Here is a 57,671-nt window from a genome sequence, read left to right on the forward strand (position 1 = left end):
TTGTAATGAAGCAATACGAGTATCAAGTTGATTTACAAGTTCAGCACGTGCTTGCATCGTTGCTTCTGTTTTGTCCATCGCAAAGCTATTTGATGCGACAACGCACGATGAAGCAATTAAGCCACTCTCAGCTGAAGGGTTCAACACCCACGAAGGTATTTTCATCCCCATCTCTGAAGCGTTATTTTTAGGTGTAGAGTTACAACCTGAAATTAGTACTGAACATACGGTAATTGATAAAATTATCGCTTTAACTTTAAACATTTTTAGTCCCTTAAATTGCGAGATATCCAATAGAACAACATGCACCAACAAAAAGTTAACAAATGTATCTCTATATAATAACGGCATTAAACTACAGTACCTACGATAAGGTCAACACTTTCTCTTACAAAAATTCTTAAAGTACATGCATTTAAGAACCTCTACGAAGCACCAAAGTGTTATCGATGGTCCACCCCCCCCTAAAGTAAGGTCCGTGACTGTTTATCACATTTACCTCAATCAGATTTTGGAAAGCTAAACCTCATGATTAAAAAAGAACTTGGTTTAACTAAGTACATTTAAGGCTTGAACGCTATTTGAGTGACCTTGATTCATTTGAGCAATTGAAAACATCAATTTCACTTACCGAAGGTTGTTTTACTGTTAAATATAAGGCTTGAATTGATTAATGCATTTGATTGCTGAAATCAGGCTTGAGTTTGTAGGCTAGTACGGATTTTCCTGACATTATAACCCCTGAGCGTCTTTCAATGGCTGTGAGCTCAAAGCCGACTACTAGCAATTTGCAGATACCGCATACTTTAAAAACCTTTGCTATAGCACACTATTTTTTATCATTATGACCGGGAGTTATTCTGTTTTTAAAACCATACCTTTCGATTGGGCAAATATCACTAGCGCAAATACTATTTCGGTTATCCCGCCAATAAAGGCGCCGATTACAAAATTGGCATTTAATACAATACACAACATGCCAAAAAACATAAGCGAAGCACCTAAAATCCAGTACACTTTCATGCCATATAAAGTGTTGAAAACTAAATAGCGAACACCAATTATCATCAGCATTATTGAATAAAACCATTCAGCTTGAAGTTTTGCTACGTAAAACGCTAAAAACAAACCAACAAATAAAATAATAGTGCTTTCTAAGGCCAATTTACCTAATGGGTTTTTAGGGTCATGATTGCCAGAGCGTTTAAGAGCTTTTGAAAGTAGCATGGCTAAAGGATGTATAAACATACCACCAAAAAACAAAGTAAGCATACTCGATTGATTTGAATGCAGTAATGCGACAAAGCCAGCTATACACCAAACCAAGCCAGACACTAATACACCGGTTCCACCACCGAAGTATGCGAGGTTCATATTTTGTTGCGCATCTTCAAACTTCATAAAAATCCTTAATTTTAGAAATATCCCTAATTTAATATTATCGCATCGTTATTAGTTACAAATCGTTACTCGAATACACACTTAAAATAGGGAACTTATAATCGGCAAACGATACAGTTAACGATTGTGTTTCGTTGCCTTTAAAACCGAGTTTAAATTCCATTGGCATGAATCGGCTGCCGTCAGCAAAAAGTGCAAGTAAGTGCTCCTCGCCTAATTCGCGATTGCCCGACGATAAGTTAGTTAGCGTTATAACAGCCCAGCGTTCGCCCTCTTCATTACTCATTAATACATAATTAACGATTTTAAAATCCCCTTTTTTAGGGGTTATGTTGCTATCGTTTGCAAACGATAAGTGCATGCTATTTGGTACTGCACGGTCAACATTTAGCGCTTTGATAGAGTCGGCTTGGGTTGCCCACGAAAGCACCAATAAAATGATCACTAAGGCTTTATTCACTGTTAGTTCCTTTTTATTACCTAGTAAATTACGTAACAAATTACATAACAATAACTGTTTAAATTATATTCGCATTCCATACCTATTATGTAAACAAACGATCATCGCAATTTTACCCAGCGCTTTGGCTGCGCCGCTGCAGACTAAGCGCTCATTCAGTGTGCTTGCGCTACTTTAGGGTAATAACAAGTGATAATAGTAAATAATTCAAAGCTAACTTAAAATTAAACAGGAGTATAAACGTATGGCAAGCACACATAAAAACTCAACAATGGATTTATCTGACCACAGTAATAGCATTCAAGTAAGAGGAGCGCGCGTTCACAACTTAAAAAATGTAGACGTTGATTTACCTCGTAACGCATTGGTTGTTTTTACAGGAATATCGGGCTCTGGAAAATCGTCGCTTGCGTTTGGAACGCTGTTTGCTGAGTCGCAGCACCGTTATCTTGATTCGGTTTCGCCTTACGCCCGTAGGTTAATAGATCAAGTTGATGAACCCGATGTTGATTCTATTGAAGGGCTCCCGCCTGCCGTTGCTTTGCAGCAGCAACGCGGCGCACCGTCGGTTCGTTCATCAGTTGGCAGCATAACAACTATTTCTAACGCGCTACGTATGCTTTACTCACGCGCAGGCGAATACCCCAAAGGGCAAGGCATACTTTACGCCGATGCGTTTTCGCCGAATACGCCACAAGGTGCGTGCCCAGAATGCTCAGGAATAGGCCGAGTGTTTGAAGTAACCGAAAAGCTACTTGTGCCAGATGATACAAAAACTATTCGCCAGCGCGCCATCGAAGCGTGGCCACCAGCATGGCAAGGTAAAAACCTAAGCCGTATACTTACCTCGCTTGGTTATGACATAGACACACCTTGGAACAAACTTTCTAAAAAAGCACGGGATTGGATTTTATTTACCGACGAAACACCTAGTGTGCCGGTATATCCAGATTACACCTATGAGCAAACACAAAATGCGATAAAAAATAACGAAGATCCAAGCTACATGGGAACTTTTTCAAGCGCTAAACGCTTTGTTTTACAGTCTTTTGCTACTACCCAAAGCCCGCGTACTAAAAAGCGCGTATCACAGTTTATGCAAATATCGCAGTGCCCTACTTGCCAAGGTAAAAAATTAAAACAAGCATCGTTAAGTGTTAAATTTGCAGGGCTTGATATTGGCGAGCTATCTCAACTTACATTAAACGAGCTTGCTAAAAAACTAAGTAACGCCGCCAATACCAAAGTAAATAAAAATACAAAAAATCCAGAGCAAGCCATTGTTACGCAGCGCATTGCCAGCGATATACTCACCCGTATTGAAGCACTAACCATGCTTGGTTTAGGATACTTGTCGCTTGAGCGTACAACGCCAACGCTCTCACCCGGAGAGCTACAACGGTTGCGACTTGCCACACAAATTCGCTCTAAATTATTTGGGGTAGTTTACGTGTTAGATGAACCTTCAGCGGGTTTACACCCTGCCGACACACAAGCACTTTTAAAAGCGCTTGATGAGCTAATAGCGGCTGGCAATTCTGTATTTGTTGTTGAACACGATGTTAGCGTTGTTAGACATGCCGATTGGATTGTTGATGTAGGCCCTGATGCCGGTGTGCATGGTGGCAACATTATTTACAGTGGCCCTGTTGAAGGGTTAAGAAAAATAAAAAACTCGCACACCAGTCGTCACCTTTTTGCTAAAAATACTACTCAAGAGTCTACTCAAAACAGCGCACAAAAAAAGGAGCAAAGGCAGCCTAATGCATGGTTAAAATTGGCTGATATTGAGCGTAATAATCTTAAAAAGCTCAATGCAGAATTTCCATTGGGTGTTATGACAACCGTTACTGGGGTTTCGGGCTCGGGTAAATCAAGCCTAGTAAGCCAAGCGTTAGTAGAACTTGTTTACGAAGCACTTGGGCAAAAAGTAATACCGGAAGCGCCAACCGACGAAGCCGACTTACTCGAACAAGAGCTGCAAACACACACCAGCGGAAAAATCATTGAAGGTATAAATAATATAAGCCGCCTGATTACCGTAAATCAAAAAGCGATTGGCCGTACCCCTCGTTCAAACTTAGCTACCTATACGGGTTTATTTGATCATGTGCGTAAACTATTTGCTTCAACACAAAAAGCAAAAGAACGCCGTTATGATGCTGGTCGCTTTTCATTTAATGTTGCTAAGGGTCGCTGTAAAAACTGTGAAGGCGTTGGCTTTGTAAGTATAGAACTACTGTTTTTACCTAGCGTTTATTCACCTTGCCAAGTATGTCATGGTAAACGTTATAACGAGCAAACACTTGAGGTTACATATCGTGATAAAAACATAAGCGATATCCTTAATTTAACGGTTGAAGCGGCGCATACCTTTTTTGAAAACGAACCTGCAATACTGCGAGCACTCGATGCACTTATGCAAGTAGGTCTTGGGTATTTACGTTTAGGGCAACCTGCAACTGAGCTTTCTGGCGGTGAAGCGCAACGTATTAAATTAGCCACCGAGCTGCAACGTGCGCAGCGCGGCAACACGCTTTATGTTCTTGATGAACCAACCACAGGGCTGCATCCATCGGATGTATCAATGTTAATGTCACAGTTAAATAAATTAGTTGATGCTGGCAATACCGTTATTATGGTTGAACACGATATGCAAGTAGCCCGTAATAGTGACTGGGTAATTGATGTAGGCCCTGGTGCTGGTGAAGAAGGCGGCTTAATTGTAGCGCAAGGTTCACCCGAAAAAGTGGCAAGCGTAAAGGCGAGTAAAACCGCACCATTTTTACTTAAATAGTTAATAGATGACGCTTTTAGTTGTATAAAAGCGTCATCTATATATGGTAGTTAACGCTGAAAATAACAGCTTGAGATAGATTAATTATCCAAAGTTCAGGTTTACTAATACATCCCGTTTTTATCTTGGTAACCAATCTGAAATAGCTTTACCTATTTCGTGCGGTGAATCCTCTTGAATATAGTGAATACCGCTTACGGTTACCTCAGTTAGGTTTGGCCATGTGCGCACAAAATCTCTTGCGTAACCAACTAAAAATGCACCCGGTTCAGCATTAATAAATAGCTTTGGAATATCGTGAGAGTTAGCTAAATAGCTCGCATAGCTTTTAACTAAAGCCACGGTATCGGCAGGCTCTCCAGCAATGGGCAGTTGGCGAGGCCCTGCTAAAATTGCACGGCGATCTTCTCCTGCATTTATAAAGGGTCTACGATACTCATCATGCTCTGCTTGCGTTAATTTGCGTGCAATGGTCGCTGGTAATATTGTTTCAATAAAAAAGTTGTCATCAAGCACCATTTTTTCACCCTCAGCTGAGCGCATAGTGCCAATAGGGCCGTGCAAATCTTTAGGAAAATCGTCCCATGTTGGAAAGTCAGTAACAATTGCTTCCATAAACGCAATTGCTTTTACAGCATCACGATGTGTATTAGCCCAGTTAAAACCAACGCCTGAACCCCAATCGTGCAGCACCAAGGTAACGTTATTATTTACACCCAACGCTTCTAAAAGTGCAAATGTGTATTTGCTGTTTTCAGCAAGTGAGTAGCTGCCTTCATGGGTGTTATCTAACTTTTGTGAATCTCCTAATCCAATCATATCGATAACAATTAAACGCCCTTTTCCTTGCAAATAGGGCATAACGTTTCGCCAAAGGAAGCTAGATGTAGGGTTACCATGTAAAAATACAATAGGATCACCTTCGCCTTCATCTATATAAGCCATTTTTTTATCTAATACAGTTTTAAACTTTTTTGCATAACGTAATGTTTCTGAATCATTCTTCATTTAATTATATCGCTTTATTTAACTGATGAGCTGGCGGTAAATCCTCGCTCATCTAATTTGTGTAATATTCGAAGTAGATTAACTAATTTCGAGTTAATATACATGACTGAGTCACACAATAAATGAAAGCGCTTAATTTGTCACTATATTTATATGATCGAATCACATATAATTAAATTTATGAAAAATGAAAAATATATATCAAATTTAATCGGCACGTTTGCTACTTCTGTTTCTAATGACATTGAAAAACAGATTGCCGTATTAGGCGGGCGAAGCCTAAGCCACGAAGCGGCACTGGTCACTATTTACAATCATCCTAATGAAACCATTGATGTACTAAGCAAGGTTTTAGGCTTAACGCATTCTGGTGCAGTTAGATTAATAAATACACTTGAAAAAGAAGAACTTGTAGAAAGGCGAAAGTCAGTAAAAGATGCCCGCTCTGTTGTTTTATGCGTAACGGATAAAGGCAGCCAAAGAGTTGAACTAGTACTAGGCAGCAGAGAAACAGCCACCTCTAAAATACTAAACAACTTTAATGATGAACAAAAACAAAGCTTTTTAAGTTTGATAGAAATAGCACTTGGCAGCCTAACAACCGAGCAGGTAGAAGCACGTAAAATATGCAAATTATGTAACGAAGGTGTATGCCGTAAACAAGGCTGCCCGGTAGAAAACTCAATTAAGTAACTAATTACTTCATGCATCTGCCACTATAAACGTATTAAATTATTTGCTTTAATACGTTAGCGCTCAAAGTGTTAGCTTTTTAAAAAGCGTTCTATTTTAGGTTTTACCGTAACCGACATTATCAGCATTATAGTTAAACCTATTGGTAATGCGGCTAATAACCCTTCAGCCCATCCGGTTACAAATACACGCATATCTGCATAGCCAATATTATTAGTAGCGGTAACAAACGCCATCACCGACTCCATGATCAGCGCCATAAAAACACTAATAACTAAATTACGTTTTAGCTCGCTACTACTAGGCAATAACTTATTAACTAGCTTGTGCATTAAGGTCATCATTACAAAACCAATAGGCGCCATAACCAATACTGCACTTATAAATGAGGTAAACCAATCTATATAAAAATGCTCTGTAACACCCACATTCACATGAGTCATAATGCCAGTTAGAGTACCGCCAATTAAGGTAATAATACTTACCATAACCAGTATTTTATAAATTACAGGTGTTTTTTAGGCTCAACCATTACTGGGTTTGCTGATACGGGTGTACTCATTTTTGGGCATGCCTTAAGCGTTAAATGGATGACAAAATCAACCACAGCAAATTAATTGACAATATCAACCACTTTTTGAGCTAACCAAAAATAAGCCAAATTCCAACTAACCCCATTAAGCTACCCGCAATACGGTTCATCCATTTTATATTATCACCACGGCTTAAAAATAAACGTAAGCTTTTACCGCCTGTTGCGTAAGCTAACATACTTAAAAACTCGGTGGTCATTATAACACCAAGCAATACTAAAAGCTGAGGGGCTACAGCATGCTCAACACTTATAAAGGGTGGCAGTAGTGAAATCATAAACGCCCACCCTTTAGGGTTAGCAATTGCGGTTACAAAACCTTGCGTAAATAACGACTTCCGACTTACGTCACTTGGTTTTGAGGTATCAACCGACATTTTGCCTTTGGCTCGCCACATGTTAACGCCAATATAAATTAAGTATGCACCGCCTACCCACTTTAAAATGGCAAACGCATCTGGGTAATTTAGCATTACGCTTGCAACGCCTAATACCGCAGCTATAGCAACGGTTGCTACACCTAACAGCTCGCCTATCATCATCCATAATGTGCGGCGCACGCCAATGCTCATACCGAGTGTCATGGCAAGGGTCATACACATACCTGGGGTGATAGACACAAAAAAGAACGTAGGAATAAAAACTGCAAGTGCTGCTACATCAATCATTAATTTACTCTCATATTAAAAGCAAAAACGCGGCTATAAGTAGCCGCGCTGTTGCTTACTCATGTTTAAGTTATTATTGCCCAGTACTTACCACGGGTTCAGTAATAACCTCTACTGGCTCTGCTGTACCATTTAACAAATACTTATCTAACCACTGTTCTTGTTCCCACAATACATGTAATAAGCTTTTACGCGCACGGTAACCATGTGCTTCATAAGGGAGCATTACTAAGCGGGCATCTTTACCTAAACCTTTTAGGGCTGCGTACATGCGCTCACTTTGCATTGGGAAAGTGCCGTGAGATTGAGGGTGGGTCTTCTTGCACCCCACCGCATATGTTAAAAGCATCTATTGCCCAGCACTTACCACGGGTTCAGTAATAACCTCTACTGGCTCTGCTGTATCATTTAACAAATACTTATCTAACCACTGTTCTTGTTCCCACAACACATGTAATAAGCTTTTACGCGCACGGTAACCATGTGCTTCATAAGGGAGCATTACTAAGCGGGCATCTTTACCTAAACCTTTTAGGGCTGCGTACATGCGCTCACTTTGCATTGGGAAGGTCCCTGAATTAGGATCTTCTTGACCGTGGATCATTAGCATTGGCTCGTTAATTTTTTCAGCATGGAAAAACGGCGACATATTAGCGTACACACTTTGTGCTTGCCAAAAATCACGCTCTTCTCCTTGAAAACCAAACGGCGTTAATGTGCGGTTATACGCACCACTGCGGGCAATACCTGTTTTAAATAAATCGCTATGAGCCAATAAGTTAGCCACCATAAATGCACCGTATGAGTGCCCTGCTATGGCAATTTTGTTTTTATCGGCAATACCTTTTTTAACTAATACATCAACAGCTGCTTGCGCACTTGATACTAACTGCTTTCTAAAGTTATCGTTTGGCTCGCTGCCATCAATACCCACTATTGGCATTTTAGGGTCGTCAAACACGGCAATCCCTTTAGCAAGGTAAGGCATTGGGCCCCAATAACCAATATAGGTAAATGCATAAGGCGATTCGCGTACTTGCGATGCAACGGCTTTATCTTTGTATTCAAGTGGGTAAGCCCACATAAGTACCGGTAACGGGCCTTGTGTTTTATCGTACCCTGGTGGTAAATAAAGCGTGCCCGAAAGCTCAACACCGTCGTCGCGTTTATAACGTAATTGCTCTTTAGTTACGCCTTTAAATGCAGGGTACGGATGCTCAAATGTCGTTAGTTGCGTTAACGTGTCGTTATCTAAATCACGTATAAAAAAGTTAGGTTGCTCAGTTTTAGATTCGCGAATAGTAATAAAGCGCTCACCTTCGTCATCAAGTAGTGAACGAACACGCTCATAGTATGGCGCTTGTGATTGCCATAAACGCTTGCTGCTATTTGTTTTAACATCGTACCTATCTAAAAACGGCACATTACCTTGCTCTGAAGCACCATTACCGCGCAGGTAAATATAACGCCCGCCTACAATTTTAATTACGTTTGCGCCTAAATCGTTGCGCTCGTAAATTGCATTCCCTGGGTCTTTATACGCATCGTTGTAACTACGCTCTGAAAATAGCACGCGGTTTCTGTCGGCATTTCGTGGTTGCACTATGTAAGTACGTACTTGGCGATCGCTAAAGCGCCAGTCTGTCAGCATGGCTACGTTTTCGTTGCCCCACTCCATTCCCGCATAACGGCGCTCTACTTTGGCAAATAATTTAGGCTCGCGTTTAAATGGTGCACGTAAGCTGAAAACATAATCATGATGCTCTACGTCGGTTTTCATGTCGCCGCCATCTTGCGCCTCGGCCCAAATAACTTCAGCGCCTTGATCGGCTCGCCATTCAAAATCACGGCGGCCAGTGCGTACACTGTCGTAACCTTGTGGAATATTATCGGCAAGTGGCTGCTTTGCCAGCTCTGCTAATGCATAGCCGCGCATACCCCATATTTGCCACGTGCTTGCAAAGCGGCTGTAAGGCACTTGATACGAAAACGGCTCATTAATACCGGCAACTAAAATATTGGTAGAATCAGGTGATACCGAAAACGATTTAAATAAAGAAGGGCTGCCTATTGCTTGAGTATTGCCATCAAGCGTTATGTAAGCCAATTGCCCTTGGCCGTAAAACTTAAACTGTGATTCATCAAACAGGCTGGTTAATAAATTTTGGTAAGTACGTGCTGGCGCTTTTTCGCCAGTACTTTGTTGAATAACAGGCACTACATTTTGGCTGTTATTTTCAAGCCTTGGTTTACCAAAATTAACAGCAAGATTTGCAACAATGGCGCTGCTATCTAGCAGCCATTTATATGACGATGCAGTTAGTACCGAATTTAACGCAGCACTAGTTAACTCTTTTGCTTGTTTGGTTTCAACGCTGTAAAGCCATAAGTTGGCTTGGGTTGGTTGCTCAACAACAAAGGCTAAATATTTACTATTAGATGACCATTTAGGTGAGCGGATAATGCCATTAGGTAAGTTATTAATACTAATAACCGACCCGCTTTGAACATGCTTTAGCTCCACAGCACTAAATTTGGCACTCACACGAGAGCGCGAAAAATTAGCGGGGTTTAGCTTAATACCAGCAAGCTTAAGCTCTTCTTTTGCAAGTTCATCAAGGGTTACTACACGTTTGCTTTCAAAAAGCGCTAGCCACTGGCCATCGCTCGATAAGTAACTAGTGGGTGCTAACTTAGCGTCAACCAATGCTGCAAGTTCGGGTGATGGGGTTTGATAGCCCTGCTCGGCGTAACTTGTTGGGACTAATGCCACACAACAAATAAAGGCAACTAACAGCCTAAAAGCGCTCATGTTTTTATCCTTTTGTTATTTTTTACTCTTATAGGCGTATATAAACACGTTTTGCTTTGTTCATAAAGTATTAAGGTAAGTTAAACACCTCTAAAAGATGACTTAATAGTGCTGATTAAGCTAAACTACAGCGCTATTTATTCACCACTGCGGTACTTAAAATACAATGCATAACAAAGCCAAATCAGTCACCATTTTTGATGTTGCAGAGCGTGCTGGTGTATCAAAATCAACCGTATCGTTGGTGCTTACCCAAAGCGATAAAGTGGGCAATAAAAGTAAACAAAAAATACTCAAAGCGATAGATGAGCTAGGGTACGTTTATAATCGTGATGCCGCTGCTATGCGCTCAAAACGCTCTAACTTAGTGGCCATAGTAATAAATGATTTAACTAACCCAGCTATGGCACACCTTGCTACCAGCTTACAACTTTTGTTAAACGACAATGGCTTACAAGCCATGATTGTAAGCTGTAATAATAGTCTTGAGCTACAAGCAAACGCAGTTAAAAACTTAAAAGAATACAACGCAGCTGCATTTCTTATTTGCCCCGTTGCTAATACTTGCCCCAAATGGCTTGATGCGCTCAGCGCGCAACACAAAGTAATTACCTTAATGAGTGAAGTGCCCTTTAGCGCAGCTCCGTGTGTATTACCCGACTATAAAAAAGCCAGCCACGTAGCCAGTATGCATTTACTCGCACAAGGCGTGACAAACATAGCATTTATAGGCAATGAACTTACTTTAAGTGATTCACAAGCACTGCAAAGTGGCTTTAATACCGCATGCGCGCAGCACAGCATTACACCATTAGCACCCATTGACTGCGCAGTAAACACAGTCCTTAGCGCTAAAAATGCATTTATAGAAGCATATAAACACAACCCCACATTAAACGCAGTGGTGTGTGCAAACGATATTATTGCTCAAGGTGTTATTGCCGCTATTAACTCATTAACTCATCACTCTATTAAAGTAGTGAGTTGCCACCACATTCCTAATAGCGCGGTTATAAATAATCACTTAACCACCGTAGCTATTAGTACAACTGATATAGCTAAGCGGTGCCTTTTAATACTGCAAGAGCTACAACAAAATACAGCCCCGCCAGTAAAAACACTGGTAAATGTAAACTTACAAATTAGAGATTCTAGCCAATGAAAAAAGTGCTGGTAATTGGCTACGTATGGCCAGAGCCAAATTCGTCTGCTGCGGGAACGCACATGATGTCGTTATTAAATGCATTTAGAGCGCAAAACTGGGACGTTGAATTTGCAACGCCCGCGCAGCGCACCGACCACATGGTAAACCTTGACGACTTTGGTATAACCAGCCAAAGCATTGCACTAAACTGCGACAGCTTTGACGAATACGTTAAAGCCTATAACCCAGATATAGTCATGTTTGACCGCTTTATGATGGAAGAACAATTTGGCTGGCGCGTCGATAAACATTGCCCAAATGCCGTTAAAATTCTCGATACCGAAGATTTACAATGTTTGCGTAACGCTCGTCACGAAGCGTTTAAAGGTGAGCGCGAGTTTACAACCAGCGATTTACACTCAGACATAGCAAAACGCGAAATTGCCGCTATTTTACGCTGCGACCTAAGCTTAATTATTTCAAGTTATGAAATGAGCCTGCTAAACAGCGTATTTAAAATAGAGCCAAGCTTATTACACCATTTACCATTTATGGTCGATTTAAGCTCATTACCTACAAGTACAAAAACGTTTGAGCAGCGCCAGCACTTTATGACCATAGGTAACTTTAGACACGCGCCAAACTGGGATGCTGTACTTTACTTACAAAAAATATGGCCACTTATTCGCAAGCAACTCCCAAAAGCAGAACTACATATTTATGGCTCTTACCCACCACCAAAAGCCACGGCACTAAATAACCCTAAAACAGGGTTTTTAATAAAAGGCTGGGCCGATAATGCGTTTGATGTAATGCAAAGCGCACGCGTATGTTTAGCACCACTGCGTTTTGGTGCAGGCATAAAAGGTAAATTGCTTGAAGCCATGATTATGCAAACACCCAGCGTTACCACTAATATTGGTGCAGAGGGCATGCATAACGATTTACCATGGCCTGGTAAAATAGCCAACACTGCCGACGATTTTGCCAATGCTGCTGTTGAAATGTACACCAATCAAAGTGACTTTGAACAAGCGCAGCAAAATGGCAACACGCTCCTTAATACGCTGTACAATAAAGTACAATTGAGCGCTGCGTTAATTCAAAAAGTCGATTCAATAAGTAGTGATTTAAACGCTCATCGCGAAAAAAACTTTACAGGCCAAATGCTCAAACATCATACAATGCGCAGCACTCAATACATGTCGCAATGGATAGCTGAAAAAAATAAAAAATTAGATTAAAAATGACTAGACACACACCAATTAGTGTTTAAAATCGCGCCCAACAAACGTGGGCAGTTTTAGCTGTATTGTCTATATTTTTAGCTTAGTTATCGCAATATTTGGTCCAAAAAGATTTGAAAACTGCAACCTTTACAGAAAAACGCAAATTTATCGTTAAATTGGGTAAAATGCTTCACAAGTATGGTACGCCTGCTTACCGCCTAGAAGCCCACCTAATGGAAGTGGCTACATATTTAGGACTTAAATCGTCGTTTGTTATGTCGCCAACTTCGGTAACGTTTGTTATTTGGACTGATGGCCACGAAGACGAGTACACCCATGTTGCGCGTGTAGACCCTGGCGATCACGATTTAGGCTCACTTGCCGACACCGACGATCTTGTAAACCAAATGCTTGACGACAAGCTAACTTTACAAGAAGTTGACGCCCAGCTAGATGCTATCTACGACATGCCAAACCCATACAATAAACTTGTTACGGGCGTTGCCTTTGCAACTTCTGGTGGTGCGTTTGCAATGTTAATGGGTACTAGCTGGACTGATGTTATTTGGTCATCGCTTCTTACTTTAGTTGTTTATTTGTTTGTGCTTTGGTCTGGGCGCTCAAAACGCGTAGCCCATATGCTTGAGCCATTGGTAGCCATAATATCGGCAATACTTGCGTGTGCAGTAAGTGTGTATATAACACCTGAAATAAACATACGCTTGGTGGTACTTTCAGCCATTATTGTATTTATACCCGGTTTAGCACTTGCGCTTGGCTTAGCAGAGCTTGCAGCGCGGCATTTAGTGTCGGGTACAGCACGAGTCATGGACTCGTTTATGCTGTTATTTAAACTCTATTTTGGCGGTTTTATTGGCATAGGCATTGGCTTTGCACTCTTTGGGCAAGCTGACTTTGTACAACCTGAACCATTACCAAAGTGGACAGCATGGCTGGCTATATTTTTACTTTGTAGCAGCTTAATCGTTATTTTTAGAACCAAACTTAAGCACGCTGTGTGGTCTATAGCATCAGGCTTTATAGCGTACGGCACCAGTATTGGCTCGGCTATGTACCTTGATTACACATTAGGTACGTTTGTGGGTGCTTTGTCGGTGGGTATTTTTAGTAACTTGTTTAACCGCGTTGCTAATGCGCCGGCCTCTATTGTGGCCATGCAAGGCTTGATTGTATTAGTACCAGGTAGCAAAACCTATATTGGCTTAAACTCACTCATTGAAGGCCAAGACTTTATATACGCAGAGCATATAGGCCAGCAAACGTTTTTAATATTTATGTCGCTTGTTGCAGGACTAATATTTGCAAACGTAGCCCTACCGCCTAAAAAGAGTTTGTAAGTGATACTAAGCACTCGCTTTACTTTAATTGAGTAAAGCGAGTAAAACGTTAAACTAAAAACAACTACTAAGTAGCAATTGAGGCCAATGCTAAGTGTTTTAGCTCATTACATTGCACTTGAGTCAAACTCAAAAACCTCATAGTGATTCCAACGTAAAAACAGTTCACCGCTTTCTAAATAACCTGAACTCTGGATAATAAATCTATCTCAAGCAGCTATTTTCAGCGCTAACTGCGTTGAATTTACTTGCAATAGGCCAGCTATTGACGCGTAAATTCGCCTTGTTTTCCACTAAAAATCTCTGGCTAGAGAAAATAAATTTAAATATCACTATGATTCAATATTTTAGTAAATCTCTTAACCAGAGTTCAGGTTAAATACAGATTTATGTCATCACTTGATGGATAGCAAGAATCATCCCAGTAATCACAAAAAACTAGCCAAGGTAGGGTAAGCGCTGTTTCTTAATCCCAGCAAATTGTTACTGTTTGCGAATCATTTACTAAGCCCTTTAACCATTGGCGTGTTAACTCACTCCCTTGTGTGGAGTCGAATCTTTTTGCTCCGACCGGAAAGTTAATAGGTGTAGTAGCAATTAATGCTCTTGCTTGATCTTCGTTCAACGGAATAAGTTTATTTAGTGTATCTTTAGAAAAATCACCATAGGATGAGCTAATCTAGCACCATGCTAAAGAAAAGTCTTCAATTTTAATCAACGCTCTATACCTACTTTTATAAACACGTAATTGACCTTATAGGTTATTACTATTACCTACTCTATACAAACTTCATGTTATTTTACTTTTAGTTCAACAAGTTACAAGAGAGCACTATGGTTTATTAATATTTAAGAAAGTATGTCAGACGTTTTTTACATTACGTGAAAGGTATACATTTTCAATAAGCAAATCATAGAGGACATTATTGCTTTATACTTCCCTATTGAGCAAAAGTACTCAATAGGGGAGTAACTAACTAGCGTGACCAGTTAGTTTTGGCAAGCTCTACAATCTCGTTACCTTTACCATTTATTAACGCCTTCATCATGTAAACACTAAAGCCTTTTGCTTGCTCTAATTTGATTTGCGGTGGCATTGAAAGCTCTTGTTTTGCAGTATCGACTTCTAAAACAACAGGTCCTGAGTGGTTCATCATCTCGTTCATTGCTGATGGTAATTTTTCATGGTCATCCACATGAATCCCTTTTAAGCCACAAGCCTGTGCAATGTTAGCAAAACTTGGGTTTTCTAAATCGGTATCGCTTGATAAAAACCCACTGGCTTTCATTTCCATAGCTACAAAACTAAGTGAGCGATTATTATAAACAACAATCTTTATTGGTAAATTAAGCTGCTTAAGTGAGATTAAATCCCCCATTAACATCGAAAAGCCACCATCACCACACATTGCAATTACTTGGCGATCTCTATCAACAGATTGAACCCCCATTGCCTGCGACATCGCATTTGCCATAGAGCCATGATTAAACGAGCCAATTAAGCGACGCTTACCATTCATTGATAAATAACGCGCAGCCCACACTGTTGGCGTACCTACGTCACAAGTAAAAACAGCATCGTCAGCTGCTTGCTCGTTGAGTAAACGTGTTAGGTATTGCGGGTGAATTAAATTTTGCGAGGTTTTGCCACTGGCAAGTTCATCAAGATCTTGTCGAGACTCTTTGTAGTTTTTAACACATTTTTGTAAGTGCGAACTTGTCCGTTCACCTTTAATATAATCAAGCAGTGTGGTCACTGAATTTTTAGTATCCCCTAACACGCCACAGTCAATTTGCACGTGTCGCCCGAGTGACGCAGCCTGATTATCAATTTGTAATATGGTGGTATTTTCGGGATAAAAAGCACGATAAGGAAAACTAGTACCAATCATTAATAACGTATCGGCTTCTTGCATTGCATGATAGCCCGATGCAAAGCCAATAAATCCGGTCATACCAACATCGTAAGGATTATCGTATTCAATAAATTCTTTACCGCGCATGGCATGCACTATCGGTGCTTGTAATTTTTCGGCTAGCGCAACAATTTCGTCGTGGGCATCCTTACAACCAGCACCACACAATAAGGTTACTTTTTTACTTTTATTAAGATGAGTCGCCATTGCTTCAATATCAGATAAAGCGGGGGTATACGTTGCTGGTTTTGGCACGTTCCATTTTGGCTTAATAGCATTAGGCATATCTTTTAATGCAATGTCGCCAGGTAGCACAAGTACACTCACGCCTTTATTTAATATTGCTTGTCGCATTGCTGTTTCTAGCAGGTACGGCATTTGCTCAGGGCTCGACACCATTTCACAATACACACTGCATTCTTTAAATAATTCTTGCGGATGGGTTTCTTGAAAATAACTACTGCCAATTTCAGATGAAGGAATATGTGCGGCAATTGCTAATACTGGTACATTATTGCGCTGACAATCAAATAAGCCATTAATTAAATGAAGGTTACCTGGCCCGCAAGAACCCGCACACACCGCAAGCTCGCCTGATAAATGGGCTTCGCCACCAGCTGCAAATGCGGCAACTTCTTCATGTCGCGTACCTAGCCATTCAATTGTTTCCATTTTTCGCAGACTTTCACTAATGCCGTTAAGTGAATCGCCAGTTACTCCCCAAATACGTTTTACGCCAGCTTGTTCGAGGGTTTTAGTGATAAAACTTGCGATATTTTGACTCATAATATAGAACTCCTAAATATTCAGTTATTCTGTAAATTGATTTTTCGTCTCTGATCTATCAGGTAAGTCGTCGTTTCGAAATGCGCTCAATTATTGAGAATCGATAAGCTTAAATATTTTGATAATGATAGATATATTACTACTGAGACTTTACTAACAAACGCCTAAGTCTGCTGCGCCCCATACTGATACATAAAACATGAATGTCCGCTTTAAAGTGTTTATGAATATGCGGGTGCGAGATTTTTAGTGGCTTAACTATGAATATGTTATTATGCGCTCAATTATTTTACTGAATGCTTTTCTCTTACTTCTATGCCAAATTCTGCTTCTTGCTTTACATTATTTTCTCAAAATATTGATGCTCTCGCGCTTCCTGAAAAGTTTACTTTCCCTTTTTATTACGAGCCGCAACCATTAGCTGTAGCAGCCACAAAACAATTACAGCAACAACTTGAAACGTTAACGCATTTAAAAGCAGAAAATGCAGGTAAAATGTTTGGGGTTTTAGTGGTGCAAAATGCTAAGCAACAATTAGGCTTTTTAAGCGCTTATTCGGGGCAAATTGAAGGTGATAAAGGCAATATTAGCTTTGTGCCGCCTGTTTCTAGTATGCAGCTGCAAGACGATACCTATTTGGCTCAAAGTAAAATAATTAACGATATTAATGCTCAAATTGAGCAATTAGAAAATAATGAACAACTGCTTGAAGTTAATAGCAAACTTGATGATGCAACACAAAGCTACCAGCAAGCACTATTAGCCCAACAGGCAGTAATGCAAGCCGGTCGTCAGCAACGTAAAATACAACGTACCGAAGGCGAATTAGAGCTTAGCGAAAGTGATTTTGAGCAGTTAAAAAATAAGCTTGCAGGGCAAAGTATCGTAGAAAAAAAGCAACTGCTGGCACTTAAAGCCTATTGGCAAAATATAATCGAGTCACTGCAGCAAACACACATCAATATTTCTGATGAAATTGCTCATTTAAAAAAGCGCCGTAAAACGCTTTCTAAAAGCTTACAAAAAAAGTTATTTGCGCAGTACCAATTTTTAAATGCAAATGGTGAAACTACAGACTTAAATGCCATATTCGCAGCATTACCTGAGCACACTCCTCCTTCGGGTGCTGGCGATTGTGCAGCGCCTAAATTATTACAATACGCCTATAAACATGACTTAAAGCCACTTGCTATGGCAGAGTTTTGGTGGGGAGCAGCACCTAAATCAGCAATTAGGCAGCATAAAAACTACTACCCTTCTTGTTACAGTAAATGCCAACCAATACTTGGGCACATGCTAAAGGGTTTAATGGTTGAAGATAACCCGCTACTTATCAACCCAGCTCAGGGTAAAGATTTAAGTATTGTTTATAAAGATGACGACTTACTTGTGGTAAATAAGCCCGCTGAGTTTTTATCAGTGCCTGGCGTTAATATTGATGACTCAGTTTATATGCGAATCAAAACGCAGTTTCCAGAGGCATCAGGCCCACTAATTGTACACAGATTAGATATGTCGACTTCTGGGTTATTGATGATTGCACTTAATAAACGCGTGCACAAAGCACTGCAAAAGCAGTTTATTGAACGCACCATAGATAAACGTTATGTCGCATTAGTTAATGGTAACGTAGCTGAGGATAGCGGAGTAATTGATTTACCCTTAGTGCTCGACTTTGATGATAAACCGCGCCAAATGGTGTGTTACACACACGGTAAGCCATCACTTACTACCTGGCAGGTTTTAGAGCGTAACAACAATATTACCCGATTACAGTTATACCCTAAAACAGGGCGAACTCATCAATTAAGAGTGCATTGTGCACACAGCTTAGGTTTAAACATGCCAATTATAGGCGACACACATTACGGGCAAAAAGCCGAACGATTACATTTACATGCAGAATACTTAGCATTTACTCACCCTATTACGCTCGAGCGATTAGAGTTTGAAGTAGCCGCTGATTTTTAATAAAACCCATAACTACAGCGACTATATTATACAATGTGTTTGTTTTTATTAATTAAATTGATATCGTTTGTGGTCTTATTTTTTCAATGAGAAGTATAAAAACTGTTCAAACCCAAGTTTATTAAGCACTGTGAATAAGTATTTCAATAATAAAAATAAATCAGCAAAGGATTAACATGGCTAACAATACACAAATAAAGCTTTTAGGTAATACTTTATGGGCAAAGTATATTGTTCTTCTTTTATTTTTACTTTTTAGTAAACTTGCCTCTGCTAACGGCGATTCATTAAATGCAACTTCACATGCGCTAGACTTTGACACAACTCAAACTCTCATCAATAACATAAAACTAAATGAATTAGACTATCTTCAAAATGGAGACAAACTCACTCAAGCGTTTAAAATAAGCAAAGATCAAAATTGGGAAAAGCTTCATTTAGAAGCGGCCGCTTTGTATGCGGAGTTACTTTTTAGACAAGAAAAATACGCAGCGTTAAATACTCACTTATCCTATTACTTAAAGAACAAAGAGTTACCAAACCAAAAAAGTGTATATTTATTATTTCTCGAATCACAACTCAAGTCTCTAGCGAGGGATGCAAACCCAGCTCCAGCACACAAGCTAGCCACAAAATTAGAAGAGAGCCTGCAACAGCATTCATCTAAAGAAAAAATTATTATTTTACGAGCACTTGCTTACTATTACACCGATACAGACGCATTGAAAAAGACCCTAAATGTTGCACTAGAGGGGCTAGAATTAGCATTAAAAGATGACGACTCAGCATCTCAGGGATACTTTTTTAGAAAAATAGCCGATGCATATAATTATCTAAACGAAAAAGACAAAGCCATATATTATGCAAAAAAAGCGGTTGCGGCATATGAGCAAACACAAGACGGGCTTTTTACTGCAAAAGCATATTGGAGTTTAGGCAATATATTGCTCGAGATAAAAAAACCTAAAGATGCCTTAATATACCTAGACAAAGCATTGCTCTATTTTAAAAAAGCTAATATGCAAAAAGGCTTAACCTTTGCCCAATACTCAATTGCTAGCATTGAGTACTTACAAGCAAACTACGATAAAGCTTTAACTTTAACTAAAGAGAACATTGAGCTTGCTCGTTCTGCAGGTGTACACGACATGCAACTCGCATCGCTCATTTTGTTAGCTGACATATATATAAAACTAGATTTACTTGATCAAGCAAATGAAGCAAACGATGAGGTATTTTTAAACTTAGATAAATTCAGCCGCAGTATTTATAAAGCCGATTTTTTAAGTAAACGCTATGAGCTAAAGCGACGCCTTAACTACACTAACGAGGCTTTTGAAGCAATTGAACAAAAGCTCCTTTATACAAAAAAACACTACGAAGCTACCAGTGAAAGTAATATAAAAACACTACAGGTACAGTTTGAAGTAAAAGAAAAAGAAGAAAAAATACAGCAACTAGAGTACGAAAAAGACATTAGTGAACTACAAGCTAAAGAAGAGTACCAACAAAAAATAATTTGGCGACTCAGCGCTGCTATTGCGTTTATTTTAGTGATTGCTTCATTATTTTTATTTTATCGGCAAGCTCGACAACGTCAAAAATATCACGATATTTCATTAACAGATTATCTAACAAATAGCCCTAATCGCAGAGGAATAATGCGCGCAGCAGAAGCAAAGCTTGATGAAGGTAAAATGACGATAGCAATTGTTGACTTAGACTACTTTAAAAAAGTTAACGACCAATTTGGTCACGATGTTGGAGATTTAGTTCTTATTTCCTTTGCAAAGGCTGCAAAAGAAACACTAAGTGGTGATCATCAGTTTGGCCGCTACGGCGGCGAAGAATGGTTGTTTGCACTAAATTCGGTTGACGAACTAGCTATTCGAGATATATTTGACCAGCTAGCCACTAGGTTTACCGAGCATTGTAGTAATATAAAAGACCTTCCTAGTAATACAAAAATCACTTTTAGTGTGGGAGCCTCTGTAAGTAGCCCTTTAAAAAGCACACTAGATGTTCTTATTAAGCATGCAGATAAATTACTTTATAAAGCAAAAGAAAACGGCAGAAACCAAATCGTTGTTGATTAGATAAATACAGCTAAAAGTACTTGCTCAGTTAATTGACTAAAGTCCATCTAAAACCATCTGTTTAATTTTATGTGCTTTTACAAAATGATCTAATTTATGAGTGTGTATCCACCAAGTAGCGGCCTCCATAAGTAGCTCTGGGTCGTCGTTTTTATTGGCAAAAAATGCATAAAAAGAAAGCCCTACATTTTCGCCTTTAGCTGCTATTTTTTTATCGCACACAGTAATTATTTTTGCTCTTAGTTCTTCCCTCATACATACCTTATTTAATTATACTTTTACTATTAAAATACGCCATTTAAAAAGCTAACGATTAGCTGTAAAAGGCTTCTATCAACCAAGCCATGATTCTCAAGCTCTTTATTAGGCGTATTTACTTTTGCAGCTTTGCATTCATTATCTAATGTCTCATTTTTACGTGTATCGGTTTCGTATGCAATATCTGCTTGTTCCATACATTTTGCCGAGCCTGCGTAAGGCTGCGCCGCACAAGCGCTTAGTAATAAAAAAAGTGAAATTGCTATCAATAATTGCTTCATAAATAATCCTATTTTTACGCAACTTATTTACTTTAAATTACAGCTGCAAGTTAGCCTATTTACTTTTCTACCACCATTACAAAAAATTCAAAAAAGAACGTACCGATGGCATCAAAAAAAGTGTTATTTTTTTCATCCTTTTTAATTTGTGCGCTAATGCATTGATTGTAAACCTGTGAGCTTGTTTGAGCGCCATTTCGATCAACCATTTCAGCCTCTTCAATGCATAAGTTAGAGTCAGAACGCGGGGCTGTACTACATGCACTCAGTAAAGCGCACAGTAGTAATGCGGCGACGGGGCTTTTTATGTTCATCCTTAAACTATCCTATTAAGTTAACGTGCTACCTGCATTTATACCGATTGATGTTATATGTGGGAGTAACATATAGGTTGTACCTAAATAACGCTGTTACTTTATCACTGCAATAAAATAAACAACCAGTAAATATTTGTAAGGTTCTGTAGGAATTTATACTCACTTTTATAATTGAACTACGCAAAAGCCTGAAATTATTGCATTCATATCACTGTAAAATTTACAGTGATCGCAGCCAAAGAATAAAAAATTAAATTAAATTTATTAAAATACAATAACTTAATATTTGGCATTTAGTTTGCTAGTTAATGATATAAGCAAATAAATTGTAAAAGGACTAGTTATGAATATTTTTGAAGCACTACGTCATGACCATGACAAACAACGAGAATTGGTAGATGCGCTTATTCAAACACACGGCGACACAGAGCAGCGCCACACGCTAATGGATGAGCTAAAAACAGAATTAGAAAATCACGCAAAATTTGAAGAACGTTACTTTTATAACCCACTTATGTTTGATGACTTAACTCATGAAAAAGCGCGCCACAGCGTAGCTGAACATCACGAAATTGATGAATTAATTGAACAACTTGAAGATACCGAAATGAGCTCGTCAGCATGGTTAGTTGCAGCTAAAAAGCTACACCATTTGGTACATCATCATTTAAGTGAAGAAGAACACGAAGTGTTTCAATTAGCGGGTAAAGCACTTACCGAAGGGCAAAAAGAGAGCCTTGCTGAGCAATACAACGACGCAATGCATTAGTTGCATAACATGCAAACCTACTTCCACACACTCCCTGTGTACTTATTGGTTATAAGCCCTATGGCTTATAACCAATTTTTTTGCATGTACTTTATTACTTTACAGTAAATTTCACGTCTTGGTCGCGTAATAAGTAAAGTGCAAAACACGCAGCCCACATTGGCCATGCAGTAAAGAATAATAAGTTATTAAAGCCATCTATGTACTGGTTGTACGAAGAAAGTGTAGATAAACCATGCATTACAAAAATGATACCGTACGTTATACGCTTTTTAATACCTGCTAAAAATGCTAAAACAAGCACTAACTGCACCGCACCAATAATGTAAGCCACTATATCTGTAGAGCCACTAATACCGTAAAAATGTTCAAAAATACGTGCGCTATGCCCAGGATTAACAAACTTATCGAATGTCCACATAACCATTACAATAAACACGCCTAAACGCAAAGATAAAAGTGACCACTGCAAACGGTTTTGCACATCAGAATTCATTGAACCTGTCATAAAATTTCCTTAAATGAATATTAATAAACGTAGAAGTAAGCTAGACCGTATAAGTTATTTTTATTTCAAAAATTTTTAATTAAATTCATTAGTTAAGCCATGCTGTACTAAAAGTGAAGCTTATTTAAGTAATTTAAAAATGCTGCATAAAAGTTAACTCTTTTAAAATGTTAGCAGGTTGAAAGTAGTCTATAATTAATAAATCCTATTAAAAGCAAACATTTACATTCACTCTAATACAATCGCCCTATTAATATTTTATCGACTAATAAAACAATAGTACTTAATTACCAACTTTGTAATGCATCTGTTTTGTTATGTTCTAAAAAACAAAAAGAATCAAAATTTTACTGAAAGTTATTTTTAATCCTTTCGGTCTTTATCGCCAACAACATTTTAACCGTAGAGAGAAAACGTTTGAAACACGCATATTTAGCACTTTCCCTAGCCACCATATTAAATACACCACTTAATGCTTTTGCAGCCGAAGAATCAAAATCAGCAAAAGAAGGCGCAATTGAGCGTATTGAGGTGGCAAGCCAAGTTATTAAATCTCAAGGTCTTTCGGTTAAAAATGCCACTGTAGACGGCCCTTTTGGCGACAACTTAGCTCTACGAGATATAGCTCGTTCAGTAACACCAATTTCAAGCGAGTTAATAGAACAACTCAATATTACGACTTTACAAGATGTACTTGCAGTAAGCCCTAATACCTATTCAGCCAGTGGTTTTGGGGCACCAAGTTTACCTACTATTCGTGGGCAACTAGGTGAGCTTTTCCAAGATGGTACACGCCGCCAAGCAGGTAATAATGGCTTTGGCGTGCCGTTATCGTTCAACTCTATAGAACAAATAGATGTAGTAAAAGGCGCGCCACCGGTATTATTTGGCTCAAGCCAACGCAACGGTGGTTTTGTAAACTTACATTCTAAAAAAGCATCAACTGACGACAGTAAAGGCAAAGCAACGGTATCTGCAGGACGATGGGATCAGTACAGCGTTTTAGTTGATTACAGTGCACCTATAGTAAAAGACAAAGTAGGTTTTAGAGTAAGCGCTGAACACATTGATAACGGCAGTTACTACGACTTTTCGGGCACGAAAAGCGACAGCCTATTTGCAGCACTTAAGGTGTTACCTGATGACAAGAGCAGCTGGGATATTAACTTTGAGTTATACCAAGTTGAATTTACCGATAACGCAGGTATTAACCGCCCTACTCAAGCCTTAATTGATGATGGCCTTTATATTACCGGCCAAGGCGTGCAAGCCAATGGCAGTTCAGTTCCAACGGCAGGTTCTATTGTTTCACCTACTGGGCAAGTAAAAATAGACCGTAGTACAGTACTTACCGACCCTGACAATCAAAACGAAGCCACTACTTATTTACTACACAGCATTTATAAGCGTGAACTTTCAAACAATGCATCTATAAAAAATATTACGTATTTTCAGCACTTACAACGCGAAGAAATTGCACAAAATAGCTTTGTTGAAATTATAGATGGTGCCGATACCGCGCAAAACCGTACCGAACTGACTTACCAATGGAGCAACGAACAGCAAACAATTTTTGCTTTTGATGTGCGTTACAACCGCGTGCTAGGCTACAGCCAATTTACAACAGAAGCCGACTTACCTATTGATTTAACTGGCCCAATTTCAAATCGCCGCATTCCTTTAACTGATGCACAACAAGCACGCTTTGTTGAACTTCGCCCAGGTGTATTTGTATCGCCGGGTGGTCAGTACGATATTAATAACGACGGCAGTGGCGACTTTAACTTATCAGACACTACCGATTCGCGCTCATGGCAAACGGGTTTTGCTATTCAGCAAGATTCTGATTGGACTAATAAGTTTCATACAAGTGTTGGCTACCGCGTTGATTTTTATGACGTAGAAGCAAACGACCCAATAGCACCTGTAGGGCAAATTGCCGCCAGCGACAGCATTAACGACACTTTGCATTCAGGGCAAGTAAGTTTTAATTACCGACTCAGCGATGATTACACCACTTATGGCGCAGCAAGTTACAACGAAGCCACATCAAATAGCATGGCTGGCGGCACTACACTTGGTGGCGACAATACCATTAGTGCACAAAATTTTGCCACCGAAAATACCCTAGTTGAATTTGGTTTAAAATATGCACCAACCAATAGCGATTGGTACGCTGATGGCGCAATATTTAGTCAACGCCGTAGTTTACGTAACCGCGATGGCAGTAATACCGGTATTCGCACCACAGGTTTTGAAAGCCAAGTATTTTACGATGCCTACCCGTACTGGTTAAGCGCAGGTTATAGCTACATTGACGCCCGCTACGATAATTCTGCAAGTAGTCAAGATTCTGCCCAAGTAGCCGATGCATTTGACAACTCACGCCCTGATATTATTGCAGGCACCAGTGTGGGCGCTCCTAGTTTTACCGCATTTGCGCCTTCAAGTAGCCAAGTTCAAGGCATTCCAGAGCAATCTTTTAGCTTTAACGGAAATTATTCAATTAATTCGAAATGGCAAACGGGTTTTTCAGGTCTATATACAAAGAGTTACCCATTAGACTTTTTGGCAACCGTACATATTCGCGATCAGTACACATTAAACGTAAATACTAGCTATGCTTTTACGCCTAGCACCAAGTTACGCTTAGATGTAAACAACGTTACCAATCAAAAAAATTGGCGCCCTGTATTTGAAGGCGGTTATTTTGGTGCAACCTTGGCTTTTCCTGAATTACCAATAAACGCCAAGCTGACGCTTACGCATAATTTTTAAAGACAAGTTTGAAAGAGAGAGAACATGATTAAAAAAATACTTTTGTTATTAATTGCAGCGGTCGCCATCGGCCTGTTCTTTCATTTTGATTTGCACCAACTACTTACGCTTGAGGGCTTAAAAGGCTCGATGGATCAGTTTAGCCAATATAAAGCGCAATCTCCGCTATTAATAATTGGCGGATTCTTTTTATTGTATGTGGTGGTTACTGCATTGTCTTTACCGGGCGCGGCTATTTTAACACTGGCAGCGGGTGCTTTATTTGGCTTAGTTGAAGGCTTATTGGTTGCATCGTTTGCATCAACCATAGGTGCTACATTGGCCTTTTTAGTATCACGTTACTTATTGCGCGACACCATTAAAAAGCGATTTCCTGATCGTTTAGCAGCCATTGATGCAGGCGTTGAAAAAGAAGGCGGCTTTTACTTATTTACGTTGCGTTTAGTGCCGGTGTTTCCGTTCTTTTTAATCAACTTGTTAATGGGCGTAACAGCCATCAAGTCATGGACTTTTTACTGGGTAAGCCAAGTGGGTATGCTAGCCGGTACATTTGTATTTGTTAATGCAGGTACTCAGCTTGCTCAAATAGAGAGTTTATCGGGCATTTTATCGTTGGACTTAATTTTATCATTCGCTTTATTGGGCGTATTCCCATTTATTGCTAAAGGGATCTTAAACGTGTTTAAAAAACGTCGTGTATACAAAAACTATACTAAACCTAAAAGCTTCGACCGTAACATGATTGTTATTGGCGCAGGCGCAGGTGGTTTGGTAACAAGTTATATAGCCGCTGCTGTTAAAGCAAAAGTAACCCTTATTGAAGCGGGCGAAATGGGCGGTGACTGTTTAAACTATGGTTGTGTTCCAAGTAAAGCAGTCATTAAAAGCGCTAAAATTGCAGAACAAATTCGCCATGGTGAAAACTACGGCCTAGAAAATGCGACACCGCAGTTTTCGTTCAAAAAAGTAATGGCACGTGTACATAAAGTTATTGCCGATGTAGCACCGCACGACAGCGTTGAGCGTTACACCAACCTAGGCGTAGATGTTGTAAAAGGTTACGGTAAATTAATCGACCCGTGGACTGTAGAAATTAAACTTAACGACGGTGGCACGCAAACACTCACCGCTCGTACTATTGTTATTGCCACTGGCGCACGCCCGTTTGTACCGTCACTACCTGGTATTGAAGAAACAGGCTATGTAACAAGCGATACATTGTGGAATAAATTTGCAGAGCTAGATGAGGCACCTAAAAAACTTGTAGTACTTGGTGGTGGTCCAATTGGTAGCGAATTAGCACAAAGCTTTGCACGTTTAGGTTCAAGCGTTACGCAAATTGAAATGGCGGAGCGCATCATGATCAAAGAAGATCTTGAAGTGTCTACTTTTGCTCACGAAGCGTTAACCGAAAGTGGCGTTAATATTTTAACATCGCACCAAGCACTAAGCTGTGAAGCTCGCGATGGTAAAAAATATATTGTTGTTAAACATAACGACAAAGAAATAGATATTGAATACGACGAGCTATTATGTGCCGTTGGTAGAAGTGCACGCCTTAAAGGTTACGGTCTTGAAGAGCTAGGCATTGAAACAAACCGCACAGTAGTAACTAACGAATACCTAGAAACACTGTACCCTAATATTTTTGCAGCGGGTGATATTGTAGGTCCATACCAATTTACACATGTGGCAGCTCATCAGGGTTGGTACGCAGCGGTAAATGGCTTATTTGGTCACCTTAAAAAGTTTAAAGTAGATTACCGTGTTATTCCGTGGACTACGTTTATTGACCCAGAAGTAGCACGTGTTGGCTTAAACGAGCAAGACGCAAAAGACAAAGGCATAGATTACGAAATTACTCGCTTTGAATTTGAAGAGCTAGACCGTGCAATTACCGACAGCGCTACAAAAGGCTTTATTAAAGTGATTACACCCAAAGGCAAAGACAAAATATTGGGCGTTACCGTGGTATCTGAACACGCTGGCGATTTAATTGCTGAGTTTGTACTGGCAATGAAACACGGCTTAGGTCTTAACAAAATACTCGGTACTATACACAGCTACCCTACTTGGGCTGAAGGAAACAAATACGCAGCAGGTGAGTGGAAACGCGCTCATGCACCTGAAAAAGTGCTTAACTTGCTTGAAAAATACCACACATGGCGCAGAGGCTAATATGTTTAAAACACCTCTAAAAGCATTGCTACTTGGTTCGGCTTTAGTTGTAACATCGTTTGCAACATCATTTTCGACCCAAGCCCAAAACATGCACGATAGCTGGAATGCATTATTAAATAAGCATGTTGTCGCTATTAATCATAATCACAGTACTGAGGTTGATTACGCTGCTATAAAACGTGAGCATGCACAGCTAAAAACGTATTTAGATTCGTTAACGGCTGTAACGCAAAGCGAATTTGACGCATGGGAAAAGCCTAAGCAACTCGCTTTTTTAATCAATGCTTATAATGCGTGGACTGTTGAACTTATATTGACTAAGTACCCTGATATTAAGTCAATTAAAGACTTAGGGAGCTTTTTTAGCTCACCATGGAGTAAAGAGTTTGTGCCATTACTTGGCAAAACTCGCAGCCTTGATGATATAGAGCATGGTTTAATACGTGGCAGCGGTAGATACAACGACCCACGTATTCACTTTGCAGTAAATTGCGCGAGTATTGGTTGCCCAGCGCTTCGAGAAGAAGCCTATACAGCCACTGATTTAGTGAGCCAATTGCAAGAGCAAACAGTGCGCTTTTTATCAGATATGACACGCAATATGGCTCAAGAAAATACGCTAAGCGTGTCTTCAATATTTAAGTGGTACGGCGATGATTTTGAAAAAGGTTTTAGAGGTGCAGACACGCTACTGCAGTTTTTTTTGCAATATAGCGATGCACTTAAACTAGTACCCGCTCAGCAAAAAGCGCTTAGAAATAATGACATGAAAGTAAAATTTTTAGACTACAGCTGGGATTTAAATGTACGCCAGTAAGTTTTGGCAAACAGCTACGCGATACAGTGTTTACTGTGTCGCGTTTTGCGTTTGCTTAATAACAAGCTTAAGTACTTTTGCTAATAACAGCGCCCATAATATGAGTAAAGAACTACTCACTCGCTGGGAAAATATTGAAACGCTTGGTAATAACCAAAGCGTGTACTTTTATGCCTGGGGCGGCGACGCGCAAATAAATGCCTATATTCAATGGGCTGCCCAGCAAGTTAAAACTAAATATAATATTAACTTAGTGCATGTAAAGCTCAGCGACACCAGCGAAGCAGTAAGCCGTGTGTTGGCCGAAAAATCAGCACATAATAATGACCAAGGCAGTGTTGATCTGGTATGGATAAACGGCGCTAACTTTGCCACTATGAGCGAGCACGCATTGTTGTTAAAACAGTGGGCAAATAAACTGCCACACTTTGCATACACAGATCCCGCTAATAACCCTGCAGTTAATTTTGACTTTGGCATACCCACAAACGGTATGGAAGCACCGTGGGGGCAAGCATCGCTCACCTTTTATTACGACAGCCTTGCAATAAATGAACAAACAAACAATAAACTCCCTACTACATTAAACGAATTATTAAACTGGAGCACACAAAACCCGGGGCGCTTTAGCTACCCAAAGCCGCCTGATTTTTTAGGGATGAGCTTTTTAAAATACGCCTTAGTAATACTGCATCAGCAAAGCAGCGAAAATATTAAAGCGCAGTTAAACCAAGCGGCTACCGCTAACAACACAGCACAAGTATTAACCCCATTGTGGAACTTTTTAAATAAGCTACACCCTACGCTTTGGCGTGGTGGCACGCACTTTATGCAAAGTGGCGCGCAAATGCGCCGTTTAGTAGACGATACCGAGCTAAGTATTGCCTTTACCTTTTCAGCACCCGAAGTGCCCGCAGCCGTTAAACGCTACGATTTACCAAAAAGCATTCGCAGCTATGCAATGGCTGATGGCAGTTTAAGTAATACTCACTTTGTGGCTATTCCTTACAATGCAAGCCACCCGCAAAGTGCGCAATTAGTCGCTAACTTTTTATTAAGCCCAGAGGCGCAAGCTCAAAAGCAAAAAGCGCATATATGGGGCGATAAAAGCGTACTTATTCAATCAAGGCTAACGCCTGATCAGCAAGCCTTGTTTAAAACAGCTAAACCGCACCCAAGCGCACTGCCTTTTAACAGTATTAAGCGCACATTGAGCGAGCCACACCCAAGCTGGGTAAATGCCATAATGCAAGGCTGGCAAACTCGCTATGGGGTAAGCCAATGAATGTTGTTAGCAATAAAGTGGCGACAAGCCATGGGCCTCACGCCCGTAAAAGCCATGATATGTTTAGTAAAATAGTAAAATTAAGCCCACGCTTTTTACTCGTTTTACTTATTTTACCCGTACTTGGCGGCTTAATTAGTGTGTTACTACCCGCCTTTGGTTATGCCCCTGCACTTGATCAAACTACATTTGGCTTGCAAGGCTTTACCATGCTTTGGCAAACACCCGGCCTAGTAAATATGGCTATGCTAAGTATTGGCACCGGTTTAATAAGTACCTTACTTGCTTTTATTATTACTTTGATGATTTTAGCCGCTTTTTTTAACAGCCCTTGGCTTAACCGCATTCAGCGTTTACTGAGCCCTATTTTAGTGATCCCACACGCTGCAGCGGCTATTGCGGTAGGTTTTTTAATTGCCCCTTCAGGCATGATTTCGCGAATTATATCGCCTTGGTTAAGCGGGTGGGAACTTGCACCAAACGGCCTATTTCCGCATGACTCATTCGGCATTAGTATAATTTTAGGGTTAACGCTTAAAGAACTGCCATTTTTGTTATTAATGGCACTAGGCGTACTGGCGCAGCCTGAGCTTGGCAAAAAATTACGCCAGCAACATAAAGTTGCGCTTAATTTGGGTTACTGCCCCATGACCGCCTTTTTTAAAGTAATACTCCCTAGCCTTTACCCACTGCTGCGTTTACCTATTTTAGCTGTGCTCGCTTATGCCAGCGCCAGTGTAGAAATGCCACTTATTTTAGGCCCAAATACACCGCCAACATTAGCGGTAGCTATTATGCATTGGTTTAACGATGTCGATTTAAACTTACGTATTAAAGCCTCAGCCGGTGCTTTGCTACAACTGGCACTCACGGGTGGGCTACTTGCGCTTTGGCTTGGCGGCGAAAAAGCGATAAAAGTATTATTTAGCGATTCACTCACTAACGGAGTGCGCGAATACGGCGGATTTTATTGGCAAAAGCTAACGGTAATACTCACTACTTTAGTGATCGGTTTTATTTTACTCTCGCTAATTGCCCTTATTTTGTGGTCGGTTGCCGGCTTTTGGCGCTTTCCCGATGCACTCCCTGAGCAATTTACACTACTGCATTTTAACAGTGCATTAATGCAAATGAGCAACCCGCTTTTTAATACCCTAGCTATTGGTTTAGTAACAACGGTATTTGCCATTACGGTTACTTTATTGTGTTTAGAGTCGGAGCAGTTAAGCGACAAACCCATCTCTCGCTTTACCAGTTTAATTATTTACTTACCGCTATTAGTACCCAGTATTGCCTTTTTGTTTGGCCTAGTATGGATACAACAATGGGTAAATAACCAAGCCGCGTTTTTTAATGTGGTGTTTACCCATTTACTGTTTGTTTTGCCTTACGTATTTTTGTCACTCGCGAGCATTTATAGGCGGTTAGACTCTCGCTTTGCGCGCGTTGCAGCAAGTTTGGGCGCAGCGCCTAGCAAAGTGTTTTTTAAGGTGAAATTACCGCAGTTATTTGCACCTATTTTAATTGCAGCCGCATTGGGGTTAGCGATCAGTTTTGGCCAATACTTACCAACTCTTTTAGCCGGTGGCGGGCGTATAGCCACCATAACAACCGAAGCCGTTACCCTGGCAAATGGCGCAAGTAGGCGCACTAGTGCCGTATACGCTATTATGCAAATGGCACTCCCGCTTATTGGATTTATACTGGCATGGGTTTTACCTAAGTACTTTTTTAAAAGTGCACGAGTGTAAAGTACCTATATTAAACAGTATTGAGTTAAAGGTTTTTTAATGCAGTCATCTTTACAGATTAAAAATTGTCAGCTTTATCGCCAAAATGAGCGACTACTTAGCTTAAACGAGCAAGTTAATGGCGGTGAAATTCTAACAATTATGGGCCCATCGGGCAGTGGTAAATCAAGCTTATTAAATTGGCTTACAGGTACTTTACCCAGTGGCTTTAAAGCCACTGGAGAGGTGTGGCTTAACGGTAAAAATATAAATGATTTACCCACGCATTTACGCCATATTGGCGTACTGTATCAAGACGCTTTATTGTTTTCGCACTTAAGTGTGACGGGTAATATTGCTTTTGCTATGCCCAAAGGGGATAAAAAACAACGCATTGAAAAAATAGCACACGCACTTGAGCAAGTTGGTTTAAAAGGAATGGCCAATCGCCATCCCGATAGCTTGTCGGGCGGCCAACAAGCACGCGTTGCGCTATTACGACTGTTATTAAGTGAGCCAAAAGCTATTTTACTCGATGAGCCTTTTAGTAAGCTCGACACGCAACTGCGCGTTGATACACGTGAACTGGTGTTTAGCCAAATACGCCAACATAAACTGCCTGCCATTATGGTAACGCACGATCATAGCGATTACGACGCTGCAAACGGTAAACTTTTCACCTTAAATACTGTACTTTAAGCGCACAAGGCACCCTATGTTAGATAAATTTATCACCCCTGTAATAAAACCACTGTTAAAGCCTGTGGTAATGCTGATACATAAATGCGGCATAACACCCGATCAGCTAACAGTATTTGGCTTTTTAATTGGCTTGCTCGCTGTGCCATTACTTGCTTTTGAAATGTGGTACGGCGCATTAGCTGCCATTGCTTTAAATCGCATTTTAGATGGGCTTGACGGCGCACTAGCACGCCATGCTAATTTAAGTTCAAGCGCCGGCGGCTTTTTAGATATTACACTCGACTTTTTATTTTACGCGGCTATTCCGCTTGGCTTTATTTTGGCAAACCCTGAGCAAAACTCGATAGCAGGATCGTTATTACTTGTAACTTTTATTGGTACAGGCTCAAGCTTTTTAGCCTTTGCCATAGCCGCCGAAAAATTTAAACTCGAAAAACCGCAATTTAAATACAAAAGCTTTTACTACTTAAACGGCTTAACCGAAGGCACAGAAACCATAGCGCTGTTTATTGCCTTTTGTATTTGGCCGCAGCACTTTGCCATAATGGCGAGTATTTTTGCCACTGCGTGCGCTATTACTATTTTTACACGTATACATGGTGGTTATAACACGTTAAAACTCCAAGAAGCTGATGAGGTTACACAAGCCAATGAGTAATGAAATTTGGTGGCGTTTAGGGTTCTTTTTTTGCATTTTGGTTATTATGATGCTGCTAGAATGGCAAAAGCCTGCTCGCCAAGCACCTATTAAAAGCAGTACACGTTGGTTTGCTAATTTTGGTTTAGTGTTTGCTTCATCAGTTATTGCGCGCTTAGTGGCCCCTATTGGGTTAACCGCTATCGCACTTTACACTCAAGAGCACGGCATTGGCTTATTTAATCAAATAGCCCTACCAAGCAGTTTAATTATTATATTGAGCATACTTTTACTCGATATATTAATTTATTGGCAGCATAGATTATTTCATCAGGTGCCTATTTTATGGCGTTTGCACCGTGTACACCACGCCGATGCACATGTAGATACCAGTACGGGCTTGCGCTTTCACCCTATCGAAATTGTACTGAGCATACTAATAAAACTCATTGCAGTAACTGCTCTTGGCGTACCTGCTATTGCGGTACTTATTTTTGAAATAGCACTTAATGGTTTAGCACTATTTAATCATGCAAATATACGCCTACCTAATGCCATTGAAAAACCACTGCGTTTAATATTAATGACGCAAATATTGCATCGAATTCACCATAGCCAAGTAGTTAATGAAACTAACTCAAACTATGGTTTTAGTGTAATTTGGTGGGATAAATTATTTGGTAGCTACAAAAGTGAAGCAAAAAAAGCAGATTACGACATCGATATTGGTTTAAAAGAATACCCAAACCAAAAACAAAACGCCTCCCTTTGGGGATTACTCGTTATGCCATTTAAAAACAAATAACTGATAATATTTGTAACCGGCTTGCCTAAAAAAAAGCCAGTTTTTAGAGGTTTAATAATGCATACCAAATTATAAAATTAATATATTCTTTCAACCACAGTCAAAAAAAGAGTTGAAAATACCACTTTAAAATCTTTTTAAATGAGATTAATCTATTAATATAATGTTATTTTTTATGAGTAGCTCAATTGGTAAACTGGTCTTACCGTAAACTAATTGTAAATAAAATAAACAAATATGTTGACCATTAACGCACTGCACAATATCATTTGTAAGCGCTTACAAAACACAATGCAAAAATGTAAGCGCTTACAGTATGAAAAACAATTAATCTGACAATAATCTGTTGAAACCGGGGTTCAGTTATGAACATTGAAACAACGCACATTACACGTTTACTTGCCGCTATCTCTCTAGTTACGTTAGCTGGCTGTGGTGGCGACTCTGCCACTAAATCAAATTTTGAAAATGTAGATGCCTCTGAGCCAGTATCAGATTGGCAAATGGTTTGGAGCGACGAATTTGAAGGCTCTGCCATTGATACAAACAAATGGAACTATGAATTAAACTGCGATGGCGGTGGTAACAACGAGAAACAGTGTTACACCGATAGTGAGCAAAATGCATTTATTGCAGACGGTGTGTTAAACATTGTTGCCCTACCAGCGACAGAAGGTGCAGAAAAACCTTACACTTCAGCGCGCTTAAATACGCGTTACAACGCCGACTTTACATATGGTCGCTTTGAAGTGCGCGCCAAACTTCCATCAGGACAAGGTAGCTGGCCAGCATTTTGGATGCTGCCAACTGATGAAGTTTATGGTACTTGGCCTCGTTCTGGCGAAATAGATGTTTTAGAATCAGTAAACCTTAAAACACCGGATGAAGACGGCGGTATAGAGTCAAGCATTCACGGCACTCTTCATTACGGACGCGCGTGGCCAGATAACAGCTACACAGGGCAAGAATACAAATTCCCTGAAGATACTAACCCAGCAGATGACTTTCACACCTACGCTATTGAATGGCAAGAAGGCGAAATTCGTTGGTACGTAGATGGTTACCTTTACGCAACGCAGCGCCAATCAGAAGTTTTGTATAATTCAAAAGGTGAGCCTGCAGGCTTAAAACATCGTGGTTGGTTTGCAGAGTATTTTGAACAAGGTTCTGGCGAGCTTGAAACGCATTGGGATAGCGCTCCTTTCGATAAAGACTTTCACCTATTATTAAATCTTGCCGTAGGTGGCGACTGGCCTGAAAACGTTAATGATTTAGGTATAGATGCTAGCGCATTTGAAAACGGCCAAACCTTTGCTATTGATTATGTACGTGTTTATCAATGTGCATCAAACCCTGATACAGGTAAAGGTTGTGAAACCATTCGCCCAGGTTACGATAGCTTAGACGATGCCTTGCTTGAGAGTGATGCACCAGTTCCTATAGCTGGAGGAGTTACTCCATTAACCATATTTGGTGATTCTTTTAATATTAATTGGCCTGCGTGGGATTGTTGCGGAGGTTCAACTCCTGCAATAGTTGTTGATGAACAGCAAGGTAATACAGTTGAATTTAGTGTTGGTGAAAACCCAACTGTAAACGGTTTTATTTCAAGAGCGGCAAACATTACTGATGAAGCTGGTGTAGCCTCCCCTTTTGATGCAACCCCCCTGTTAGCACAAGGGTATTTTCAATTTAAAATGAAAGTAACTAGCGCACCTGCTGATGCAAACTCTACATGGGTTGTTAAGCTTGAAAGCGCAGGAGATGCCCCTACTGCAGCCGAATTGCCTATTACCCAAAGCGTTGAAGGTATTGCGCCTGTTGTAGGTCAATGGCAAACATACACATTTAAATTAACCGATCTTGTTGCAGCAAACTTAGATATTAGTGCTATTGATGTAGTTATGATTTTCCCCGCATGGGGCACTGGTAATGGTGCTGTTTATAGAGTTGATGATGTAAAAATAACTCAAGATTTCCCAGAACTTGATGTGTTCTCTGATACCCAAAATCTTGATTGGCCAATGTGGGACTGCTGTAGCGGCTCAACACCCGTGGAAGTAATGGATGATGAAGAGCATGGTATAACAGCAGAATTTACAATAAATGATACGCCTACCGTAATGGGCTTTAATAGCCGCACATCTGTTGGTGGAAGCGGCGAGGCATTTGATGCAAGCGCTATCATAACGGTTGGTCAAATTACGTTTGATATGAAAGTTACGAGTATGCCAAGCACACCCGATGCCCCATGGTTTTTCAAAGTTGAGTCAAACGAAGGTGATTCTGCTGTAGAGCTTGCACTTACTGAAAGTGTTGAAGGCATTGCCCCTGTTTTAAACGAATGGCAAACATATACTTATACGCTTTCTGATTTATCAGCTGCCGGTTTAGATGTAAGTGCAATAGATGTATTAATGATTTTTCCTAATTGGGGCCAAGGGGCTGGCGCAACATATCGTGTTGATAATGTGACAGTTTCAAACCCATAATTAAGATTTCACTGACAAATTCTAGGTGCTTACACTGCACCTCCTCTCTTGAACAACATTTTATAAAGCAGAGCTATTATGAACACATTCAATTTTAAAAAGAGCCAACTTGCGGCTTCTGTGTCTCTCATCATTGCTGCGAGCACATTAAACACAGCTATTGCGGCAGAAGCACAAACAAACGTTTCATCTGATGTAGAAGTTATTGAAGTAAAAGGTATTCGTGGTTCACTTATTCGTTCTATGGATATGAAACGCGACTCTTCTGGCATTGTTGATGCCATTTCGTCTGAAGAAATGGGTAAATTCCCAGATACCAACTTAGCAGAATCATTACAACGTATTACCGGTGTATCGGTAAGTCGTGCAAACGGTGAAGGTAGCCAAATTACTGTACGTGGTTTTGGTCCTGAGTTTAACTTAATTACCCTAAATGGCCGCCAAATGCCAGGCACAGGTTATACACGCTCATATAATCTTGAAAACGTTGCCTCTGAGGGCGTAAGTGCGCTTGAAGTATTTAAAACAGCACGTGCAGACGTACCAAGCGGTGGCTTAGGTGCAACGGTAAATATTTCTACCGCGCGCCCTTTTCAAAAGCCGGGTCAAAACTTTTCAGCTACCGTTAAAGCAAATCACGACTCGTCAAACGAAGCTGGCGATGACGTAACACCAGAGTTTTCTACTGTTTACAGCAATACTTTTGTAGATGACACTTTTGGTTTTGGTTTTTCATTTTCGCACCAAGAGCGTGACTTTCAAAAACAAAGTGCCAATATTCAAGGCTGGCAGGCAAACGTAGACTTACCTGAATTAGATAGCAGCAACGTAGTTGATAACCGCACAGACCCTGCAGGTAACTACTACTTCCCTAAAGACATGAACTACGCTATTGAAGATGTAGAACGTGAACGTACAAACGGACAAGTTACCTTTCAATATGCACCGGTAGATGGCTTTGTAGCAACACTTGATTACACTGCAAGTAAAGCAGTTACAGGTTCTCAGAGCATTGGTTGGGGTATTTGGAACGACTTTGGTAGCAATATTAATGGCTACGAACTAGATGAAAATGGTACAGCTGTTTATGCTGATATTAGCGGTAACGATGCGTCATTCACAGCCAATAAAGGTACTACAGAAGTAAAAGCACGCTCACTTGGTTTAAATCTTGATTGGGAAATTAACGACACATGGCACGTAGAGCTTGATTACCACGACTCTAAAAATGAGACTGACAACGGCGCCGATGACGGGCTAGGCAGTACCGGCCAAGTGATTTTGGGCTCAGATCAGCTTGCTAATAAAATTTACGATTACCGCACAGGCGATATTCCAAGTGCTCAAGTTAACTGGTTAAACGGCACAAGCGAACTAACACCAGGCGAAATTGACTCAAACTTTAGTCAGTTTACTCACTCACCGGGTGAGTCAAACATTGAACAGTTACAACTACATACTACGTGGTATAACGAAAGCTACGACATTGGTTTAGTTAAAGTTAAATTTGGCGCATCACGTACTGAGCAAAACACCGGCGGCTATACCGCATGGAGTGGTTTAGTAGGTGGCCCTGGTTTTAACCCGTCGTATACAGAAATATTCCCAGATAGCATGTTTACCCGTCACGATACATCGGGTCTTTTAGACCAATTTGCTGGCGGCGGTAGTGACTTACAACCTAATTACTACTACACGTATGACTTCGATGAAGCTGTTGCACGCCAAATTGCTTATTTAACAGCAGATGTAACAGGCGGCGATGCATACGCAGCTAATGCCTATATGGATGGCATAGATAGCGAAAGTTATGTAGAAGAAATCACTAATAGCTTTTATGTTCAATCAAGCTGGGAATTTGACGTAAGTAACTACTACGTAAAAGTAAATGCAGGCCTACGCTATGAGCAAACAGACGTAACCAGTACTGTACGTCAACGCGTTGAAGATCAAGTTAATTGGATCAGTGCTTCTGAGTGGATCATGCAATACGCTGCTGGCGGCGATGATAACTTCTTAGAGCAACAAGGTGATTATGATGTTTTACTGCCTTCAATCGACGTAAGTGTTGATTTAACTGAAGACGTAGTAGCCCGCGTATCTTGGGGTAAAACAATGTCGCGTGCACCACTGGGTAATTTAGCCGGTGGCCGCAGCTTAACAGGCAGCCCAAAACCAGGTTCTCGCACAGGTAGCCAAGGTAATACAAACTTATTGCCGTTTGAATCAACAAACCTTGATTTATCACTTGAGTATTACTACGCAGAAGGCAGCTACGCATCTGTTGGTTACTTTAAAAAAGACGTTGATAACTTTATTCAAACCACCATTACGCAAACTACTATTGATGGCTTGCACGATATTTTAAACGGCCCTCGTTACTTACAAGCCGTAAGCGATATTGAATCACGTGGTGAGCAAGCAACAACCGACGCTATTTTTGCACAGATGATTGCCAGCGGTTACGGCAATGCAAATGGCGTTATTGAGCCAAGCAGCGACGATCCGCTAATTACATGGAATATTAGTCAACCACAAAACACCGACAGTAAATCGGTAGATGGTTTTGAAGTTGCTGTTCAGCACTTAATTGGTGAAACCGGTTTTGGTGTTGGTGTAAACGCGACGTTTGTAGATGGCGACGTTGAATTTAATAGCGAAAGCCTTGATCAACAAGCACCGCTTACAGGCTTAAGTGACTCAGCTAACTTTCAAGGTTTTTACGAAAAAGACGGCCTATCAGTGAAAATTACTTACGCATGGCGCGACTCATACCTAATTGGTGTAGGCCAAGCGCAAGGTTCAGCTGATGCGCCTCCGCAATATGCTAAAGCGTATGGCCAATGGGATATGAGCGTTAACTACGATGTAAACGAAAACGTAACGGTATTTTTTGATGGCATAAACTTAAACAATGCAACCGAAGAAGGCTACGGACGTTACGAAGAGCAGTTCTTATTTGCTAATCAATACGGTCCTCGTTACTCAATTGGTGCTCGTTACACGTTCTAAACTATTTCCTAGTTAGAAGGTTAAGCCGCTTGTTACAACAAGCGGCTTTTTTTATAGCGTTTTTATTTGCTCAAGCAACACATTGGTTGTCCAATCAAGGCCCTTATACGCCACATCGGGTTTGTAAAAATCCCCTGCCCCACGCGCTCTATTTACATATACTTTATTTGGCACAATCACTTTCCCCAAGCTTGAAGGTAAATCGGCTAAGCGTACCTCCATATACATAGAATCAGCGCTACTTGGTGCACCAAATAACGTTGTATTTTCAAAAAGCTTAAACTTATCAAGTGCATCTAAACAAGCACTGGCGCATTGCGGCGGCACTATAACAAACACCTTGTTTTTAAAGTCACTCACTAAAGGCTTTTGTGGTATGTTATTTAGCGTATTAGTTTCTTGCTCTACATAAAATGGATCATCATTTTTAAGTGATAAAGCCATGCCAGTAGAGACGGTTTTGAGAGTTTTCAGTACTTCGGATTGATCTTTTACAACGTCCAATAAAGACTATACATAGTCAGTATTATCTTTTGATGCTCTCCACCACACTTGCGTGTTTTGAGAAGTATTATTTGCTTTTTGCTCTACTACTTTTTGGCCCCATAATCCTTTTGCTATTTGTGAGCTCCAATAAGATGAGCCACCTTGGTTATGGCGCAAATCTAATACCACGGCTTTTGCAGTAAGTAACTTGCTACGTTGCTGTTGTATTTTTTCAAACACTTTATTGTAGGCAGTAGTTTGTTTATCGGTTGATGAAAAGCTAAGCATAGCAATCCAACCAATGTTTTTTTCAGGCCACGTTAAATCAATGGGGAGTTCATCACCGTTGTAGGCATTTTCTAAATGCTTACTTGCTGACTTAGGCCTCACAGACCAATTTAATACGTGTGTATAGGTATCGTCATTGGCTTTAACAAATTCGCATTCTTTTAGAGGAGTTAAAAATGGATTGCCCTCGTCAATGAGTAACCGCCAACCTTGCTGCCACCAATGCCCAGGTTGTGCAACTTCACCATGAAACTTAAATATTCTCTCAGGCATTAAGGTATCAGTGCTTTGCCCATCACATTGGCTTACAACGTCGCCTTTACTAATATTGTTGGTTTCGCTGTAATACACTTTTAGCGCATCACCTCGCCATACAGCTCTAAAGCCGGGCCAGCGGCGCGCGGGTCTATCTACGCTTGAAAACGCACCAGCATGACCATCTTGTAACACAGTGCTAAAGCGTGCAATTGCCGCTACATGAGCTTGCGGACCGCTCGCTTGTGACGAGAGTGCAAGCGCCTCTGCTTTTGCTTGTTTTAATAAATCAGGGAAAGTTGGGTTATTAACATCAAACATACCAGGATGATTTTGTGCAGTAATACTATAAGCCGCGTTAATATCGCGCTCTGTTATGCTGCGCCACTGCTCAGGTGTAGTAGGTAGAATGGGTTCTTGTGCAGCATTTATAAATGGTGATAGTAGTAAAGCGCAGAGCAATACATGATTGGTTATTTTTGTTTTTATAGTCATGAAAATCCGTTTAGCTAAAAATAAATTACTGGTTACGTTATTGTTCATTAACAATACTAAAAAAGCGATTTAAGGTACATGTGTAAATACATACCTGACACCTAAGTTAAAAACTTAAGAATCGTCCAACCTTATTTAGTAGGTGAGCAATGTGTCTGATACAGTAAAAAAGCCATACCAATTAAGTTACGCGATTTATGGTAATCATCGGCCGCTAAAAATTGTCCAATTAATCCCGAGGATTTCGTAACTTCATAATCAGTTGAGCATAGTTTTCACTTTTCGGCACAATACTTAACTCACCGTCGGCCTCGAAAACCACCGCCATAACTGTGCTTAAATCACCAAAACCGGCTTTTCTAACACTTGCTTCCACTTCAGTGCTTGTGAGTCGAGCATCTTTCATAGCGGCCTCTATATATTCACCGTCGAAAAAAACTAATTGTGGAGAGGTTTTTACTACTTTGTCGAAGGTCGAAAAATGGGCGCTCATCCAAGTGAGTAAATACTGTAAAAAGAGGAGCAGGCTAACCGCAACTAAAACCTCAACTATGACTACGTCTTTCAATAAAATAGCTGAACCTAAGATGAAGCCCGCTGCTACGGTGATTATCCAGTCAAAGTTGTTCATTTTGGCAAATGGGCGTTTACCCACTAAGTGCGTCGCTAGGATTAAAAAGGGATAAATAATCAAAGTTGTGGTGACAATGCGCGCTATTTCACTCCAAGATTCAAAAAACATATTTCCCTCTACTTAAGGTGCTGAATAAATTAAGAATCATATAAGCTAAACAGCCACCTGAATCACACAAACTAGGCAGTCACCTTAATAAATCAAACAACACTATGCAACTAAATCTGCCATACAAATACAGCATCTATCTTTTATTAATAGGTCACTTTTACGAATAATTTTTATTTATGTCAGGGCACCAAATTATGATGACACCCACTTTATTTAGCCTATTAAAATCTAGGCATCAAAAAGTGCAAAGTTTAAGATGGGTGCCTGATTAATTCTTCTTTTTTCGACAATATAACAAAGGGCATACTCAAAGGTGCCAGGCAGAATCTGCTCAGCGAAATTGATAGGAATGAATTTATTTTGACAGGGTAAGTCAGGCTTGACTTCTCACCCAAAGAAAGAACCATTACGGTTTACCATAGGTGAATAATATCTATTAGATCACAGCAAACAGATGGATTCAAGATTAAAAAGCAACCAACCAAGAATAGTTGGATACGTTCCTAAAAAGAGTAATTCTACAGCCTCAACGCCGCATTCAGCGGCATGTCCGCTGCAATGCTTTGTTATGCGAATTATTAACCTGCCGCACAAGCTTTAATCCTATGAATTACCTTCTCGCGAAACTCACCATGCCCATGCGTTGCTCTGGGGTGGGCAATTCTAAAGCATATGGCATCGGCTGCCTCAAACTCCCAGAACTTTCTAGAAATCACTTCTTTATTTCGATAGCCACCAAAGTTATCATTGAATAATTTTTTTATTGCTGGATCAATACCAGCGAAGCCAGCCGCAAAAATTACAACATCTGGCTTAAAGTGTATGATCTGTATTGCAAGCAACTTTTTTGATATTGACGTTATTTCTTCGAGCTCATTTTTCGGGCGTGTTCTAGGGCTTTTCTTGTTGTAGTCCCACGCAAACAAGTTTGCATAGATAATGGATTTGGGATCAACTTCAAGCTCCTTCGCCAGCCGGAAAAAATATTGCTTAAAGCGACTTCGCGTTTTTGTAATAACTTTTCCACCCTTGCTCACCAGAAGATGTTTTTTATAACGCTCAGTTGCTTCACACACAAGCTCGCAAACTTTATCTTTTTCGACAAAATCAGCGACACGATTAATCTTATTCTTGTTGCTATCAGTATTCCATCCGGCAGTCTCCCGACCAACCAACATAATTTTTAGATTTGAACTCCAGTACTCATCAAATGGAACCGGTAAAAAAACACCAGAGTATTTGTCCTCCTCAAGGTTGAATGAGTTAATATTAAGATCTCTCAAGATCGTTGCGTAATCATTAAATAATGCATCCATTAAGAAAGCTCCGTAGAGCCATCTGGAAGCCATTCAATATTCAGGCAACCATCACCAAAACGTACGACACCTTCCTTTTTCGGTAGCTCATTAAACTGCCCCCGATACTCGATAAAATTATCAAGCAATTCAATCAGGTGTACTTTGAACCCTGATTCAGTGGCCTCCTCAAAAATGTCGTCTTCAATCTTCCAACGAGTGATGCTCAAGCGATCTTCATTATCTTCCGCACAGAAAATCACTTCACCGGTTGCTTTCACAATCTCAGGATATTGCTTGGCAAGCATAGTAAGGCGAGTGGTTTCAAAGCCTTGGTCAAAATTTGGCATATTGTTTCCTTGTACTCGTTATTCTTTAGCTTACGACATCTGGGCGACAGATTGTCGTCGTAGAGGCGCATAACAGCTTATTGAACACCACTATGGGGGGTTATAACACCCCAAAACGGCGTATATTACATTGCTTAATAATTCCATCAAACAACTCTAATTTAAACAAGTAATTACGTGTGTTATAAAATTGCCCTTGTTTAAATACCTCAGAACGACTTTTAATAATGTTATCCGACAAAGCCGCAACTATTGCCAATTTATACAGTTATTAGTTATAAATTTAGCTTGTATGAAACACCCTTTTTTAACACTGAAAAAAGAACACATATATAATAAAAACATGCAAAAAACACGATTGGTGCTAAGAGCGATAACGCGTTGAGTCATTTTAAATTCATTAAACCAATGTACAAAAAAGCGCTGCAAATATGCAGCGCTGTCATTACTTAACGGTTGTTTATTTAAACTTTGTACTTAAAATTAAAAGAAGCCGAGCGGATCTTCGCTGTAGCTTACTAATAGGTTTTTAGTTTGTTGGTAGTGACCCAGTGCGAGTTTGTGGTTTTCGCGACCAATACCTGATTTTTTATAGCCGCCAAACGCGGCATGAGCCGGATACATGTGGTAACAGTTAGTCCATACACGGCCTGCCTCAATTTTACGCCCCATACGATACGCTTGGTTCATGTTGCGGCTCCATACACCGGCGCCTAGTCCAAACTCAGAGCTATTGGCAAGTGCCAACGCTTCGGCTTCGTCTTTAAAGGTCGACATTGAAATAACCGGGCCAAAAATCTCTTCTTGGAATACCCGCATGTCGTTGGTGCCTTTTAATAGCGTAGGCTGAATGTAATATCCGCCGTTAAGATCATCGCTTAACTGCTCTACGTTGCCACCAGTAAGTACTTCGGCGCCTTCTTTTTTACCAATTTCGATGTAGCTTAATATTTTATCAAATTGCGCTTTAGACGCCTGCGCACCTACCATGGTTTCGGTATCTAGCGGGTTACCGCGTTTAATTTGTGCTGTACGCTGTAAAATGCGTTCAATAAATTGCTCGTAAATATCTTCTTGAATAAATAGTCGCGATGGGCAAGTACATACTTCACCTTGGTTAAAGTAGGCCAATATTGCGCCCTCTATTGCTTTAGATAAAAAAGCGTCGTCTTTGTCCATTACATCGCTAAAGAAAATATTGGGTGACTTACCACCTAGCTCTACCGTTGATGGAATTATGTTTTCGGCGGCGCATTTTAAAATATGTGAACCCACTGGGGTAGACCCCGTAAAGGCGATTTTAGCAATACGGGTGTTGGTAGCCAGGGCTTCACCTGCTTCTTTACCAAAGCCATTAACTACGTTGAGTACGCCCGCTGGCAGTAAGTCGCCAATCACTTCCATTAACACTAAAATAGAGGCAGGGGTTTGCTCTGCTGGTTTTAGTATTACACAGTTACCCGCAGCTAAGGCTGGGGCTAGCTTCCACGCTGCCATTAGTATTGGGAAGTTCCACGGAATTATTTGCCCAACTACACCTAACGGTTCATTAAAATGATAGGCAACGGTAGTTTCATCAATTTCACTAATACCGCCCTCTTGTGAGCGCAGGCAACCTGCAAAATAACGAAAGTGATCGGCGGCTAGTGGAATATCGGCCGCGAGTGTTTCGCGAATTGCTTTGCCGTTGTCCCACGTTTCGGCAACTGCAAGTAACTCTAAGTTTTGTTCAATACGGTCGGCTATTTTTAGTAATACGTTACTACGATCGGTAACCGATGTAGTGCCCCACTGCGCTTTTACTGCATGGGCTTTGTCGAGCGCAAGCTCAATGTCGTCTTTGTCGGAGCGCGCTACTTTGCAAAACACTTTGCCGTTTACAGGGCTAATATTTTCAAAGTACTGGCCGTTTACTGGCTTTACCCATTCTCCACCAATGTAGTTTTCGTATTGCGCTTTAAAGGTAATTAGTGCATCTTTTTCGCCTGGATTTGCATAAATCATAGTGACACTCTCTTGTTGTTATTAGCTAAAAGTCGAGCTATTAAATAAGTCTTTTTGCTTTATATTTAATCAAGTGCTGTTTTATAATTAATCAGCATTGATTGACATTAGACTATCAAACACTTAAAAGCATGTATTGCTGTCCACAAAAGTTGTCTATGAGTCCAGATTTAAAAGGGATTAAAATGCATACTCCGCAATTAAATAAGCAACGTCAGCAATTAAAGGTGCTAATTGAAAATAAAGTGACCTTTGCTGCCGATAATAGCGAGCTAAGTATTTACGATACTTATGAAAATGCGCAAAAAGTAGCTTTGCATTCAAAAGAATTACTTTTTTGCGCCATGCTTAGTGGTAAAAAGGTAATGCATGTAGAGAGCTGCCAATATCATAAGGCATTTTTACCTCACGAATCCTTTGTATTAGCACCAGAGCAAGGGGTATTAATTGACTTTGAACAAGCATCTTTAAACGCGCCTACTACCTGCCTTGCTATTGAAATAAGCACAGACAAAATAACGCAGGTGGCTAATGCACTCAATATTGAGCAACGCTTTGCCAGCGATGACTTATTTGCCTATACACCACAGCTGGTACATAGCCAGCACAATAGCCAAACCCAACAACTTTTAGCGCGTATGGTGCATTTATTTAGTGAGCCCGACGAGCAGCGAGGTTATTTAATCGACTTATCGTTAAACGAGCTTATTACCCGTTTGCTACAGCAGCAAAGTCGAGATTTATTGCTAAAACACGGCAATAATCCGCAGCTTAAAACACCGGTAAATAATGCGTTGCAATACATAGAAGAGCACTTAAATGAAGCATTGGATATAGAGAGGCTGTGTAAAATTGCCTGTATGAGTCGCAGCAAGTTTTATCAACAATTTAAGTTGGCGTTTGGTACGAGCCCATCACTGTGGCAACAGCAACTTAGGCTTAAAAAAGCCTATAGTAAATTGTTACAGGGGCGCACGGTTAGCCAAGCGTGTTATGAGCTGGGTTTTAATTGCCCTAGCCATTTTAGCCGATTATTTAAGCAAGCCTATGGCGTACCACCAGCAAACATTGCCAAGAAAAACCATTAAGTGGTGGTTTAGATTAATTTTATAGCGAGGTTAATTAACGTTTCGTAGGCACTAAATACGCCTACGAAACTTATTTTATTGTATTTTTTATGGCGCATTAATACTGCGTATTAAAACCAAATTTCAACCTGAGCGCCTGCAACTAAGGCACTTTCGTCGCCCTCTTTGCCTGCAACACTTAACCCAGATTCTTGCCCAGCAGCCTTGTTCCAATCAAAGTTACTTAGATAAAAGCGTAATGATGGACGCGACCAATATTCGGTAGAGTCGGCTGTTGCTTGTAATGCTAGCGCATATTTCATAAGTGTTTGCTCATCATTTTCAATGCCGTTTGTTTTGGTTTGATAAGCGTTATAACCCAACTCACCAAGCACACTCCAATGTGGCGATATTGAATAATGCGGGCGCACACCAACACTTTTTAGGGTGTGGTAATCAGATGATTTTTCGTACATTACCATGTAATCTAGTTTAAATTTTTCAGTAATATCAATTAAGCCATTATTAAAAATACGAAAGCCACTTGAGCTGCTATCTGCCGCATAATCAAAGCTTCCGCCATCAGTACCGGCAGCGCCTGGGTTTTGCGCCATGGCGCCGGTACCATATTGAATCACTGTTTTTTGATCAACATTGCCTAACTGCTTTTGCCATTGCACTGTAAACGTTCTGCCATCGGTAAGCCCTGTTTCATCAATTGCATCATTTACAAATAAGTTTTGCAGTGCAAATACCACTTTACCCGCATCGCCTACATCCATTTCATAGCGTACGTCGGCCATAAAGTTTTGATAGTTAGTATCTGCAGTGGCTTTGTTACCTGTAAGTTCGCCCTCGCCACCATAAGTGATGGCAGCAAGATGCAGCTTATCGGTTTCATTTACCGTAATGTCGGACACACCCACGCCGTTACCCGAGCTTTGCATATGTTTGTAATCTAATATATGTACGCTACCAACGGCCTTATCGTAATAATATCTGCGGCCAATCCATAGCGTACCATTATCGAGTAAGTTGTCTGTTTCTACATAAAGCTGCCTTGAGCGTCTAGACCACTCCTCCGTTGCGGTTGGATCTCTTGAATCCCCGGCAAAGTCCATCATAAATACGGCTTTAAAATTAACCCCATTTAGCTGCTGTTTTTTAGTCAGCTGAAACTCGCTGTAGTCTCTGCATTCGTTACCTAAGCGATAATAAACCCCATCATTTTTAGGGTAGTTTAGTGAATAACAAGAGCCATTATTTTTACTGCCACTCCCTATAATGGTGTTTGTACCTGAGCGAAAATACCCATTAAATTCAAACCCATTATCCAATTCTTGCTTAGCTTTAGCCTCATCCTGAGCTTGCATTTCATTATTAATTAACTGTTTAACGTATGCAATATCTTCATCCGATAAACCAGCGGGGCGCTCTGCTGCGTGAACACTCATTGTAGCTTCGCATCATATTGAAAGTAGTGATAAAGAGGGTTTAATTCGTTTGTTATATTTCATGTTTACCATAGTCGTTGTGGGGTTACATTAAATGTATTTGCAGCGCTATTTAATTAAAATGCAGCCGTAATTTAGCTAAGCAGTGCTGGTTGCTAGCTACAAATACGAAATTAGTTACTTTTAAAGATGGAGTTTTTAGTTAACTTTGTGTCAGTAAAAATTAAAGGCATAAAGCCGTTAACTTTAAGCTAACTATTTTGGCGCTAATAATGATCAGCTACGATAACTCGTAGTAAATGAGCTGTGATCAGTAATAACCAATTTGAAAAGGATTTTATCCAACCACTGGGGGTTATTCAATATAGCAAACAGCGATAGTATAATATTTTACATGGGTCACAAACCATTGATTAACAAAGAAAAACTCAAAGCAAACATAACAAAAACACAGAGAAAACAATGAACCCACTTACTTACATTTCAGCGTGAAAAACCACCGCGCAATAATTAAACTAATGACGAGTTTTTTGATTATCTGCGCAACTGTAAAATTAATCTGGTAGCTGTAAAACGAGTGTTAGGATGAAATAAAAGAAGAGTAAACAGAGTAATAAAACGCATGGTAAGCTCCCTCAAAAGCGCTGCACTTAAACGCTATTAAGGGATAACGAGAGGATTTAAATCAAGCTGAAATAACTAAAAGCACATAAACTAATACCGGCTAATAACCATACTAATCCGTAGCTTTGCCAAAGTATTGCGTTATTATAAACCTGCTGCGGGTTATTTTTGTCAACTAACAGTGTGCAGGTTTTACCTTGTTTAAAACGGGTAAACATTTTTTCACGATATTCCACTAATACACTGTGCACCTGCCCATCAAAACGAAAACTCACTAGCATAGTTGGCTGATGCAACATTTCGGGTGCTGTTATTTGATTATTTGCCACGGCAGTTATTTGTTCTACCACACAAACCCGCCAGTGGCGTTTACTTACTTTACATTTTAACCAGCGTACAAATGGCAAAGTGCCAATTATTATAAATAAAACCCCCAACCACAACAGAGCCATACACCCACCTTTGTTTTTATTTTTATAGTTTACTAACAACATACGCAGCAATCAAACTGCCTAGCACTTAGATTAATATAGCGCATTGGCTTTATTAAATACATGCTCAGATTACAAAGTTTTACCGCAAGCAACTTGCAGTTAACCTGCCGCACAAGCACAATAGCCGCATAAAAGAGGAGATCATTATGACCACAATTGGTATTGGCACCCAAACCAAAGAACAAGCACTCGCTAGCTTAAGCAATATGACCAGCGATTTAACCCCTATTCAACCGGCAGAATATTTATCTCGTATAGCCAAAGCGCAAACGTATATGCAAAACAATGGCATTGATGCCATTTATTTAAATGCAGGTACTAACCTCGCCTATTTTACCGGTATGCGTTGGTATGCAAGTGAGCGTTTAGTTGGCGCAATTTTGCCTGCTAAAGGTGAAGTGCAATACATAGCTCCTTATTTTGAAATTGGCTCACTCAATGGTTTTAAAGTAATTGACGGGCCAATCCGTGGTTGGCAAGAGCATCAAAACCCATATCAGTTATTTGTTAATATATTAACGGAAATGGGTATTGCGGCTAATGGCACTATTGGTATTGACGAAAGCGCGCAGTTCTTTATTTTTGATGGTATTAATAAAGCGCAAACGGGCTTAAATTTAGTGAATGCTCAACCTGTTACAGCACATTGTAGAATGCATAAATCAGCCAATGAGCTGGCATTAATGCAACGCGCTATGGATATGACCTTAGTGGTTCACCAAGCTACGGCAAGCATGCTGCACGAGGGTATTAGTACCACTGAAGTTGAAGAGTTTATAAAGCTAGCGCATCAAAAAGTAGGCGCGCCGGGTAACTACTTTTGTATCGTGTTATTTGGGCTTGCAACGTCATTTCCGCATGGGGTAAAAGATCCGCAAATCCTCAAAAAAGGCGACATGGTACTTATTGATACTGGCTGTAAAGTACATGATTACTTATCTGATATTACCCGCACTTATGTGTTTGGTGAAGCAACTGATCGCCAACGTCAATTTTGGAATAATGAAAAAGCAGCACAAATTGCAGCTTTCAATGCAGCAAAAATTGGCGTGCCATGTGAAGACGTAGATACAGCTGCGCGCAGCTACTTAGCTGAGCAAGGTTTAGGCCCTGATTATCAAACACCTGGTTGCCCGCACCGTACAGGCCACGGCATTGGTTTAGATATTCACGAATGGCCTTATTTGGTAGGCGGTAATAAAACGCCACTAGCCGCTGGCATGTGTTTTAGTAACGAGCCAATGCTGGTTATACCGGATGAATTTGGGGTGCGCTTAGAAGATCATTTTTATATGACCGACAGTGGTGCAAAATGGTTTACCGAGCCTAGCCACAGTATTGACGACCCGTTTGGTTTACAAAAGTAATATAAGCTCTAATTAACTTATATTTGTTTATTTGGCTTAAACGACTATTTACTACTGCGCAGTGCACACCACGCGCAGTAGTTTATTTTGTGAGTTGACGTTTAACCAATCGCTGTTTGTTTTTTTGTACGTTAGCCAACCATACTAAGGGTAAAATAATTAACGATGCGCCAATTATTAAGCCAAGTGTAGGTACTTCGCCAAACCAAAATAACCCAACAACGACAGCTGCCACTAAGCCACTATATTCAGCGCTAGCAACTTGGCTCGATTCGATTTTGCTATAAACATACACGCAAATTCCCGCATAAATTAAAATAAACAGTGTAGAGCCAAACGCAGTAATAAGTGCGGCCCAATGCCATGGCTCGTTTTCCCACAGCGCCAAACCTAATCCCACAGGCATACCTACTAAATTGGTAAGTAACAAAGTTTGCATAATACTATGGTGTTTAGGTAACTTTCGTATTAGTACATTATTTATTGCCAGTGTAATTGCGACTACAAGTGCAAATATAGCCGCCCAATTAATGTCGGTAGGCTGAATAACAATAAGTACCCCTATAAAGCCAATAACAGCCACAGCTATGCTGCTTTTTGTTAGCTGTTCACGAAATATCATTACTGCTAAAGGCAGCATTAATAAAGGCGCTGCATAAAAAATAGCGTTAGCGGTTGCAAGCGGTAAAGCTTTTAGCGCAAACACCATAAATATAATACCAAATAACCATACATGTCCGCGTACCGCATGCCATTTTAAACCGGCAAATAAATGTTTTTTATTCGCCGACAAACAAAACGGGAGCAAAATTAATACTGCGGTAAGTTGGCGCATAAATACAAACTGAAACGTGGGGCTTTCTGCTGGTAAAGTTTTGATTATAGCATCAGAAAAAACCGCAATAATATTACCCACCACAAGTAATGTCATGCCTAAGCCAACCGATATTTTTTGCATTGTTACTCCGTGCCCGCAAATTAAAAACGCTAGCATAGAGCAATTCGTTTAATTATGTATAATGATTAAAATACTTTTAGTATGAGTTTAACTAATAATGAAATTACCCCCATTACGTGCTGTTCAGTGTTTTGAATCTGTAGCGCGATTAAATAGTTTTTCTAAAGCAGCAGAACATCTAAATGTGACGCAAAGTGCCGTGAGCCATCAGGTTAAATTACTAGAGCAATATTTAAACGAGCCGCTATTTAACCGCAGTGGTCGTAGCTTTTCGTTAACCGACGCGGGCAATCGTTACTATCAAGAAGTGAGTCATTCATTAACCAGTTTAGCCTCTGCCACACAAAAAATACGTTACGGCGAGCCTGGGCATCTTCGTTTAGCACTTTATAGCTCATTAGCTGTTAAGTGGTTAATACCGCGATTAGAAAGCTTTAAACATGACTCGCCAGATATCGACTTAACTTTAAATATGATTGTAGATGAGGCGGATTTTAGCGACCGTGTTGCCGATTGTTTTATTACCACAACGCCACCTAAAGGTGAGTTTGTCAGCTTATTTTTATTTGCAGAAAAGCTTTACCCTGCTTGTGGCAAAGGCATGTGGCAGCAATTAAAAAATCAATCGCTGCCCAATGAATTATGGAAGCACCCGCTGTTGTCGGTGCAGTATGATGAGTCAGAGCAACGTAGCACCAATGACTGGCAGCAATGGTGTAAAAGCGGCGGCTTTGAGCTACCTAAAAACGTAAGAGTTAATCACTTTAGTCACGTTATACTGGCCGCAGAAGCTGCGCGTTATAATTTAGGTATTACGCTTATTGATGCGTTTTTTATTGCCTCACAGCACGATAACCACTTAGTTAAGTTGCCACTGCATGGAGTTGAAACCGGCTGTAAATTTTATTTTGTATATAAAAAATCGCGAGCAAAACAAACCGATATTATTACCCTAAGCCGCTGGCTAAAAGCCCAGTGGGCCGAGGTTAAAAAATAAAATGAAAGTATTAAGTCATCATACTTCATGCCAGTTTATAGCTATAACTATTATTTGATTTTATACTATCTCTATTAATTTAAGCACAGTCTTTTTAAAGGATAATCATAACTCATGAGAAAACCGGCCCACTGGACCTTAAAAAGTATCGCTCTAGAATTAGGTGTGTCTAATGCTACGGTTTCTAATGCGTTTAATCGCCCTGATCAGCTATCGGCTAAACGCCGAGAAGATATTCTTGCAGCGTGTAAAACTTTGGGCTATTACGGGCCTAATAAGGCCGCGCAATCATTGCGTAATGGCACATTTAATATTGTCGCTTTAGTACTGCCCGATAGTGTGGAATACATGGTGTCGGACCCTGTAGCTAGTAGCTTTATGCGCGGTGTTACCTCAGTGCTTGAAAAAAACGGCATTAATGTTTTATTGTTTTCAGGTAATAGCGATACCCTTAATAACATAGTCGACTTTGTAGATGGCTTTATTTGTTATGGCCGCCCTCGTAATAACGCGTTAGTTGAGCAGTTAAAAACTGTGTCTAAACATGTAGTGACAATTGATTTTGATATTGCTCGCAATGCCTCTGTAAATATTAATAACGAGCAAGCAAGTTACGAAATAGCTAAACACGTACTGCATAATCAAAACGATAAAGTGGCTATATTAGGCCTTAGATTACTTGATGAAAACGTATTGTGCCGGGTGTATGAGCATCACGAATTTGAAACCGGACAATCTATTTCGCATCAACGTTTACGTGGTTATCAACGTGCTTTAAGCGAGGCAAATATTACGGTAGCTGACGATCGTATTTGGAACATTCCTGAAAGTAGCGAACGTTTTGCAATTATTGCTGCTAAAGAAGTTTTAAGTGCCTCCCCTCGTCCTAACGTTATAATTTGTATGAGTGATTTAATTGCCCTTGCCACAATGCGAGAAGCAATAAAACAAGGCATAAAAATAGGTAAAGAACTGCGTATTGTAGGCTTTGATGGTATTGATGAAGCAGCCCGGTTTGTACCTCGCCTCACCACCATTCATCAAAACAGCCAAGAAAAAGGCGTTATAGCCGCTGAATTATTTATTTCTAAAGAAGAAAAAACTCAGGAAGTCAGTTACGAATTAGAGATTGGTGCCAGTAGTTAGCTTACAAGCCTTGTAATTGTTTTATGTGTTAAAAAGCCAAGCTTAAGTAGCTTGGCTTTTGCTTTACATGGCGTTTGTAAATTACTTTTATAGCATTAAGCTAAAAATGAATTTAAGTTAATCGTTGTTTCTTCATCACCGTTTACCTGCGTAATCAGTGCATGGCGTAATTTAAAATCAACAGTAAGTGAAATAGTTTGCTCACCTAGTTGCCACGATAAACAACACATACTGCCTTCACCTTGCGCACTAAACTCACCTGCAAATGCAGGGTGTGAATTGCGAATTTTAATTAATTCAATTAAACCTTTTACTACAGGCTTATTTAAGGCTTTATCGATTATATTTGCATCTAAATATGGGCGGTTAATATCACGGCCAACATTTGTATTTGTCAGTAATTCCATATCGTTTTCGCAAGCAAATAGGCCGCCGTAATACACTTGTGGTACACCTGGTGCAAAAAATTGAATTGCACGCGACAGTAAGTAATCAAAGTCTTTAGCGCCTAATGCGTTGTAGTACGTACAGTTAACTTGATATAAGTCGACATTACTCGCCGCAGCGCCCGTAGCTTGGCGGCTTTGGTTGTTACTGTTGGCGTGCATTGTTTCGACTAGGTTATCAATCTGCTGTGCATTTAATAGCCCTGGTTTGTCGCCCATTGGACCTGCGTCAATAATGCCAATACCGTCATGTGTATCAAGTACAGTTAAGCAATTACGTGGCGAAATTTGTAACCATTTGAGCAGTGCATCTACATCGTTGTTAAATAAGCTGTGTAAAATAAGTGGTGGTAACGCAAAGTCGTAAACCATATTTACACGTTTTGCCACTTCTACCTGAGTTTGATAATGGCTATGTATTTCTGCAATGGTTTCCATGCCTAAATCGTTTGCTTGCTTAGATAAGTTATCTAGGTAACCAAATGTTTCATCAAGCATAAAGCAATTAGTGCCCGCTTGCTTAATGGCGTAGCCCGCCGCATCTAAACGAATAATATTTACATTGTTAGCCGAAAATTTAGTAAGTACGTTATTTAAATACGCAACACCGGCTTCTACTTTTACGTTTATATCGATTTGATTGTCGGTAAAAGTGGTCCAAAAATCATACATTTGGCCGTCGCCACAATGCATTGGCGTAAAACAGCTACCTGGGCGTGGGCGGTAAATTGCTTTTTGCTCAGCTTCGCTCATACCATTTGGAAATACATCTTCTTTGGTTAAAAATAAATCCCAAAATTCTGATTGCTTACCTTTAGCTAATACATCTTGAAACTGAAAAGACTGCGCCGATACATGGTTAACAATTAGGTCTGCCATTAAGTCGAGATCTTTACCTAATACTTGTATGTCTTCCCAAGTGCCTATTCTAGAATCAACTTCACTATGATCAATAGGGTCAAAGCCAGCATCGCTGCCATCAATAGGATTGTAAAATGGCAATAAGTGCACACCACCAAATACGCCTTTTAAAGGACCGTTTAAAAGTGTGGTTAGCGCGCCTATATTTTGGCCAGTGATTCGATCAGCATATGTGATCAATTGAACTTTATTCTTCATCATTGTGTGATTACCATGTTGAAACTTAATCGATTAAGATATATCTTTAACTAGCGAGTAAAAATTTACAAGTAATTTTTAATAATTTTACATACAAATTTCGTGGCTCACGTAATACTACAGTAAGCAACTGACTGACTTACGAAGTGTTAATAGAGAATTTAACGAGGAATAAACACATGACAAAATCACACACACACGTAAGCAGCGGCCCACTGCAACAAATACGCTGGCTTACATATATGATGTTTTTTATGTTTGCCATGACCTCTGACGCAGTCGGCATGATAATCCCCGAACTTATAAAGGACTTCGGTTTGAGCATGACTCAAGCTAGTGCATTTCATTACGCTCCCATGGCATTAATAGCCTTTAGTGGATTATTTTTAGGCTTTTTAGCTGACAGCCTTGGCCGTAAAAAAACCATTATGCTGGGTTTATTAATATTTTCTGCTAGTTGTTTTTTATTTGCATTTAGCACCAGTTTTACCTTCTTTTTAGTATTGCTTTGCTGCATAGGTCTGGCCATTGGTTTATTTAAAACCGGCGCACTGGCATTGCTTGGCGATATTTCACATAGTAACGACGACCATACTAAAACCATGAACAAGGTTGAGGGATTTTTTGGCATTGGCGCTATTGTAGGCCCTGCCCTAGTTGGTGTTTTATTAGTGCAAAACGTAAGTTGGACATACCTGTATATTACTGCGGGCGTAATGTGTTTAATACTTGCTTTATTAGCATGGCGCGCAGACTACCCTGACGTGGTTAAAACAACTGAAAAGCCTGCTTCGCTTGCCACTACCCTGAAAATGGTAAAAAACCCTTATGCACTTGGCTTTTCTTTAGCCATTGCACTGTATGTAGCGACTGAAGTGGCTATTTATGTATGGATGCCAACGCTATTAAAAGACTACACAGGCTCTTGGCCGCTCCTTGCCACTTATGCACTTACTATATTTTTTATACTACGTGCTGCAGGTCGCTTTATTGCCGTATGGTTACTAAACCGTTATAGCTGGCAAGGTGTTATGGCTTATTTAAGCTTAGGCATTGCGCTTTGTTATGTGGGTACACTTATTGGTGGTGTTGACTGGGCTGTAGGGTTACTACCTCTTTCAGGTTTATTTATGTCTATGGTTTATCCAACTTTAAACTCTAAAGGTATATCGTGTTTCCCTGCTGAGCGCCATGGAGCCGTAGCCGGCGTTATATTGTTTTTTACCGCATTATCGGCTGCTTTAGCTCCTTTATTTATGGGTATGATCAGCGATTACTTTGGCCATGTGCGCTATGGCTTTTACTTAGCAACAGGGTTTGCCGTGATTTTATTTGTAGCTATGTTGTTCAATTATTTACGCGACCCATCAATGAGTGCTTTACAAGAAAGTAACCCAACAGCTTAATAAACTTGTATTTCAATACAATAAAAACACCTTAAAAATCAAAATATGAATAATAAAAGAACAAATTAAACACAAAATGATTTGCTTATTGTAAAATATTTGTTATTTTTACTTAATCGATTAAGTAAAAATAACAAATCCTACTGGGATCAACACAACGAGGCGTTCACATGACAACACACAATACACCTTTATATTTAATCAGCGCTTTAGCACTTGCCGTAAGTCAAGGCGTTAACGCACAAGAAACAGACCAAGCAACACCTGAAGCATCACAAAACAAAGGTCTTGAAACAATAGTTGTAACCGGCGTACCACGTCGAACAACAATCATGGCTTCAAGCGTTTCAGTTAGTAGCGTATCACTTGAACAAGTTCAGGTGTCTACTCCTCGCTCAACAGCCGAGGCTTTTAGAATCATTCCTGGTATTCGTGCAGAATCGACAGGTGGCGAAGGTAATGCAAATATTGCTGTTCGTGGTTTACCTGTAGCATCAGGCGGTGCTAAATTTCTACAATTACAAGAAGATGGGTTACCTGTAATGCAATACGGTGACATCGCTTTTGGTAATTCTGATATTTTTATGCGATTAGATAATACGGTGCAAACAATTGAATCGATTCGTGGTGGCTCAGCATCTACTGCAGCAAGTAATGCACCTGGTGGCATTATTAACTTTATCTCTAAAAATGGCGAAAACGAATCTGGCAGTGTGTCTACAACACTAGGCTTAGATTACGACAGCGTTCGTACAGACTTTGAATACGGCACTTACTTAACCGATAGCGTGCGTTTTCATGTTGGTGGTTTTGTTCGACAAGGCGAAGGCCCGCGCGAAACAGGTTACACGTCTAATAAAGGTGGCCAAATTAAAGCTAACCTTACAAAAGATTTTGAAAATGGCTACGTTCGCCTTTATTACAAACACTTAGACGATAAGAGTGTTGGCTACCTTCCTATGCCAATGTACTCAAATGGTGACTCTATTGCTGGCTTTGATGCGCAGTCAGACACCCCTCACTCAGCGTTATTTACTAAAACAGTGCGCTTAAATGGTGAAAACCAAATTAGCAGCGGCGATATCCGTGATGGTATGAATCCAAAGGTTGACTCTGTTGGTTTTGAAGCTGTATTTGATTTAGATAACGATTGGCGTATTGAAAACCGTTTC

The 57,671-nt window shown here is 40.2% G+C and carries 45 protein-coding genes and 2 pseudogenes (2 of these 47 running past the window's edge); 24 read left to right on the plus strand and 23 right to left on the minus strand.

What is annotated here, in order from left to right; all coding sequences use genetic code 11:
- The 3 genes from I6F10_RS03700 to I6F10_RS03710 all read right to left on the minus strand — a co-directional run.
- Positions 1-264 carry the 5' portion of an LPP20 family lipoprotein gene (locus tag I6F10_RS03700; RefSeq protein ID WP_197098466.1) on the minus strand. The gene continues 288 nt to the left of window position 1, outside the view, so the window shows 264 of its 552 coding nt (coding positions 1-264); the start codon lies at positions 262-264; its stop codon lies beyond the left edge, outside the window.
- A gap of 591 nt (positions 265-855) precedes the next feature.
- Positions 856-1,401: a DUF7010 family protein gene (locus I6F10_RS03705; RefSeq protein WP_165742590.1), complete on the minus strand. Its 546-nt coding sequence runs from the start codon at positions 1,399-1,401 to the stop codon at positions 856-858.
- A gap of 55 nt (positions 1,402-1,456) precedes the next feature.
- The gene (locus tag I6F10_RS03710; RefSeq protein ID WP_197098467.1) at positions 1,457-1,861 is read right to left on the minus strand and encodes a hypothetical protein; all 405 of its coding nucleotides are present in this window, start codon (positions 1,859-1,861) and stop codon (positions 1,457-1,459) included.
- A 244-nt stretch (positions 1,862-2,105) separates the two neighbouring features.
- On the opposite strand from I6F10_RS03710, the gene uvrA reads away from it, so the two are divergent.
- Positions 2,106-4,658 (plus strand): excinuclease ABC subunit UvrA, encoded by a 2,553-nt coding sequence (gene uvrA / locus I6F10_RS03715; protein WP_197098468.1) that lies wholly within the window; start codon positions 2,106-2,108, stop codon positions 4,656-4,658.
- A 120-nt stretch (positions 4,659-4,778) separates the two neighbouring features.
- Here uvrA and I6F10_RS03720 read toward each other — a convergent pair whose 3' ends face one another.
- Complete coding sequence (locus I6F10_RS03720; protein ID WP_165742593.1) at positions 4,779-5,666, minus strand: haloalkane dehalogenase; 888 nt, start codon at positions 5,664-5,666, stop codon at positions 4,779-4,781.
- A 180-nt stretch (positions 5,667-5,846) separates the two neighbouring features.
- Between I6F10_RS03720 and I6F10_RS03725 the strand changes: the two genes are divergently transcribed.
- On the plus strand, positions 5,847-6,359 hold the full coding sequence (locus I6F10_RS03725) for a MarR family winged helix-turn-helix transcriptional regulator (protein WP_165742594.1): 513 nt from the start codon (positions 5,847-5,849) through the stop codon (positions 6,357-6,359).
- Between the two features lie 71 nt (positions 6,360-6,430).
- Here the strand turns inward: I6F10_RS03725 and I6F10_RS03730 are convergent, their stop codons facing one another.
- The 4 genes from I6F10_RS03730 to I6F10_RS03745 all read right to left on the minus strand — a co-directional run bounded on the left by I6F10_RS03730 (position 6,431) and on the right by I6F10_RS03745 (position 10,431).
- Positions 6,431-6,847, minus strand: coding sequence for a DUF2798 domain-containing protein (locus I6F10_RS03730; RefSeq protein ID WP_231619873.1), 417 nt, complete (start codon positions 6,845-6,847; stop codon positions 6,431-6,433).
- 154 nt (positions 6,848-7,001) lie between these two features.
- Complete coding sequence (locus I6F10_RS03735) at positions 7,002-7,619, minus strand: LysE family translocator (protein WP_165742595.1); 618 nt, start codon at positions 7,617-7,619, stop codon at positions 7,002-7,004.
- A gap of 73 nt (positions 7,620-7,692) precedes the next feature.
- A complete protein-coding gene (locus tag I6F10_RS03740; RefSeq protein ID WP_197098469.1) occupies positions 7,693-7,968 on the minus strand; it encodes an alpha/beta hydrolase family protein in 276 nt (91 codons plus the stop codon).
- On the minus strand, positions 7,969-10,431 hold the full coding sequence (locus I6F10_RS03745; protein ID WP_197098470.1) for an alpha/beta hydrolase family protein: 2,463 nt from the start codon (positions 10,429-10,431) through the stop codon (positions 7,969-7,971).
- A 166-nt stretch (positions 10,432-10,597) separates the two neighbouring features.
- Between I6F10_RS03745 and I6F10_RS03750 the strand changes: the two genes are divergently transcribed.
- The 3 genes from I6F10_RS03750 to I6F10_RS03760 all read left to right on the plus strand — a co-directional run bounded on the left by I6F10_RS03750 (position 10,598) and on the right by I6F10_RS03760 (position 14,162).
- On the plus strand, positions 10,598-11,593 hold the full coding sequence (locus I6F10_RS03750; protein WP_165743750.1) for a LacI family DNA-binding transcriptional regulator: 996 nt from the start codon (positions 10,598-10,600) through the stop codon (positions 11,591-11,593).
- The gene (locus tag I6F10_RS03755) at positions 11,590-12,819 is read left to right on the plus strand and encodes a glycosyltransferase (protein WP_165743751.1); all 1,230 of its coding nucleotides are present in this window, start codon (positions 11,590-11,592) and stop codon (positions 12,817-12,819) included. Before I6F10_RS03750 ends, I6F10_RS03755 begins: the two co-directional genes overlap by 4 nt.
- A gap of 116 nt (positions 12,820-12,935) precedes the next feature.
- Positions 12,936-14,162, plus strand: a complete 1,227-nt coding sequence (locus I6F10_RS03760; protein WP_002960134.1) for a threonine/serine ThrE exporter family protein — start codon at positions 12,936-12,938, stop codon at positions 14,160-14,162.
- Between the two features lie 977 nt (positions 14,163-15,139).
- Here the strand turns inward: I6F10_RS03760 and poxB are convergent.
- On the minus strand, positions 15,140-16,864 hold the full coding sequence (gene poxB / locus I6F10_RS03765; RefSeq protein WP_165743752.1) for a ubiquinone-dependent pyruvate dehydrogenase: 1,725 nt from the start codon (positions 16,862-16,864) through the stop codon (positions 15,140-15,142).
- A 315-nt stretch (positions 16,865-17,179) separates the two neighbouring features.
- Between poxB and I6F10_RS03770 the strand changes: the two genes are divergently transcribed.
- Positions 17,180-18,835, plus strand: coding sequence for an RluA family pseudouridine synthase (locus tag I6F10_RS03770; RefSeq protein WP_165743753.1), 1,656 nt, complete (start codon positions 17,180-17,182; stop codon positions 18,833-18,835).
- Positions 18,836-19,011: 176 nt separating this feature from the next.
- Positions 19,012-20,931, plus strand: a complete 1,920-nt coding sequence (locus I6F10_RS03775) for a tetratricopeptide repeat-containing diguanylate cyclase (RefSeq protein WP_165743754.1) — start codon at positions 19,012-19,014, stop codon at positions 20,929-20,931.
- A 36-nt stretch (positions 20,932-20,967) separates the two neighbouring features.
- Here I6F10_RS03775 and I6F10_RS03780 read toward each other — a convergent pair whose 3' ends face one another.
- The 3 genes from I6F10_RS03780 to I6F10_RS03790 are packed head-to-tail and all read right to left on the minus strand — an operon-like array spanning position 20,968 to position 21,784.
- Positions 20,968-21,186, minus strand: a complete 219-nt coding sequence (locus I6F10_RS03780; RefSeq protein WP_007377212.1) for a DUF6500 family protein — start codon at positions 21,184-21,186, stop codon at positions 20,968-20,970.
- Between the two features lie 29 nt (positions 21,187-21,215).
- Positions 21,216-21,470 carry a hypothetical protein gene (locus I6F10_RS03785; RefSeq protein ID WP_165743755.1) on the minus strand — a complete coding sequence of 85 codons (255 nt, stop codon included), beginning with the start codon at positions 21,468-21,470 and terminating at the stop codon, positions 21,216-21,218.
- Between the two features lie 59 nt (positions 21,471-21,529).
- A complete protein-coding gene (locus tag I6F10_RS03790; RefSeq protein WP_165743756.1) occupies positions 21,530-21,784 on the minus strand; it encodes a hypothetical protein in 255 nt (84 codons plus the stop codon).
- A gap of 346 nt (positions 21,785-22,130) precedes the next feature.
- On the opposite strand from I6F10_RS03790, the gene I6F10_RS03795 reads away from it, so the two are divergent.
- On the plus strand, positions 22,131-22,556 hold the full coding sequence (locus tag I6F10_RS03795) for a hemerythrin domain-containing protein (RefSeq protein WP_008134499.1): 426 nt from the start codon (positions 22,131-22,133) through the stop codon (positions 22,554-22,556).
- 94 nt (positions 22,557-22,650) lie between these two features.
- Here I6F10_RS03795 and I6F10_RS03800 read toward each other — a convergent pair whose 3' ends face one another.
- Complete coding sequence (locus tag I6F10_RS03800) at positions 22,651-23,064, minus strand: hypothetical protein (protein WP_002960120.1); 414 nt, start codon at positions 23,062-23,064, stop codon at positions 22,651-22,653.
- 417 nt (positions 23,065-23,481) lie between these two features.
- Here I6F10_RS03800 and I6F10_RS03805 point away from each other — a divergent pair, with 417 nt between their 5' ends.
- The 10 genes from I6F10_RS03805 to I6F10_RS03850 all read left to right on the plus strand — a co-directional run bounded on the left by I6F10_RS03805 (position 23,482) and on the right by I6F10_RS03850 (position 39,503).
- Positions 23,482-25,842 (plus strand): TonB-dependent receptor, encoded by a 2,361-nt coding sequence (locus I6F10_RS03805; RefSeq protein WP_165743757.1) that lies wholly within the window; start codon positions 23,482-23,484, stop codon positions 25,840-25,842.
- A 24-nt stretch (positions 25,843-25,866) separates the two neighbouring features.
- The gene (locus I6F10_RS03810) at positions 25,867-28,020 is read left to right on the plus strand and encodes an FAD-dependent oxidoreductase (RefSeq protein WP_165743758.1); all 2,154 of its coding nucleotides are present in this window, start codon (positions 25,867-25,869) and stop codon (positions 28,018-28,020) included.
- 1 nt (position 28,021) lies between these two features.
- Positions 28,022-28,840 carry a DUF547 domain-containing protein gene (locus I6F10_RS03815; protein WP_165743759.1) on the plus strand — a complete coding sequence of 273 codons (819 nt, stop codon included), beginning with the start codon at positions 28,022-28,024 and terminating at the stop codon, positions 28,838-28,840.
- Positions 28,827-30,125 (plus strand): ABC transporter substrate-binding protein, encoded by a 1,299-nt coding sequence (locus I6F10_RS03820; protein ID WP_165743760.1) that lies wholly within the window; start codon positions 28,827-28,829, stop codon positions 30,123-30,125. The genes I6F10_RS03815 and I6F10_RS03820 overlap by 14 nt, the downstream gene beginning before the upstream one ends.
- Positions 30,122-31,876: an ABC transporter permease gene (locus I6F10_RS03825; RefSeq protein ID WP_165743761.1), complete on the plus strand. Its 1,755-nt coding sequence runs from the start codon at positions 30,122-30,124 to the stop codon at positions 31,874-31,876. The genes I6F10_RS03820 and I6F10_RS03825 overlap by 4 nt, the downstream gene beginning before the upstream one ends.
- A gap of 39 nt (positions 31,877-31,915) precedes the next feature.
- A complete protein-coding gene (locus I6F10_RS03830) occupies positions 31,916-32,554 on the plus strand; it encodes an ATP-binding cassette domain-containing protein (RefSeq protein WP_010553632.1) in 639 nt (212 codons plus the stop codon).
- Positions 32,555-32,570: 16 nt separating this feature from the next.
- Positions 32,571-33,215 carry a CDP-alcohol phosphatidyltransferase family protein gene (locus I6F10_RS03835; protein ID WP_165743762.1) on the plus strand — a complete coding sequence of 215 codons (645 nt, stop codon included), beginning with the start codon at positions 32,571-32,573 and terminating at the stop codon, positions 33,213-33,215.
- Entirely contained in the window at positions 33,208-33,999 is a 792-nt protein-coding gene (locus I6F10_RS03840; RefSeq protein ID WP_165743763.1) for a sterol desaturase family protein, read from the plus strand. The genes I6F10_RS03835 and I6F10_RS03840 overlap by 8 nt, the downstream gene beginning before the upstream one ends.
- Before the next feature lie 365 nt (positions 34,000-34,364).
- Positions 34,365-36,491 (plus strand): glycoside hydrolase family 16 protein, encoded by a 2,127-nt coding sequence (locus I6F10_RS03845; protein ID WP_165743764.1) that lies wholly within the window; start codon positions 34,365-34,367, stop codon positions 36,489-36,491.
- A gap of 78 nt (positions 36,492-36,569) precedes the next feature.
- Positions 36,570-39,503, plus strand: coding sequence for a TonB-dependent receptor (locus I6F10_RS03850; RefSeq protein WP_165743765.1), 2,934 nt, complete (start codon positions 36,570-36,572; stop codon positions 39,501-39,503).
- Between the two features lie 51 nt (positions 39,504-39,554).
- Here I6F10_RS03850 and I6F10_RS03855 read toward each other — a convergent pair.
- From I6F10_RS03855 to exaC, 6 genes and pseudogenes are all read right to left on the minus strand, one after another.
- A pseudogene (locus I6F10_RS03855) lies at positions 39,555-41,027 on the minus strand (S41 family peptidase).
- A gap of 229 nt (positions 41,028-41,256) precedes the next feature.
- Positions 41,257-41,769 carry a DUF421 domain-containing protein gene (locus I6F10_RS03860; protein WP_165743766.1) on the minus strand — a complete coding sequence of 171 codons (513 nt, stop codon included), beginning with the start codon at positions 41,767-41,769 and terminating at the stop codon, positions 41,257-41,259.
- Between the two features lie 279 nt (positions 41,770-42,048).
- A pseudogene (locus I6F10_RS20525) lies at positions 42,049-42,123 on the minus strand (transposase); the annotation flags it as partial.
- A 227-nt stretch (positions 42,124-42,350) separates the two neighbouring features.
- Positions 42,351-43,088 (minus strand): hypothetical protein, encoded by a 738-nt coding sequence (locus I6F10_RS03865; protein WP_165743767.1) that lies wholly within the window; start codon positions 43,086-43,088, stop codon positions 42,351-42,353.
- Positions 43,088-43,417, minus strand: coding sequence for a hypothetical protein (locus I6F10_RS03870; RefSeq protein ID WP_165743768.1), 330 nt, complete (start codon positions 43,415-43,417; stop codon positions 43,088-43,090). Before I6F10_RS03870 ends, I6F10_RS03865 begins: the two co-directional genes overlap by 1 nt.
- Before the next feature lie 483 nt (positions 43,418-43,900).
- Positions 43,901-45,421 carry an acetaldehyde dehydrogenase ExaC gene (gene exaC / locus I6F10_RS03875; protein ID WP_011329851.1) on the minus strand — a complete coding sequence of 507 codons (1,521 nt, stop codon included), beginning with the start codon at positions 45,419-45,421 and terminating at the stop codon, positions 43,901-43,903.
- Between the two features lie 185 nt (positions 45,422-45,606).
- Between exaC and I6F10_RS03880 the strand changes: the two genes are divergently transcribed.
- Positions 45,607-46,509 carry a helix-turn-helix domain-containing protein gene (locus tag I6F10_RS03880; protein ID WP_165743769.1) on the plus strand — a complete coding sequence of 301 codons (903 nt, stop codon included), beginning with the start codon at positions 45,607-45,609 and terminating at the stop codon, positions 46,507-46,509.
- A 110-nt stretch (positions 46,510-46,619) separates the two neighbouring features.
- Here I6F10_RS03880 and I6F10_RS03885 read toward each other — a convergent pair whose 3' ends face one another.
- Positions 46,620-47,942, minus strand: a complete 1,323-nt coding sequence (locus I6F10_RS03885; RefSeq protein WP_165743770.1) for a carbohydrate porin — start codon at positions 47,940-47,942, stop codon at positions 46,620-46,622.
- Positions 47,943-48,622: 680 nt separating this feature from the next.
- Positions 48,623-49,018, minus strand: a complete 396-nt coding sequence (locus I6F10_RS03890) for a hypothetical protein (RefSeq protein ID WP_033012968.1) — start codon at positions 49,016-49,018, stop codon at positions 48,623-48,625.
- 188 nt (positions 49,019-49,206) lie between these two features.
- On the opposite strand from I6F10_RS03890, the gene I6F10_RS03895 reads away from it, so the two are divergent.
- Entirely contained in the window at positions 49,207-50,427 is a 1,221-nt protein-coding gene (locus tag I6F10_RS03895) for a M24 family metallopeptidase (RefSeq protein ID WP_011329847.1), read from the plus strand.
- Positions 50,428-50,509: 82 nt separating this feature from the next.
- Here the strand turns inward: I6F10_RS03895 and I6F10_RS03900 are convergent, their stop codons facing one another.
- A complete protein-coding gene (locus tag I6F10_RS03900) occupies positions 50,510-51,385 on the minus strand; it encodes a DMT family transporter (protein WP_010553617.1) in 876 nt (291 codons plus the stop codon).
- Between the two features lie 97 nt (positions 51,386-51,482).
- Here I6F10_RS03900 and I6F10_RS03905 point away from each other — a divergent pair, with 97 nt between their 5' ends.
- Positions 51,483-52,382, plus strand: coding sequence for a LysR family transcriptional regulator (locus tag I6F10_RS03905; RefSeq protein WP_165743771.1), 900 nt, complete (start codon positions 51,483-51,485; stop codon positions 52,380-52,382).
- Between the two features lie 114 nt (positions 52,383-52,496).
- Entirely contained in the window at positions 52,497-53,528 is a 1,032-nt protein-coding gene (locus tag I6F10_RS03910) for a LacI family DNA-binding transcriptional regulator (RefSeq protein ID WP_165743772.1), read from the plus strand.
- A gap of 95 nt (positions 53,529-53,623) precedes the next feature.
- Here I6F10_RS03910 and gtfA read toward each other — a convergent pair whose 3' ends face one another.
- Positions 53,624-55,096 (minus strand): sucrose phosphorylase, encoded by a 1,473-nt coding sequence (gtfA, locus tag I6F10_RS03915; RefSeq protein ID WP_165743773.1) that lies wholly within the window; start codon positions 55,094-55,096, stop codon positions 53,624-53,626.
- A gap of 176 nt (positions 55,097-55,272) precedes the next feature.
- On the opposite strand from gtfA, the gene I6F10_RS03920 reads away from it, so the two are divergent.
- Both I6F10_RS03920 and I6F10_RS03925 read left to right on the plus strand, forming a co-directional pair.
- Positions 55,273-56,499 carry an MFS transporter gene (locus I6F10_RS03920; protein ID WP_165743774.1) on the plus strand — a complete coding sequence of 409 codons (1,227 nt, stop codon included), beginning with the start codon at positions 55,273-55,275 and terminating at the stop codon, positions 56,497-56,499.
- 170 nt (positions 56,500-56,669) lie between these two features.
- Positions 56,670-57,671 carry the 5' portion of a TonB-dependent receptor gene (locus I6F10_RS03925; RefSeq protein WP_165743775.1) on the plus strand. 1,389 nt of this gene lie beyond the right edge of the window, so the window shows 1,002 of its 2,391 coding nt (coding positions 1-1,002); the start codon lies at positions 56,670-56,672; its stop codon lies beyond the right edge, outside the window.

This window comes from Pseudoalteromonas sp. SWYJZ98 (genome assembly GCF_015864495.1).
Classification (GTDB): domain Bacteria; phylum Pseudomonadota; class Gammaproteobacteria; order Enterobacterales; family Alteromonadaceae; genus Pseudoalteromonas; species Pseudoalteromonas distincta.

Excerpts from the sequence above, each read along its gene's own strand:
- gtfA (WP_165743773.1), bottom strand. The coding sequence starts at position 55,096 with ATGATGAAGAATAAAGTTCAATTGATCACATATGCTGATCGAATCACT.
- I6F10_RS03815 (WP_165743759.1), top strand. The coding sequence starts at position 28,022 with ATGTTTAAAACACCTCTAAAAGCATTGCTACTTGGTTCGGCTTTAGTT.
- I6F10_RS03810 (WP_165743758.1), top strand. The coding sequence starts at position 25,867 with ATGATTAAAAAAATACTTTTGTTATTAATTGCAGCGGTCGCCATCGGC.
- I6F10_RS03750 (WP_165743750.1), top strand. The coding sequence starts at position 10,598 with ATGCATAACAAAGCCAAATCAGTCACCATTTTTGATGTTGCAGAGCGT.
- I6F10_RS03745 (WP_197098470.1), bottom strand. The coding sequence starts at position 10,431 with ATGAGCGCTTTTAGGCTGTTAGTTGCCTTTATTTGTTGTGTGGCATTA.
- I6F10_RS03735 (WP_165742595.1), bottom strand. The coding sequence starts at position 7,619 with ATGATTGATGTAGCAGCACTTGCAGTTTTTATTCCTACGTTCTTTTTT.
- I6F10_RS03740 (WP_197098469.1), bottom strand. The coding sequence starts at position 7,968 with ATGCTTTTAACATATGCGGTGGGGTGCAAGAAGACCCACCCTCAATCT.
- I6F10_RS03890 (WP_033012968.1), bottom strand. The coding sequence starts at position 49,018 with ATGGCTCTGTTGTGGTTGGGGGTTTTATTTATAATAATTGGCACTTTG.
- I6F10_RS03885 (WP_165743770.1), bottom strand. The coding sequence starts at position 47,942 with ATGAGTGTTCACGCAGCAGAGCGCCCCGCTGGTTTATCGGATGAAGAT.
- I6F10_RS03895 (WP_011329847.1), top strand. The coding sequence starts at position 49,207 with ATGACCACAATTGGTATTGGCACCCAAACCAAAGAACAAGCACTCGCT.
- I6F10_RS03795 (WP_008134499.1), top strand. The coding sequence starts at position 22,131 with ATGAATATTTTTGAAGCACTACGTCATGACCATGACAAACAACGAGAA.
- I6F10_RS03820 (WP_165743760.1), top strand. The coding sequence starts at position 28,827 with ATGTACGCCAGTAAGTTTTGGCAAACAGCTACGCGATACAGTGTTTAC.
- I6F10_RS03920 (WP_165743774.1), top strand. The coding sequence starts at position 55,273 with ATGACAAAATCACACACACACGTAAGCAGCGGCCCACTGCAACAAATA.
- I6F10_RS03900 (WP_010553617.1), bottom strand. The coding sequence starts at position 51,385 with ATGCAAAAAATATCGGTTGGCTTAGGCATGACATTACTTGTGGTGGGT.
- I6F10_RS03865 (WP_165743767.1), bottom strand. The coding sequence starts at position 43,088 with ATGGATGCATTATTTAATGATTACGCAACGATCTTGAGAGATCTTAAT.
- I6F10_RS03725 (WP_165742594.1), top strand. The coding sequence starts at position 5,847 with ATGAAAAATGAAAAATATATATCAAATTTAATCGGCACGTTTGCTACT.
- I6F10_RS03755 (WP_165743751.1), top strand. The coding sequence starts at position 11,590 with ATGAAAAAAGTGCTGGTAATTGGCTACGTATGGCCAGAGCCAAATTCG.
- I6F10_RS03800 (WP_002960120.1), bottom strand. The coding sequence starts at position 23,064 with ATGACAGGTTCAATGAATTCTGATGTGCAAAACCGTTTGCAGTGGTCA.
- I6F10_RS03905 (WP_165743771.1), top strand. The coding sequence starts at position 51,483 with ATGAAATTACCCCCATTACGTGCTGTTCAGTGTTTTGAATCTGTAGCG.
- I6F10_RS03880 (WP_165743769.1), top strand. The coding sequence starts at position 45,607 with ATGCATACTCCGCAATTAAATAAGCAACGTCAGCAATTAAAGGTGCTA.
- I6F10_RS03780 (WP_007377212.1), bottom strand. The coding sequence starts at position 21,186 with ATGAGGGAAGAACTAAGAGCAAAAATAATTACTGTGTGCGATAAAAAA.
- I6F10_RS03845 (WP_165743764.1), top strand. The coding sequence starts at position 34,365 with ATGAACATTGAAACAACGCACATTACACGTTTACTTGCCGCTATCTCT.
- I6F10_RS03910 (WP_165743772.1), top strand. The coding sequence starts at position 52,497 with ATGAGAAAACCGGCCCACTGGACCTTAAAAAGTATCGCTCTAGAATTA.
- I6F10_RS03860 (WP_165743766.1), bottom strand. The coding sequence starts at position 41,769 with ATGTTTTTTGAATCTTGGAGTGAAATAGCGCGCATTGTCACCACAACT.
- I6F10_RS03790 (WP_165743756.1), bottom strand. The coding sequence starts at position 21,784 with ATGAACATAAAAAGCCCCGTCGCCGCATTACTACTGTGCGCTTTACTG.
- I6F10_RS03770 (WP_165743753.1), top strand. The coding sequence starts at position 17,180 with ATGCCAAATTCTGCTTCTTGCTTTACATTATTTTCTCAAAATATTGAT.
- poxB (WP_165743752.1), bottom strand. The coding sequence starts at position 16,864 with ATGAGTCAAAATATCGCAAGTTTTATCACTAAAACCCTCGAACAAGCT.
- I6F10_RS03730 (WP_231619873.1), bottom strand. The coding sequence starts at position 6,847 with ATGGTAAGTATTATTACCTTAATTGGCGGTACTCTAACTGGCATTATG.
- I6F10_RS03720 (WP_165742593.1), bottom strand. The coding sequence starts at position 5,666 with ATGAAGAATGATTCAGAAACATTACGTTATGCAAAAAAGTTTAAAACT.
- I6F10_RS03830 (WP_010553632.1), top strand. The coding sequence starts at position 31,916 with ATGCAGTCATCTTTACAGATTAAAAATTGTCAGCTTTATCGCCAAAAT.
- I6F10_RS03835 (WP_165743762.1), top strand. The coding sequence starts at position 32,571 with ATGTTAGATAAATTTATCACCCCTGTAATAAAACCACTGTTAAAGCCT.
- I6F10_RS03775 (WP_165743754.1), top strand. The coding sequence starts at position 19,012 with ATGGCTAACAATACACAAATAAAGCTTTTAGGTAATACTTTATGGGCA.
- I6F10_RS03705 (WP_165742590.1), bottom strand. The coding sequence starts at position 1,401 with ATGAAGTTTGAAGATGCGCAACAAAATATGAACCTCGCATACTTCGGT.
- I6F10_RS03840 (WP_165743763.1), top strand. The coding sequence starts at position 33,208 with ATGAGTAATGAAATTTGGTGGCGTTTAGGGTTCTTTTTTTGCATTTTG.
- uvrA (WP_197098468.1), top strand. The coding sequence starts at position 2,106 with ATGGCAAGCACACATAAAAACTCAACAATGGATTTATCTGACCACAGT.
- I6F10_RS03870 (WP_165743768.1), bottom strand. The coding sequence starts at position 43,417 with ATGCCAAATTTTGACCAAGGCTTTGAAACCACTCGCCTTACTATGCTT.
- I6F10_RS03850 (WP_165743765.1), top strand. The coding sequence starts at position 36,570 with ATGAACACATTCAATTTTAAAAAGAGCCAACTTGCGGCTTCTGTGTCT.
- I6F10_RS03785 (WP_165743755.1), bottom strand. The coding sequence starts at position 21,470 with ATGAAGCAATTATTGATAGCAATTTCACTTTTTTTATTACTAAGCGCT.
- I6F10_RS03825 (WP_165743761.1), top strand. The coding sequence starts at position 30,122 with ATGAATGTTGTTAGCAATAAAGTGGCGACAAGCCATGGGCCTCACGCC.
- exaC (WP_011329851.1), bottom strand. The coding sequence starts at position 45,421 with ATGATTTATGCAAATCCAGGCGAAAAAGATGCACTAATTACCTTTAAA.